Raw genomic sequence first — 57671 nt, forward strand, 5'->3', positions numbered from 1 at the left:
GGCGGTAAAGCCGCCGCCGAAACCAAAAAAATTTAAAACAAATATTTAAATTACAGGTAAGAAATTTCATAATTAAATTACTTGTAGAAATGTAACAATATTTTATTTTTTTCGTCTAATCAGACTGATTGTAATGATTTATTATTTCCTTATTTTAGTCAATTAATTTAATTCAAATGAAAAAGCTTTCATATACCCTTCTATTCGCATCCGGATTAGTTTTCGGGCAGTTTTTTGAGCAGGATAAAATTTTCACAAAACAAGATACTTTAAAGGGTTCTAATACAGAATTCAGGAACTTTTGGGATGTCAAAAAATATGACCTTTCCGTAGAACCGGATTTCGTTCAGAAATCTATTAAAGGTTATAATAAAATCAGTTTTGAAATTACAAAAGACATTACAAACCCTACTTTTCAGATAGATTTGCAGCAACCCATGAAAGCGGATAAAGTAGAAGCTAATTTTCCGATTCAGGAATATAAGCAGGATAGCGATTTTATTTGGGTTAAAACAAAAAAGAGCTTTAAAAAAGGAGAAAAATATACCATTGACGTAACCTATTCCGGAAATCCTGTTATTGCAAAAAATGCCCCTTGGGACGGCGGTTGGGTTTTTACAAAAGATGAAAACGGAAATCCGTGGATGAGTGTTGCAGACGAAGGAATTGGAGCTTCGATCTGGCTTCCGACAAAAGATATATGGAGCGATGAACCCGATAATGGAATCATCATGAAAATCATTACTCCAAAAGAGTTGGTAGGAGTTGGAAACGGAAGATTGATTGATAAAAAAGCGCAAGGAGATAAAATAGCATACACTTGGGAAGTCAAAAACCCAATCAACGCCTATTCTATTATTCCGAATATTGGAAAATATGTGAATTTTAAAGATACTTTTAACGGAGAAAAAGGAAAATTAGATTTTGATTATTGGGTATTGGATTATAATTTAGATAAAGCTAAAAAACAATTCCAGCAAGTAAAACCGATGATCTCTGCATTTGAATATTGGTTCGGCCCATATCCTTTCTACGAAGATTCTTACAAACTGGTAGACTCGCCATATTTAGGAATGGAACATCAAAGCAATGTTGCCTATGGAAACGGTTATCAGAATGGATATCTTGGAAGAGATCTTTCCGGAACAGGTGTCGGACTGAAGTGGGATTTTATTATTATCCATGAAAGCGGTCATGAATGGTTTGCCAACAACATTACCGCAAAAGATCAGGCAGATATGTGGATTCACGAGAGCTTTACCAATTATTCTGAGGTGTTATTTACCGAAAAATATATAGACAAAAAATCGGCTGATCTGTATGCTGTCGGAATTAGAGGTGGTATTAGAAACGATATTCCTATTATTGGTAAATATGGAGTGAGAAACGAAGGCAGCGGTGATATGTATCCTAAAGGCGCAAGTATGCTCCACACGATCCGTCAGGTGATTAATAATGATGAAAAATTCAGACAGATTTTAAGAGGTATTAATAAAGATTTTTATCATCAAACGGTAACAACACAGCAGATTGAAGATTATATTTCAAAAAAATCGGGGATCGATTTTTCGAGTGTTTTCAATCAATACTTAAGAACCATAAAAATTCCGACTTTGGAGTATTCTCAAAAAGGAGAAGAGTTGAAATTCCGTTATACAAATGTGATTAAAAATTTAAAACTTCCTGTGATAATCGACGGTGAACAAACGATCAACCCGACCGAGCAATGGCAAACCGTAAAGCTGAAAAAAGGTACCCCGGTAGAATTTAACAAGAATTATTATATTCATTACAAGAAAGTTTAGTAAAAAAAATAAAAGAGCAAAATCGCAAAATTTCGGTTTTGCTCTTTTACATTTTAATATTTCAATTTTAAGAAAAGTTTAATACACATCTTCGTAACAAATTCAATTTTTCATCAACTACTTAAACTATAATATAAACTCAATGAAAAAAATAGCACTAAGTTTAGGCGTTTTAGCTACTGCTTTAGTTAATGCACAGTCGATTAAGACGACTATTGATCTGGTAAACGTAAAAAATGACAAAGTTGCCGTGACGATGGATCTTCCTAAAATGAAGTCCGGCGATGTAAAATTTCACTTCCCAAAAACTGTTCCTGGAACATATTCTGTGGATGATTACGGAAGATTTGTAGAGGGAATTAAGTTTTTTGACAATAAGGGAAAAAAATTGGCTTTCACAAAAGTGAATGAAAATACATATTCACTAAAAAATGCTCAGAATTTAACTAAAATCACATATTTAGTGAATGATAGTTTTGATGATGAAATGGATTCCTCAAAACATAAGGCCGTATTTTCGCCATCAGGAACAGATATTGAAGAAGGAAAAATTTACCTGATCAATACTCATGGTTTTGTAGGATATATCGACAATATGCAGGATGTTCCTTATCAGTTGGTGATCCAAAAACCGACAGATTTCTACGGAACAACTGCTTTGGTAGACCAAGATAAATCTGAGTCCACAGATACTTTTACATTGTCAAATTATGCAAAAGTTACCGATTCTCCGTTAATGTATACAAAGCCGGATTATATTACTTTCAATGCCAGCGGAATGGATCTTGTGTTAGGGGTTTATTCTCCGACAGGAAAATATAAAGCGGCTGATTTCAAAGAAAATTTAGAGAAAATGGTTTTGGCTCAGAAGAAATTTTTGGGTGATATGAACACCAATAAAAAGTATGCGATCATGCTGTACCTTTCAGGAGGCGACGGACCGCAGATTAAAGGTTTCGGAGCATTGGAACATCACGAATCTACAAGTGTTGTTTTACCGGAAATGATGCCGAAAGAAGCGATTGACAAAACCATTACCGATGTAGTTTCTCACGAATTTTTCCATACGGTAAATCCTTTGAAAACGCATTCTGAAGAAATTCATTATTTCGATTATGCAGATCCGAAAATGTCTCAGCATCTTTGGATGTATGAAGGAGGAACGGAATATTTTGCCAATTTATTCCAGATTCAGGAAGGTTTGATTAATAAAGATGAATTTCTTCAAAGAATAAACGAAAAAATTACCAATTCCAAGAATTACAACGATACCATGCCGTTTACGGTGATGAGTAAAAATATTCTTAAAGACGAATACAAAGATCAATACAGAAACGTTTACGAAAAAGGAACCCTTCTGGCAATGTGCCTTGATATTGAATTAAGAAAATTATCTAATGGCGAAATGGGTTACCGTGACATGATCAGAAAATTATCTCAGAGATTTGGTGAGAATAAACCATTTAAAGATGACAAATTAATCGACGAATTGGTTGCTGTTACAGGCTATCCGCAAGTGAAAGATTTTTATAACAAATATATTGCAGGAAGCCAGCCGACTCCATATATGGAATACTTAAAGATGGTAGGCGTAGAAGCAAAAACACAGGAAACACCGCCGATTTTCTGGTTCATCAAAGATCCGAATCAGACAGGATATGATGATAAAACGCATGCACTTGCTTTTGATGAAAGCTCAGCTTTATCCCCATTTGCAAAAAGTATAGGATTCAAAATTACTGATCAGATACTTGCCTTAGACGGAAGAAATATTGATATACAAAAGATTCAGGATTTTATAGGCTATACAAAAACCATCAAAGAAGGTCAGGACGTAACGGTTACTATTCTTAGAAAAAATGGAGATAAAACAGATAAAATTCAATTGAAAGGAAAAGCTGTTCTTGATAAAATGAATGTAGAAACATTAAATTTCAAGGCTAATCCTACACAGGAAGAGCAGAAATTGCAGAATCAGTGGCTGACTGGGAAAAAATAATTATAAAAATCAATAAATTAATAACAAAAAAGCGGAGAAAATTCTCCGCTTTTTCTATTATCTGAACAATAAAAGATTTACGCTTCTTTTCTTATTGTTATCCTAAACGAAGTTCCTTTTCCAACCTCGGTCTGCGAAATTTTAATATCACCATTATGATATTCCTGAATCACTCTTTTTGCCAGTGATAATCCCAATCCCCAACCTCTTTTTTTCGTTGAATAGCCGGGTTTAAAAGCGTTTCTTGCCTGCTGTTTTGTCATTCCGCTTCCTGTATCTTTTACTTCAACCAGAATATTTTTATTTCTTTCATACACCGAAATAAGAAGTGAACCTTCACCTTTCATCGCATCAACGGCATTTTTTACGAGATTTTCGATCACCCAGCTCATCAGGATTTTATTATGAGGAACATCAATTTTATAAGTTGGCAAATGAAGACTGAAATTGACTTTTTTGGAAATTCTTCTTTTTAAATAATCATAATTTTCTTTGATCGTTTCATTAAAATCTTTATCATTAAGCTCCGGAACGGAACCTATTTTTGAAAACCGTTCAGAAATCGTTCGTAATCGTTCAACATCTTTTTCAATTTCGTGCACCCCTTCCGAATCGGGATCATCCAATTTCATAATCTCGATCCAGCCAATCATTGAAGACAATGGAGTTCCGATTTGATGCGCCGTTTCTTTCGCTAAACCTGCCCAAAGATAGCCTTCGTCCGTTTTTTTAATGGTTCTTAAAAACCAGAAAGAAAATAAAAAGTAACAAAGAATAAAAAATCCTAATATAAAAGGAGAATATCGAAGATTATTCAGCAATTCTGAGTTATCATAATATACAAACTGATTATTTCCATCGGGAACTTTAATTTCTATAACAGGATAGCTTTTTGCCATTTTCCTTGCCAATGCTACAATTTGTACCGGATCATTCTCTATATCCTGAGGAATATTTTTATGCACCATGATCTGATCATTTTTATCCAAAATAATCAAAGGAATCGTCGAATTTGAACTGTAAATCTGAAGAAGCAATCCCTGAATTTCCAAATTGGGACTCGTGACTTCCTGTTGGAATTTTAAAGCACTTACTAAAATATCAACTCTTTTAACTTCTTCTTTTCGGAGGAAAGTGATGAGAATGGTAGAAGCAATGACAACTGTTAATACCACAATCGTCATTAAAACAAAAATGATCCAATTATTAAGCCTGGCAAAAATGGATTTTCTCAAGATAATTTATTTTAAAACATTCAGGATTTTCTGCAACTCTGTACTTCCGCTACCCTGATAATTATTAATAATGATTGAAAATACATATTTTTTTCCATCTTTCGAAGTATGGAAACCTGCAAAAGATTTCGTATCTCTCATCGTTCCGCTTTTCATCTTCATGCCGTTGTCCTGCGTTGGAAATCCGTCATAATACAATTCAAACCACGGCTGTTTTTTCGCATATAATAAAGCCTGCACTTCTGCTTTTGCTGAAACATAATTTTGTGGTGAAAGCCCGCTTCCGTCAGCAAAATTAATCATATTTGCATTGATTCCTTTTGATTTCCAGAATTCTTTCAGAAACGCTACTCCACTTTTAAAACTCGAATTTCCTTTTTTCTCTTTCCCTAACGTTTTAATCAGCGTTTCACCATACATATTGATACTTTTTCTTAAAAACCAATAGACAATTTTATCTAAAGTTGGTGATTCGTAAGTAAGAATAATATTGCTTTTTGGAGCTTCTAATGCTTTTTTTCCTTCAATTTGAAGTTGAGAATTTGTTACAACCTTTCCTGAAAAATCAATTCCTGATTCTTTTAGCCACTGCTTTACTTCAACCCCTAATTGTAAAGGCGGATTTGGCGTTGAACCTGAAACCGTAACCAATTTCGACGGTAAGGTTCCGTTGATCAAAGCTACAGTAGAATGTGGTGCTGTGAAGATTAAACTTTGATCTGAACTTCCGCCCGCTTTCAAATCATTCAGCCAAGTAACACCTTCCAGGGGATAAGAAAAACTTTTGAATTCGGTTCCGTTAATATTGATATCAAACTGGTTTTCACGCCAATTAACACCCCAAACTCCTGCTCCATAATAATTTCCCAAGTCGTCCCACGGCCAGCCACCGGGAATTGTCTGGTGATCAAAATAAGAATCATCAATAATTAAATCACCCGATATTTTTTTTATTCCGGATTTTTTTATAGATTCTATTAATTTTTGTTTAAAATTTTCAGGTTTGTAAGCATCATATCTCCAACTTCCTAACGTTGGATCTCCGGTTGAACTGATAAAAAGATTTCCATTCAGATTTCCTCCTGAAATATTGCCTGAATAACTTGAAGTCGTTTTAAAAGTATAATTTTTACCTAAAGTTTCCAAAGCAGCAGCTGCGGTGAATATTTTTTGAGTAGAAGCCGTAGACAGCCCTTTATTTCCCTGATAATCGTAAATAAAATTTCCACTTTCATCAGAAACATAGAAAGACAAATTCGAAGCCATAGCTCCTGAAGAATTCATCAGATTTTTTGTGACTTCATCCAGTTTTTGAGTAATATTCTGAGCAAAAATAATTTGCGTTGAAAGGGTAAGAATCGTGAATGTTTTTCTCATTCTTTATTGTTTTTTCTTTGTAAATCGTATTTAAAATGCTTCGGCTCTGCTCAGTATGAAATCTATAAAATTAATTGTTAATAAGAGCAGTTAGTAAATAATTCAAAAACTTAAAGTTGAGTTCCTGCTTCTATTTCATAAGGTTCTTTTCCTTTTTCAAAAATCCTTGTCAGCTCGTTTCCTTCAACTGTAATTTTATTGCCGATTCTTCTTATCCAGTTTCCTTCACGAAGTCCGACAACCTTTACATCATTTTGAGTCAGAAATTCTTTGATCCTGGTTTCTCTGGTTTCTCCGTTATGCTTTAAATCCGGATTCGGATCTAAGTAATGTGGATTTAAATTAAACGGCACCAATCCCATACAATCAAAACTCGGTGGATAAACGATCGGCATATCGTTCGTAGTTTTCATATTTTGCCCGCCGATGTTGCTTCCTGCGCTGCATCCCAAATAAGGTTTTCCGTTTTCAATATTTTGTTTTAAAACAGACATTAACCCTTCTTCATGCAATGTTTTTACCAGCAAAAATGTATTTCCACCGCCAGTAAAGAAACCTTTTGCATTGTTGATAGCTTCAATTTTATGTTCAAATTCGTGAAGACCTTTTACCTTAATATTAATTGTTTCAAAGAAAGAACGGGCTTTTGCCGTGTATTCGTCATGAGAAATCCCACTTGGACGGGCAAACGGAACGAAAATAATTTCGTCAATTCCATTATATAATTGAATTAATTCTTCTCTTAAATATTCTAAATACTCTCCACCAAAAAGCGTGGAAGTTGAGGCTAATATGATGTTCATATAACTAATATTATTTCAAATCATGTTGAATCACAAAGATAGCTTAAACTGTCACGAATCAAAAATTTTAATAAAACAACATTTAATTTTCTTAAAATTTTCTAAAAAAACTTAATGCTTCTAAAATTTTAGATTTTCTGGAATTATTATTGAATTTTAAAATGTACAACTCAAAAAATAAAGATTATGAAAATGATTAAAATGAATATTAAGCACCTTGTTTTAGGTTTATTATTGGTAGGAAGTGCAAGTTTTGTAAATGCACAGACTACCCAAACAGATAGTACAGTTGCAACGAGCCAGGCGGGAACAAACCCAACAATTGACGCTCTAAAAAAACAAATTGAAGCAAATCCGAAAGATACAGACGCATTGGCAAAATTAGCAGGAGCTTATCAAGATGCTTCAGATTGGACAAATGCAGTTGATACATGGAAAAAAATATCTGCTTTGCTACCGGATTGGGCTCCATCATATTATAGTCAGGCATATGCTTATCAGTCGGCCAAAGATGACGCCAACGCAAAACTAGCTTATGAAAAATATATTGCCACTGTAAAGCCGGAAGAAGTAGAAGAGAATAAGAAAAATCTTGCGTATGCTTACTTCTACATTGCTTTTGCAGAGCAGACAACCGATCCTAATAAAGCAAAAGAGCACATTGCTAAGTCTATACAGTATGACCCTACCAATCAGGATGCTGTAAAACTTAACAAAGTTTTAAATTCATAGTTAAAATAAGATCCGAAGTTTTTCGGATCTTATTTTTTTAAGATTAGCTACAATTTTTGCTAAAATTCTTTCATATTGGTCAACTTAGAAACTTTATATCCTATAACTCACATCCAAATTAATTTCCTACTCAAAATGGAATGATTATCTTTGTGTAAAATAAATCTCAAAACAAATGAAATTTTTTATAGACACTGCTAATTTAGAGCAAATAAAAGAAGCGAAAGACCTTGGAATTCTTGATGGAGTAACAACAAACCCTTCATTGATGGCAAAAGAAGGAATTCAGGGAGCTGAAGCAATCAAAAATCACTACAAAGCAATTTGCGAGATTGTAGACGGAGATATTTCTGCAGAAGTTCTTTCTACGACGTATGAAGAAATGATTAAAGAAGGTGATGAGCTGGCAGCAATTCACCCGAATATTGTGGTAAAAATCCCAATGATTAAAGACGGTATCAAAGCGTTAAAATATTTTTCAGATAAAGGAATCAGAACAAACTGTACATTGATTTTTTCTGTTGGGCAGGCTCTTTTAGCAGCAAAAGCCGGGGCAACTTATGTTTCACCTTTCTTGGGAAGATTAGATGATATTTCAACGGACGGATTAAATTTAATCCAGGAAATCAGATTGGTTTTTGATAACTATATGTATGAAACTGAAATTTTAGCAGCTTCTATTCGTCACTCAATGCACATTATCGACTGTGCTAAAATCGGGGCTGATGTGATTACTTCACCACTTCCTCCGATCTTGAGTTTATTAAAGCACCCATTAACAGACAGTGGATTGGCTCAATTTATTGCAGATTCTCAGAAATTAGCTTAAAACTGACTATCATTTAGATAAAACTCGGCGCGGAAACTTTGTTTCCGCGCCGAGTTTTTTATTTCAATAGATCAAGTTCAAGAATATTATTCTGCTTTTTCAGCTTTTCCTTAAGCCTTTTTTCATCTTCGCGCATCTGCTTAGCAGGATCTATAACTTTTCCGGATTCATCCCGCATTTCAATAATAGTTCCGCTACTAAATAATTGTCGCTGCCCTCTCATAGGATCCTGAAGATAATCTTTAAACACTTTTTTATATTTCTCCTGATCTAAAGTAATAAGGGCAACATATCTTTTCTTCTCTTTTTGGCTTTTCCATTCGGCTGTTTCCGGAAGTTTTTTTACTCCTTTAATTTCAAATATATGAGAATGTGTATTATCTTCCAATTTTATAATTAAACCCGGCAATCCGTGGAATTTATAAGGACCATCCTGAATCGGAATATCTGTCGTAAACCAAGCCGTCCATTTTCTTCCCGCAAAATCACAAACTGCTTTTTGAGCATTAAAATTTCCTATTTTTTCTTTATCTGAAAGAATTTTCCATTGCTGATTTCGGGTATCTTTTACCAAGTATTCGTCCGAAAGAAGAGAATTAAAATAACTTAAAGCATAATCTGGATAACTTTTTTCAACAAAATACCTCATTTCTCCCTTATATCCCATTCCGGAAAGGCTAATATCTTTAATTCCCGATTTTACCTGCTTTTGTATGTATGCATTCATCAACGAATCTAATTCCTGATAATCCTTACTGTAAAATTTTGATCCTTTTGGAGCAATATCGAGGTTCATCAATTCAGTTTCAGCGTTATCTTTTGCTGTTGAATCTATGGCAAATTTATATTCATAGACAAATCTTTGATATTGTGCATGAGAAAGAAATCCTAATGACAGGATTATTAGAAATAATATCTTTTTCATGGTATTGTTTAGTTTTTATTTTCTATATTTTTAATCACTTTACACGGGTTTCCCACTGCAACGACATTATCAGGAATATCTTTAGCAACAACACTTCCCGCTCCAATTACCGAATTATTCCCAATTGAAATTCCTGGAAGAACGGTAACATTTCCTCCAAACCAGACATTATCACCAACTTTGATTGGATGGGCAGATTCCAATCCTTCATTTCTTTGTTTAGCATCAATCGGATGATTTGCCGTATAAAAGCTACAATTCGGACCAATAAAAACATTGTCTCCAAAAGTTACTTTTGCGCAGTCTAGAATGACAAGATTATGATTGGCATAAAAGTTCTCTCCAACTTCGATATTATAGCCGTAATCGCACCAGAAATTAGGTTCGATATACAAATTTTCTTGTGTCTTTCCTACAATCTTTTTAATTAAAAAATTTCTTCCTTCAATATCAGAATTTTTCAACTGATTGTAATCCTGACAAAGATCTTTGATTTTCATTCTGTCATTAATTAATTCCTGATCATAATTGGCATTATACAAAAGTCCGTTTGCGCATTTTTCCTTTTCTGTCATGAAATTCAAAATTTAAAATTCTTTGTTAAGATAAAAAAAAGAAACGGGATGAAATTAGTTTTCATCCCGTTTCTAAAGATATTCTAGTATTTTATTTTACTAAATCCGGTTCAATAGGATTATTATTTTTCGCTAAGGTTTCTTTCGTTCTTTTTTCCATTTCTCTGAAGACCTGATTAGGATCTGAAATTTCTTTCCCGTCCGAGCTCGTCACTTTAAACGAAACCTTAGAAGTTTCTGTATTTTTCATCATCATTTCTCTCATGTTCTTCGTAGGATCGTTTACATAAGATTTCCATGCTTTTCTGAACTGATCTTCCGAGACTTCAATTTCCTTTCCGCCCATTCCATAAATTCTCATATTCTGTGGCAGTTCCGGCTCCTTTGAGTCTGTTGTAACCGGAGCAACGGTTTTGTTGCCGACCAATGTCATGATGTGTGAACCCGTAGTGTCTTCAATTTTAACAATCAAACCCGGCAATCCATAAAACTTATAAGGTCCGTCCTGAAAAGGAATATCCGTAGAAAACCAGGCAATCCATTCTCTTCCGCCGAAACTGGTAGTTGCCTTTTGCGTATTATATTCACCGATTTTCTGTTTATCCTGTAAAATTTTCCATTCAGGTTTTTGATCTTCTTTTATTTTGTACTGATCTGTAGCAATGCTTCTGAGAAGATAAGTCGTAAAATCCGGATAGTTTTTGGTTACTTTAAATGAAACCTGCCCCTGATTATCTCTCCTGCTGACACTAATATTTCCTGAAAATGATTTTAACTGCTTTTCAATATCCGCTCTGGAAGTAGAATCTGAAACGAATTTGGTTCGACTGTAATAGTTTGAACCATTTTTATCAATATCAAGATACATCATTTCTGATTTTACATCTTCCTTATGATTGGAATCCGGAATAAATTTGTAATCATAAAAAAATCTGTTTACCTGTGCCTGAGCAGCAATTCCTAACAGAAAACATCCAATAGCTAAAATTTTCTTCATAATATGATCAATTTATTGGGTGATGATTATTTTTTCTTTGTTTGAATTCTTATTTCGCCAGAAGTTTTCCCATCATTTTGTTTATTTCTTTTAATATCTATTCTCTCAATATTCTTACTATCCAGAGCTTGCATATCATCTTTTGTTGAAGCTTTGTCATCGATGTAAATTTGAACATCATCCCCGTTATAACTGAAAGATTTTACCCCGCTCATTGTGAAATTATCATTATACTTTTTAATATTATCAGCATTAAAGAATATAGAATTACCGCCAGAAGTATTTGAATTTCCCGATTGAGTTTTATAGACATAAACCTTTGACTTTGAAGTTTCAAACATTGCTTGTTCAGCTACTTGTCTGGCTTTAGCTCCCATCAAAACAGCTTGTGATCCAATTTCACTTGCTCTTTCTCCTAATAACTTAGCCCTTTCCGCTTCAAGTTTCGCCTTTTTTCTTTCAATTTCTATAATCTTTCTGTTTCTTTTTACATCTTTTCGCATTTTTTCTGCTGATAACTTTCCATCAGTGCTCCACTTCATATCTGCACTACCAGTGTAACTGTACATATTTACTTCTGAGCCGAAAGGTGCATCAATTGCTTTGGGAGGTGACGGAGGGGTTGGAGGAATTGGTAAATCTTTATCATGAAACTGAATACTTGTTGTATAACTTGATTCCCAATCAACCGTTCTTTTAGGTTTTTGAATAATTTTAAAATTGGATTCACCTTTTACAAAATCTTCTGAACTTGCAATTTTTTCGATCTCTTCAGACAGAGCGCCAATTTCTTCTACATTTTTTTTGAATTCTTTGCTTTCAGGATGCAATTCTTTTAAAGCTTTGCTTTTCGCCTGAATTTTTTTGCTGAGATCTGCTACTTTTTTCTCTTCATCAGAACTTTTATATGTTTTGTAAACAACATTATTTTTATTCTGATTAGGAACTATTGTATCTTTTTTAATTTGGGAAACTGCTTTCTCAATTTCTATATTGGTTGCTTTAATTTCCTGATTCTTAGCATTTACCAAATAAGCAAACGCAACTGTAAATACCACCGGTAATGCTAAAATTCTTCGCGCATATCCGAATTTGGTGTTAGGTTTTTGTAACATTCTGAGTCTTTTTTTAAGGTTTGAACTTAAGAACGGACTGGTCGCAGGCAACTGTTTTCCGGAAAAGTGGCTTGCTAATAGCATCTGCGCAAATGCTTTGGTGTCCGATTGTTGTACGGCTTTTTTATCAGCCAGATATTCGTGAATTAAACTAATTTCTTTTTTGATAATATGAAAAAACGGATTGAACCAGAAAACAGACGTTATGATTTCAATAAAAATCTTATCAAAAGAATGTTTCTGTTCAATATGAACCATTTCGTGCTTCAAAATCTGCTTTCCTACTTCAGAATTCAGCGTTATGGAATTCTTCCAGAAAAGATTTCTGAAATAAGAGAAAGGAGCTTCAGTTAAATTGGTCTGATAGAAATTAATTCCGTCAAAAATTTCTTTCTTGAATTGGTTTTTAAGCTTTTGAATTTTAAAAATCCCGTAAATCAGTTTTCCTAAAAGATAGAGAGAAACCAATCCCAAAGCTGAAAAAATAATTCGAAGATAAATGTAGTCATTGTCTGAGTTTTTAATTGTCTTAAAATTCTGTACCTGATCGATCAGCTTATATACACTGCTGCTCACCTGAATAGTGAAATCTTCAATCTTTACTAAGGGAAGCAGCAACGATATCAGCATCGCCGACAAAAGATAAAATCTGTTGTAGTGATGAAACGTCTTGTCTTTTAAAGACAACTGATAATACAAGAACGTTACACCGGAACACAAAATAACTTTTACTAAATATATAAGTACAGTTTCCATGGGTATTAGTCTTTCTTTTTTAATTCATTTAAAAGCATTTCCAGATCTTCCACTGTCATTTCGTTTTTTTCGACCAAAAAAGAAACAACACTTTTGTAAGAACCTTTAAAATAGTTTTTCACCAGACTATTCATTGTTTTGCCTGAATATTGCTCTTTCGAGATCAACGGGAAATATTCGTGTTGTCTTCCGTGCACGGCAAAATCTACGAATTCTTTGTCTTTCAACACTTTCAAAATAGTAGAAACGGTATTGGTATGAGGTTTTGGCTCGGGAAAAAGATCTAAAACGTCTTTTAGAAATCCTTTTTCCAGTTTCCATAAATACTGCATTACCTGCTCCTCTGCTTTTGTTAAAGTCTGAATTTTCATATCCTTTTCAATTTATCATTAATTATGATATAAAATTTTCACGGAATCTCATATCACTAAGAAATTAGTTATACAAATGTAGAAATAAAATCCATCCAAACAACTATTTTTTTAGTGATAAGATTTAAACCAAATTAAAATACTGAAAATCAATTAAATAAATTTAACTTTTATAAAAAAATTGTTTTTTTAAATAAAGTCAGAAGAATATATTCTTATCTTTTTAGTGAAAAATATTGCTTTAAAAATTCATTATAGTGAAAAAAGATGTAGAAAAAGAAAAACAGCTTGCTGCTAAAGAAGCCGTAAAATATATAAAGAATAATACAATTATAGGTTTAGGAACAGGTTCAACTGTTTATTATGCGATTGTAGAAATTGCAGAACTTGTTAAGAACGGACTTAAAATAAAAGCTGTTCCTACCTCAAATGCAACACAGAAACTGGCAGATTCTTTAGGAATTCCAATTATTGATATCAATACAATTGACAAAATTGATACTACGATCGATGGTGCAGACGAGTTTAATAAAGATTTAATGTTAATTAAAGGTGGTGGCGGTGCTCTTCTCAGAGAAAAAATTGTAGCCTCGATGACAACTGAAGAGATTATTATTGCTGATTCATCAAAAAAAGTGGAAAAACTGGGAAAATTTAAGCTCCCGATTGAGGTAATTCCTTTTGCTTCAAAGTATGTTCAATCGAAAATTAAAGAATTAAACGGAAACGGAAAGATACGCTTTGCCCAAAACCTGCCGTTTGTAACTGATGAAGGGAATTATATTATTGATGTCGACTTTGGTTTTATAGAGAATCCTGTGGAGTTGTCTCATAAATTGAACGAAATCGAGGGCGTTGTAGGACACGGATTATTTATTAATCTTACCAAAACAGTCATTATGGGTAATGACAACGAAATCATTACATTTAAAAAGTAGTTATTAAACCATGCTTAATTAATACAAAACACGTATAAAAAGTACCACAGTTTTTAAGCAGAAAACATCATTTATGCAACAATGAATAATTTATATTAAAGAATTGTTAAAATTTATTAAATAAAATTAAAATGTATTTGCTTAAACCGAGAAATTATATTTATTTTAGTGCTTTAAAAATTTCTCATGAAAAGATATAATTTATTAATTGTACTATTACTACTTATTTTTAACCTTACTACAGCTCAAAAGAATGCTCCGGCTGCAGATTTCAGTGCGATAGGAGAAGCTAAAACTAAAATTGAAAATACAGTTCCTTTAGCGATTAAACATTTAAAAGAAATCAGTGAAAAGGAAAACGATCCCAATATTCTTTCTAACGGAAAAGTTGCTTTGTCTAAAGAATATGCAAAAGTAGAACTTGAATGGCGTCTTTACAGAGGGAATATGAACAGCTGCATCCTTAATAATTCTTCTAAAAAAGCTAGAAAATGTATGGATTATCATACTTCTATGTTTAGAGGTACACTGATTAATTATAATAATTATATTACAAATCTTACAAGAAAGAACGGATATCTTGGTGTAGAAGGTGATACGAAATTTGAGCTTAATCCTATAGAAATCACCACAAAACTAAGCCAGTCTTATTCCAACGGAAGCTCTGCTGCAAACAGAATGAAAGGAAGTCAGAAAAAAGAATTTTTAGGACAGACAATGGCAGATGATAATGCGCTTACGCCATATAATCAATTAGCTACTCAATAATTATTTTTCAATAATATATATTAATCCTGCTTTTCATAAAGTGGGATTTTTTATTTTAATCCTATATGTAATGGCATAATAAATGATTCTTTCCCTTGTATAATTAAAATCATCATGCTAAAAAAGGGAGACACAGTAAGATGGAGATTCAGCAACGGAGAAACCCACGGAATCATTATAAAAGTACATACAAAAGATTTTATCTTTATGGAGAAACAACGTCGTGCTTCAGAAGAAAACCCACAATACGAAGTAATGAGCGAAAAGACGGGAAACAAAGCAGTTCATAAAGCAACCGCATTGAAGAAGATATAAAAATGCCACAAATAATTGTGGCATTTTTAGTTTTAATCACTATGATATTATTTTATTTTGTCATAGATAAGTTTAGTTACAATAGCTCCGAATAGATAATAAGCAACTGTCATTACTTTTTTCTCCGTAGTTTTAGCAACGGGTGCGTCATCCAATCCCATTTTTTCTGGAAGTAACACCGCTCCCATTCCCATGGCAATTCCAGAGACAATATTAAAACTGGTTGTTGCCGTAGTAGCATAATAGATTCCGTTGCTTACGACATCGCCCGCTAATGTCGCTGCATACAGCTGATCATGATTTGTAATTTTCATATCAACCTTATCCAACGCTTTATTTAGAGCTTCCTCCCCAACTTTATTAATTTCCGGAACGTTATCAAAATTTTTTCTGATGGTTTCATGAAGCAGGTTAAGTGCAATAGCACCTCCTAAACCTGCGAGAATTTTTTTGTACATACTATATGATTTAATGGTGATAGTATTACTCTTGCATAAATTAAGCCATTACGGACATTTGATTTAATTCACCATTTGAGAGTGAACTTCTGTAAACAATAGCGGGAACCCCGTCTCAAAACGATGGCCTTCTGGTTATGAGCCCGATGAGCTACCTACTGATCCATCCCGCGGTGTATTTTGAATGCTTACCAAACCCTCATCCTCATGCGACAACAGCAAACAACTTGCGAGAATATCCCTTTAAGGTAACGTCAAACTTATGAGTCCGAAATAGTTTTTACTCTTATTCTTTATCTATCATTATCAGCTTACCAAATATTCTGTTATTACAGGTATGTCAGTTTCTTCATGCCAGATTAATTTCCAGTCTTCTTTTACATTCATATCAATTTTATTGTCTTTCATCTCGGCAATATATCTTACTTTAAAAGTGATGTCAAACTTATCTTTAGCAGTTTCTGTTATTTGAATATCTGAAATATGATGAGTTGTTTTGTTTATAAGATTATTTTTAGATTCTGTGAACCAATTGCTGAATTCCTCTTGCCCAATAAATAAATCATTTCCCGGAAATTTCATTTTCACATCTTCCGATAAGTATTGCAGGAAGAAGCTATTTTCATCTAAATTATCAAAATGCTCGAACCATTTTGTCATGAAAGCCTTTATCTTTTGGACATTTTCTTGTTGTAGATTTTCCATAATTTTTTCTTTGTCTTAATAAATATTATCGTCTTTATAATTTGAAATTTTCACTCAGATTTTTTACAACCAATTTTACAGTTAAAAACTAAATTTCATTTTTTATTTAATAAAATTTTCTGATTTTTTGAAAGTAAAGCTATTTTAATATTTCTGTAAATTTTATTAGCATATTTCATTCCAATAACGTTTTTCAAATTTTACAGCACAAAAAAAGGAGAACTACTTTCGTAATTCTCCTATTGGTAGCGGGAACCGGACTCGAACCGATGACCTTCGGGTTATGAGCCCGACGAGCTACCTACTGCTCCATCCCGCGGTGTATCTTTAGAGTGTTTACCGAAAACACTTATATCTTAGTAGCGGGAACCGGACTCGAACCGATGACCTTCGGGTTATGAGCCCGACGAGCTACCTACTGCTCCATCCCGCGNTTACCGAAAACACTTATAATCTTAGTAGCGGGAACCGGACTCGAACCGATGACCTTCGGGTTATGAGCCCGACGAGCTACCTACTGCTCCATCCCGCGGTGTATCTTTAGAGTGTTTACCGAAAACACTTATAATCTTAGTAGCGGGAACCGGACTCGAACCGATGACCTTCGGGTTATGAGCCCGACGAGCTACCTACTGCTCCATCCCGCGATATTGGATTGCAAATGTCTCAGTCAGGAATACATCCTNTTACCGAAAACACTTATAATCTTAGTAGCGGGAACCGGACTCGAACCGATGACCTTCGGGTTATGAGCCCGACGAGCTACCTACTGCTCCATCCCGCGATATTGGATTGCAAATGTACGACTTTTTTTTAATAATCCTAATTTTTCTTTTAAATAAAGGACTTTTATGAAAACTATTTTAATATTCGTATCTTTGAAGTATGGCAAAAATATTAAAAATATATCCTGACAACCCCCAGGAAAATCTTATTAATGAGGTAATTAAAACTTTGAATAATGGTGGATTAATTATTTATCCGTCCGATACGATTTATGCACTTGGATGTAATATTTTTGATGTAAAAGCTATGGAAAAACTAGCTCAAATCAAAAAAATGAAATTGGAGAAAGCCCAATTTTCAATTATTTGTAACGATCTCAGCCATCTTTCAGATTTTACAAGACCAATCGACACGTCGGTTTTTAGGTTTTTAAAAAGTCATCTTCCAGGACCTTTTACCTTTATTTTGGATGCTAATAAAAGTTTACCTTTAGCCTATAAAGGCCATAAAACAATTGGTATCCGTGTACCGGATCATCCGATTCCACAATTGATTGTTGAAAAATTAGGACATCCGATTGCATCAACTTCCATTAAAGATGATGATGAAGTGTTGGAATATTCCACAGATCCCGAACTTATTGCAGAAAAATATGACCATTTGGTGGATATTGTCATTGATTCAGGTTACGGAGATAATGTTGCTTCTACCATCGTAGATCTTACTTCTGGCGAACCGGAAATTATAAGACAAGGGAAAGGAATTATCTAATCAAATATCGATATTAAGAGGGTGAATTGATTTTATAAAAAATTCACTTATAAAAATATATTCAAATTTTTTATTTTTTCATGAAAATAGTAACATCTCCTGCGAAATTAATGAACGTAGAAAACTCAACCGATCTGTTGAAAACCACTACCCCAAAGTTCATTGAAAATGCAGCATTTATACAAACTTATCTAAAAGAAAAATCACCGAAATATCTTTCCGAGCTCATGGAAATTTCGCCGAAACTGGCAGATGAAAACTGGGAAAGAAATCAAAAATGGAAAGCAAAACCGACTGCAAAAGAATCTGCTCCTGCTATGTTTGCATTTACTGGCGAAGTTTATAGAGGTTTAGATGCTAAAACGTTAGACAAAAAAGCAGTAGATTATTTACAAAAAAACTACAGAATATTATCCGGATTATACGGATTACTGAAACCATCTGATAAAGTGATGCTTTACCGACTGGAAATGGGAAGACCTTTCGTATTTGATGAATACAAAAACCTTTACGAATTCTGGAGAGAAAAAATTACAGAACAATTAAATTCTGAAATGAAAAAGAATGAAATTCTTTTAAATCTTGGAAGCAACGAATATTTTAAAGTAATCGACCGCAAAAAATTGAATCATACAGTAATTGATTTTGATTTTTATGAATTGAAGGAAGGAAAACTTAAAACCATCGTGGTTTATACAAAACATGCAAGAGGTTTGGTGGTAAGATTTTGTGCTGAAACCAATGCACAAACTTTGGATGATGTAAAAGCTTTCAACTACGAAGGCTATAGAATTGATAAAGAAAAATCTACTGATCTAAAACTGGTTTTCACGAGATAAATGACGATTTCAGCATTCAAAAAACATTTTAAAACAGATCTTTCTGAAATATATACAGATTCGGAAAGTGATTTTTTATCTTCAATTTTTATTGAAAAAATTATCGGATTCAACAATTTTGATCAGAGAAGATTTTCTGAACAGGAAATATTAATTCAGGATGAAAAACAGCTGTTGAACATTATTTCAGAATTAAGAACTAATAAACCTTATCAACATATTTTAGGAGAAACTGAATTTTACGGAATGAAATTTTTCATCAATGAAAACGTTCTGATTCCACGTCCTGAAACGGAAGAATTGCTTGAATTGGCAATTGAAAAAATTAAAAATTCATCATTAATTATTGATAAATTAAAAATTCTCGATATAGGAACCGGAAGCGGAATTATCCCTTTGGTTTTAAAGAAATATTTTCCACAGGCTGAAGTGACTTCGATTGATTTTTCTGAAAAAGCGTTGGAAGTTGCCAGAAAAAATGCAGATTTTCATCAGCTTGAAATTAACTTTATTCATGCGGATTATCTGAGTTTTGATTTGAATGAAAATTTTGATATCATTATTTCAAATCCACCTTATATCGCACTTGATGAAGAAACCGAAATCGAATATTCTGTAAAAGGATTTGAACCGACAATGGCACTGTTCTCTCCCACTTCCGATGCATTGATTTTTTATCGAAAAATTGCCGAAGATTCTAAAAAATATATGAAGGAAAACGGATTATTATTTTTGGAAATCAATCAGAAATTAGGTCCGGAAACATTGGAATTGTATCTTAATGATTTTTCAGAGGCATTTTTACTAGAAGATTTATCTGGAAATGACAGGTTTGTTTGTGGAAAAAAATGATCAAAATAAGATATTTTAAATATCATAAAGTATAAAATCCGGTTCACTTTTTGAGCCGGGTTTTTTTTGTATTTTTTAAATACGAATTTCTGAATTCGCCCATTTTTCTGTTCAAGTATTCTTTTTTTAGGAAACAAAATTTATACATTTTCATCTTGGTTATACGATTAACATATTTTTAATATTATTTAGAAAACCCTTTAAAATCAATGAATAAAAGATCTTTTTAAGAAAAATTTCACAACAGAATGATTTGTTTTAAATATTTATATATATTTGAGTGTAATCGATTACACATTAAATAATTCATTTTAAAACAACTTAAAAATTAATAATCTATGAAAAAGATCTTGATTTATTTTATGATGCTTTTCAGTCCATTTCTGCTGAAAGCACAGGTTACAATTACTCAGGCAACCGGCTGGTTGGAATCCGCTTTTATAAAATGGAATCCTGTAAACGGTGCCGACAGTTACAAAGTTTATTACACAGGAGGAGGCTTTACCGATAAATTAATTGACACCCAATTAATTAGAAGTTACGGATCATATTTCAGAGCAGATCTGTTAGGATTAAGCGCCGGAAATTATACGATTAAAGTCGTTCCGGTAACAGGAAATGTAGAGGGTACTGCTGCTGTTTCGGGCTCAGTAACCGTTCTTCCACACGATAGAAACGGGTTTGCACACAATAATGCAAGAGTTCCCGGAGCATATAATCTTAACGGAACTTTAAAGACAAACGCTGTCGTTCTGTATGTTACACAAGACACAAAAAATACTGTTTCTCTGAACGTTACAGGAGCAAATACAAATCCTTGTGTCGGACTGCAAACGATTTTAGACGGCTTTAAAAAAGGATCTGATACAAGACCTTTAGTTGTAAGATTAATTGGAAATGTGACAGATCCAAGTTATCTTCTGAATGGTGATGTAGTGATTGAAAATAAAAATACGGATGCAAGTTCCATTACTTTTGAAGGGGTGGGCTCTGATGCAGTGGTAAATGGCTGGGGAATCCGTATAAAAAATGCTACCAATATCGAAGTAAGAAATCTTGGATTTATGCTTACTGATGCTTCGGAAGGTGACAATTTAAGCTTACAACAGAATAACAGTTATATCTGGGCTCACAATAATGATTTATTCTACGGTGCTCCAGGATCAGATGCCGATCAGGAAAAAGGCGATGGAGCGTTGGATGCTAAAAAATCTACAAATGTTACTTTTTCTTACAACCACTTTTGGGATAACGGAAAAAGCTGTCTGTTGGGTTTAAGTGAAGGAACAACTGCGGGTCTGTATATTACCTATCATCACAATTGGTTTGATCATTCAGACTCCAGGCACCCGAGAGTTCGTTATTATTCGGCTCACGTTTATAACAACTATTATGACGGAAACTCTAAATATGGCGTAGGCTCTACATTAGGTTCTTCAGTTTTTGTGGAAGGAAATTATTTTAGAAATGCTAAATATCCAATCCTTACCTCAAAACAGGGAACAGATGTTGCCAATGGTGCTCCAGGTACTTTTTCAGGTGAAAATGGCGGTGTGGTGAAAGCATTCAATAATTATATGATTGGTCAGACGGCATTTATCCCTTACAATTCTTCGACAGCAGCGAGTCATTTTGATGCGTATGTTGCGACTACAAGAAGTGAAGTATTGGGGAGTACAATTAAAGCTCTTCAAGGAAATGGTACCTATAATAACTTTGACACAAATACTTCATTGTATGTAAATTCTTTGGTTCCGGATTCTCCGACTGCAGCAAAAGATAAAGTGATGCAATATTCCGGAAGAGTTTCGGGTGGAGATATAAGCTGGACCTTCAGTAATCCGAATGATGACACTTCTTCTTCTGTGAATACAGGATTGATGGCCATTTTACAAAATTATGCTTCTTCATTAGTTTACGTACAGGGAATTACTTCAGCACCTGCAAGTTCTCAGACACTTACTATTCCGTCAAATAATGATCAGACTGTAACTGTCGGAACTGCCATTACACCAATGGTTTTCACTTGGGCCGGAACAGCAACTGATGCAACCGTAACAGGTTTACCGGCTTCGGGAATCAGCTTTGTTAAAAATACTTCAGCAAAAACAATTACAATTTCCGGAATACCAACAGCAGATCTTGATTTTACTATAACAACATCAGGTTCAGCGGGAACAGCGGTTTCAGGAACGGGAAGTATTACTGTAACTCCTGGAACAGGAACAAATCCTACAGGAAATGAAATTCACAATTTCTCTGTTTCTAACCTTACAAGTTCATTCTACACGTTCACGTCTGCCAACATCAATTCTACGGACGGAACTGCAACTTATGATGGATTAACTTTAACGAAACGTCTGAAATTAGAATCAGCAACAGGAATTACGTATAATACAACGGCAACATCATCATTAACATTGGTTTTCGACCCTACATTCAGCGGAACAGTTAAAGTAGATAATGTTTCTTATACCGCCTCTTCAGGAATTGTAACGATTCCAACGGTAGCTGCAGGTTCACACTCTATCACGAAAGGAAGTGTTGCTAATCTTTTCTATATTAAAACACAATATATTGCTTCCACCGTTCTAAAAACACAGGAAAGTACTATTTCAGAAAAAGTAAAAATTTATCCTAATCCGGTTGAAACAACTTTTAGCATCAATATTTCTGATCCAATTGAGCAAATTGTCATCACCAACAACATTGGAGAAGTGGTAAAAAATATCAGAGGAAATAATAAAACCATTGATATAAGTAGTCTCCAGAGTGGAATTTATTTTGTTCAGATTAAAACCAATAAAGGAAGTTCTACTCAAAAAATTATTAAGAAATAAAATTGATTATTTTTATACTAATTGCCGTCTCAGTTTCTGGGGCGGTTTTTTATTAAACAAAAAAGTCAGCAAAATTTGCCGACTTTCGTTTATATATTAATGATTTTTAACCAATTCTCTTTCTTATAAAGATTTCATAACTTAGATACATTAATGGAAGTGACATGACTCCCAGAAAAAATATATTTTTCATTGCAAGCTGCGGAAATATTAACACAGAATAGACAAGTCCAAATACAGCTCCTCCTAAATGCGCGGCATGACCAATATTGTCATTACTTCTAGGATATAACATACTATACACGGAATATCCAAAGTAAAGAAATCCAAAAATATAACCAGGAATACTCAACTCAGGAGGTAAGAAAATAATTCCGATTTTTGTAAGCACAGGATCTAAAGAAACACTGGCAAAAATAATTCCGGCAACACCTCCACTTGCTCCTATAGCTGAATACCAACTTTGATTTTTATATATTAAAAGTGATAATAGATTTCCCAATATAATTGATCCGATATAAATCGTTAAAAATCCGCCTACTCCAAAATCTGACAATACTGCCGGACCAAATGAAAACAAAACAAACATATTCAACACCAAATGCATAATATCTGCATGAAGGAAACCTGCAGAAAGCAGACGAATATATTCTTTTCGATATACTATTGCCCCTACATTAAATTTATATTTTTCAAAATTCGGACTTCCATTTGGTGCAACAAAGCTTATAATCGCCGTTATTGCTATAACTAATATTAAAATGTTCATTTCTTATTTAATTTTTTGAATAGGAATTCCTCCGGAATCACCATTTCCCGTAGGAATCATTCCACTTTTAATGTAAAATTTACCTTCTCTGTTATACAAAAAGTAATCCAAATCAATTCCGGTATCTTCGCCTTCAGTTACAATTTCAGGTAAAAATTTGATTGCATTATTTTCTTTATCCGTCTTCCCAAAACTTCCGTACACATGATGCATTCCTAACTTTAATGTATCATTTGGCTTTTCATACCAAAGATAAAAATGTCCGTCCTCAGAAGAGGCTAATACCAATTTTGCTTTCAGCTTTGTTCCGTCATTTTCTCCTGCATAATCGATATAATCAAGGAAATATTCTCCCTTCCACTTTGCAAAATCCTTATCCTCGACTTCTTCATAATCCAAATCAGATTTTACATTTTCCGTTTCTGAATCAGTGAATTCTTCTGGCTGAGAAATTTTAGCAGAATCAATAACTGTATTGACGGTTGATTCCGTTTTTTCTATTTTAGCTTCTTCTTTTTTACAGGAAAAACTTATGACAGAAAATACAATAATGGGAAACAGTATTTTTTTCAATTTGTGTTTTTATTTTAATTATTCTTCAATCTTCTCATCACTTGAGAACAAATTTCCGATCACCGCATCTTCATCCATTGGTTCAGGCTCTTCATACGCTTCAATTTCCTCTTCTTCAGGTTCGGGAATAGTAATGTTAATTGATTTTACCTTAAATTTCGTGAATTGATTTCCAATTGCTTTTATTCCTTTTACAGTAATAAATTCATCAATATTGATGGTTTCAGGATCACGGTCTTTCCCTTTATCCTTCGCAAAAGTAATATCGGCGGTCGCTCCGTTGGCAACAATTACATTTTCGATAAAAGATTTCGGATGTTCTGAAGGCATAAAGGTCTGAACGTTGGTATTATTTTCAAATAAGAACCTTTTAATAAAATAAATATCTTTTTCGCCATCGTAATAAATACACGTTACCGGCTGCTGTGGTTTCCATTTTTCAAGAACAAGATATTCGTCATCGAAACGGTTTCCAAGATCAAAACTTACTAATTTTGCTTCTCCGTTTGTATTGATGGTAAGGATTTTATCGTCACCTTTAAAGTTCCCTAATAAAGTGCCTCTTCCGTCCGCATTCAGCCTTCTCACGGTATCATCAAACCAGATTTTTCTCGGTGCCAATGTAGAAACACCTTCTTCCTTTAAGTCAACTTTTTTGATGGCATATTTTGTCACCAGATTCCCTTTAGAATCACGACCTTTAATCGCTAATTCCGAAAAATCGATGTCCATCTTATTTTTTCTGATTCTTGGGTTTGGCTTTAACAAAACACTCACGGTTTCCGCTTCACCATTCGGATTTGCCGAAAAATAAAGTGTTTCAGAGAATTTTTTATCTGAAGCCAAAGGATAATCTGTATTTCTTGTCACACCCGTCACTGAAAAGCGTTTCATATAATAAGGCCCGTCTCTTCCTTCACGATAAATCATGTTGTAGACTGTTCTTTTATCGTTTTTCTTCCAGATGGCAACATGAAGAATATCTTTACCAATGAAAGTTTTAGCCTCCACTTTCACAACTTTCATACTTCCGTCTTTTCTGAAAGTAATAATATCGTCGATGTCTGAACAATCGAATAAATACTGATCTTTTTTCAAAGAAGTTCCGATGAAACCTTCCTCAAAATTGGCGTAAAATTTCTCATTCGCAACAGCAACTTTTGTCGCATCAATCGTATCAAAAATTCTAAGTTCAGTTTTTCTCTGTCTGTCTTTTCCGTATTTTTTTTGAATATTTAAATAATAATCAATCGCATACTGAATCAGATTCGCCAAATGATGTTTTACCTGCTCGATTTTACCTTCAAGTGCCGCAATATTTTCTTTAAATTTATCTAAATCGAATCTAGAAATTCTCTTAATTCTGATTTCCGTTAGTTTTAAAATATCCTCTTCCGTAACCGCTCTTAAAAGATGTTTAGTATGAGGTTTTAATCCTGCATCAATTGTTTTGATAACATCTTCCCAGGTTTCTACTTCTTCAATATCGTGATAAATCCTGTTTTCAATAAAAATTCTTTCCAATGAAGAAAAATGCCAGCTTTCCTGTAATTCGTGAAGTTCGATTTCAAGCTCTTTTTTAAGCAGAGAAACCGTATGATCTGTATTTCTTCTTAAAATCTCGGAAACATTCAGGAACATCGGTTTGTCACCGACAATTACGCAAGCATTTGGAGAAATGGTAACCTGACAGTCGGTAAATGCATACAAAGCATCAATCGTTTTATCCGGCGATGAATCATTTGGAAGATGAATCAGAATTTCAACTTTATCTGAAGTATTGTCTTCAATTTTTTTGATCTTGATTTTCCCTTTCTCATTCGCTTTCAACACAGAATCAATTAAATCGCCTGTATTTTTTGAAAAAGGAAGTTCCGTAATCATCAGAGTATGTTTATCTACCTGATTGATTCTTGCTCTGGCTCTTACTTTTCCTCCTCTGTGACCGTCGTTATATTCGGAAACATCTAAAAATCCGGCAGTTAAAAAATCCGGAAATAGTTCAAACTTTTTACCTTTAAGATGAGCAACAGAAGCATTAATTAATTCATTGAAATTGTGTGGAAGAATCTTTGTGGAAAGTCCGACTCCAATTCCTTCAACTCCTTGTGCCAGAAGTAGAGGAAATTTAACGGGAAGGTCGATCGGTTCGTTATTTCTACCGTCATAAGATTTCGCCCATTCTGTCGTTTTTGGGTTAAAAACCACTTCTAATGCAAAAGGCGTTAATCTGGCTTCAATATATCTCGCAGCTGCAGCAGAATCTCCTGTGTAGATATTTCCCCAGTTTCCCTGAGTATCAATCAACAGCTCTCTCTGCCCGATTCCTACCATTGCATCTGTAATAGAAGCATCACCGTGAGGGTGATATTTCATAGTATTTCCGACAATATTGGCAACTTTGTTATAACGGCCATCTTCCAGCTCCCGCATGGAATGCATGATTCTTCTCTGAACAGGCTTAAAGCCATCAAAAACCGACGGAATTGCCCTGTCTAAAATTACATAAGAAGCATAATCAAGAAACCAGTCTTTGTACAGCCCGGAAACTTTTTTTAAGCTCCCACCTTCATGCGAGTGTTCTTCTATCATTTATTTTTCGCTCTTTTTCTCCTTGTTTGTTTTTACTACTTTATTTAAAGAAACTTTTAAATCATTAATTTCTTTTGATGTCAAATATGAAACTTCATATTTTAAGATGGTAGAACCACTGTTTTTACTTGAAATTGTGATATATAATCTTTTAATAAAGAGAATTCTGACAACTTCATATTTTATTAATTTATACTTTGGAAATTCATCACTTAACGGTTTATTCAGAAAAGGAATAATATTTCTGTTTCTAAAATGAATTGCTTCACCGTCGCTGTCATATTCAAAAATTTGTCTTCCACTAAAGTAAAACAATATCAATAATAGTATGGGAACGATAATCAATAAATAACTTTCTGATCCCAAAACATTAAATCTGTATTCTTCTAATAAAAAAGCCCCTATACCACCTACCAAAGTCATTAGCAGAAGTGTATTTATGAAGTTATAAACCGGAGCTTTGGTTCGGTTACTAAGTCTCATATAAGTTAAGTTTTGTGTTTTTTTAAGTTATAATTTTTAATTAATTTTCATCTATGACTTCACTCAATATTTCTTTTTTATTAATATCAGGATCTTCAACGACCAGATTCTCAAGAATAAAAACTTGTCTGTCCGGCGTATTTTTCCCCATATAGAATTCCAATAACTGCTCAATTGTCTGATCTTTTCCTAATACCACAGGCTCCAAACGGATATCTTTACCAATAAAATGCTTGAATTCGTCAGGTGAAATCTCACCCAAACCTTTAAATCGTGTAATTTCAGGATTTTTACCCAATTCATTTAATGCCTTTATTCTTTCAGCTTCTGAATAGCAGTATCTCGTTTCTTTTTTATTTCTAACCCTAAATAATGGTGTTTGCAGAATATAAAGGTGATTATTTTTAATTATATCAGGGAAAAACTGCAGGAAGAATGTGATCATCAACAAACGAATGTGCATTCCGTCGACATCAGCATCGGTTGCGATAATTACCTGATTATATCGTAGATCTTCTAAACTTTCTTCGATATTCAAAGCTGCCTGAAGGAGGTTGAATTCTTCATTCTCGTATACTACTTTTTTTGTTAAACCATAACAGTTCAATGGTTTACCTTTCAAAGAAAATACAGCCTGAGTTTCAACATCTCTGGATTTTGTGATAGATCCGGATGCAGAATCTCCCTCAGTAATAAAAATCTGAGTTTCCCCTTTTCTTTCGTTTTTCTGATCGTTGTAATGCTGTCTGCAATCACGCAGTTTTTTATTATGAAGAGAAACTTTTTTTGCTCTTTCTCTTGCTAATTTCTGAATTCCTGAAAGTTCTTTTCTTTCTCTTTCAGAAATCAATATTTTTCTTTGAATAGCTTCCGCAATCTCAGGATTCTGATGTAAGAAATTATCTAATTTATTCTTTAAGAAATCGATAATAAACGTCCTTACCGTCGGTCCGTTTGGTCCCATATCGTTGGAGCCCAATTTCGTTTTTGTCTGAGATTCAAAAACAGGTTCTTCCACATTAATGGAAATTGCTGCAACAATCGATTTCCTTACATCCGAAGCATCAAAAGTCTTGTTAAAAAACTCACGGATAGTTTTTACATAGGCCTCACGAAATGCATTTAAATGCGTTCCTCCCTGTGTTGTATTCTGCCCGTTTACAAATGAAAAATATGTTTCTGTCTGAGATTTATCGGTATGGGTAATCGCAACTTCTATATCATTATCTTTCAGATGGATAATCGGATACAGGGTTTCGTTTTCCAGCTCTTCATCCAACAAATCTTTAAGACCGTTTTCGGAAAAGAAAGTTTCTCCGTTAAAAAGAATTTTTAAGCCTGGATTTAGATAAGAATAATTTCGAAGCATTCTTTCGATATATTCTTTTCTATATTTAAAATTAAGGAAGATATCAGCGTCCGGTATGAAAGAAATTTCAGTACCATTTCTGTCTGAAGTTTCTTTCTCCTCATAATCTTCAGTAATTAAACCTCTCGAAAATTCAGCAATTTTCATTCTTCCATCACGGAAAGAACGTACACGGAAATAATCCGATAAAGCATTGACAGCTTTTGTACCAACCCCGTTCAAACCTACCGATTTTTTAAAGGCTTTGCTGTCATATTTACCTCCTGTATTCATTTTTGAAACAGCATCCACTACTTTTCCAAGCGGGATTCCACGACCAAAGTCACGAATCGTAACTTTACCATCGTCGACTTTTATTTCAATTCTTTTGCCAGACTTCATTCTGAACTCATCAATTGAGTTGTCCAGAATTTCTTTAAGCAAAATATAAATACCATCATCAGCAGATGAACCGTCTCCCAGCTTCCCGATATACATTCCGGGGCGCAGACGAATATGTTCCTGCCAATCGAGGGTTCTGATATTCTCTTCAGAATAGATTGGGTTTATTTCTTGTGACATACGTAATTTCAGCAAACATACAAAAGTACGAATTTGAATAAAATTATCCGAATCTTTCGGCTCCTTTTTTATCAAATATAAATATTTTTTAAGACTTGGATAGTTGTTTACGAAACGCTATATTTACATTATTCAATATTACGTGAAAAATATTTTTGTATAATTTTCGATATGGATTAAAAAATTCATTTGATACTCAATTCTTAAACAAAAAAATTATTTAAACATGACTTAGAAAAACTTATTATAAATTAAAAATAACCAAAACTCACACCATGAAAAATAAAATACACGCCTGCATCATCGACGATCAAGATGATGGAGAATCTATTTCCCGGCTTCTGAAAAATGAGTTTCCTGAATTTGAAATTGATTTTCAGACCGATAGCATTCAGTATGCTTCAGATTATCTCAGCAAATATTCGGTCGATCTTCTACTTATTAATATTCAATTGGTAAATGAAGCTGCTGTTGAAGTCTTATCAAAATTCAGGAAAAGTTCTTCTCCCATCATTTTCATCGCAGACTCTGAAACATCTGCCATTCAAGCCATTAAAAAAGGTATAACAGATTATTTATTAAAACCTGTCAGGAATCTTGATTTTGTTCTCACCGTGAATAAAGCGATTGAAAATTTCAACAAAAATAAAATCGCCATTCTCAACAACAGCATTCACAATAAGATTAATCTTCCTACGCTGCAGGGTTTTAAAAGAGTTAATATTGATGAAATCATTCGTTGTGAAGCAGATTCCAATTACACATTCATTTATTTATCCGATAAAAGTAAGGTAATCGTTTCCAAAACGTTATATGATTTTGAGAAAAACCTTTCGGGCTATAATTTTTTCAGAATTCATCATAAACATTTAATTAACCTCGAGCATCTGAAAGAGTACATCAAAGGAAAAGGCGGGCAGGTTGTTATGGCAGATAATTCTGTTTTGGATGTTTCAATACGCAGAAAGAATGATTTTTTACAGAAAATCGCTTAATAATTCACATTTATTTGATAAAAATTAACATCTACTCATTTTTTTATTACAGTTAATCACTCTTAATAGGCTAATATTTAATGCTTTGATACTTTTGATAGACAATCAAACTATTAATTTATCATTATGAAAAAAAGTCTATTTAATGCGAAAAATCTAATCGCAGCAACAATGATTTTCTCAAGCGGAATTATCCATGCACAACAATGGCTAACTACCGGAAATGGAGGAATTTCTTCTTCAAACTACGCCGGAACGGTAAATGCCGTCCCTTTTTATCTAAGAACAAATGGATCTGCGGCTGTTCCAGGGCAGGCAATTCTGAATGAAGCCGGAAGTTTTCTGGTAGATAGTGATAACAATACTAATATTGCAAAACCGAAAGGAAGTATTGTGGTAGGAGCCGGAAACGTACTTGGAGCCGATGCAGGAAGTTCATTGGTGAGTGGATGGAGTAATAATCTTGCTAATTCCGGAGGTGCAAATATTGTTGCCGGACAAACTAACACAGTGACCAATCTTGCCGGAAAATCTGTTGCTTTGGGATGGAATAATGTTATTAAAAATTCTAATCAGTTTGCAATTGGGGTTGGTGTTGAGCTGGGAGACTTTTATTCCGGGGGATTTGGAATTGATCTTGTTGCCACCGGAAACCGATCATTTGTCTTTGGTTCGGGAGCTCATGCTTCAGCAAAATTGGTGAATAATATTCCTAAATCCATCATGTTTGGAATGTCAAATGTTTCCACGGTTTTAATTACAGACCAGCAGGTCGGTATCAGAACAACTGCTCCTACTGCGAATCTTCACAGTGTCGGGACGGTTCGTTTTCAGGGACTTCCAAATGGCTCAGGAAGAGCTTTGGTGGTAGATGCCAATGGAAATGTGATGGTAGCAACAAGTACGATTACAAGACAGGCAGGTCAAAATGATGAAGATCTTCAAAGCCAGATTGATGGACTTAAAAATGAAATCAAAGAGCTTAAAGATTTATTAAAGCAAAATAAAATGAGCGTTGATTTGAGCTCAAATTCAAACGAACCAAAATTATATCAAAACGCTCCCAATCCTGGAAGAGGAGAAACTACAATTAAATACTTTCTTCCAAACACAATCAAAGATGCTTATATCGGAATTTATAATATCTCAGGTCAATTGGTGAAAACAATTGCATTGAAGGATAAAGGAAACGGAAGCGTGAATATTTCAGGAATTCAGGGAGGATCTTACGTTTACAGTCTGAATGTCGACGGAAGAAATATCGACACCAAAAAGATGCTGATTCAGGATTAAAATAAATTAAACTCACTTATCTTACTATAAATCTTAATTTTAAAGCTGCTTTCGGGCGGCTTTTCTGTTTAACAAACTTTTCATCAATTTCAGAAAGCAATTTTTTATAATATTTCTGATTTTCGGAAAATTTAAATTAAATTCGAGTAAGCAAAAAATGTTTTAATGATACAACTTCCTTTGTCGAAGCTTTCCAACGTGGGAACTACCATCTTCAGTCAGATGACGCAATTGGCCAATGAAAACGAAGCCATCAATCTTTCACAGGGATTTCCTGACTTTATGCCGGACTCCGAACTATTGGATTTAGTTGACAGTTTTATTAAAAAAGGATTTAATCAATACGCTCCGATGGGCGGAATGATCGGTTTAAAGGAAGAAATTGCCAGAAAAATTGAAAATTCTCATCAGGCAGTTTATCATCCTGATTCAGAAATTAGCATAACAGCGGGCGGAACCCAGGCGATTTTTACAACGATTGCCACTTTTGTAAAAAAAGATGACGAAGTTATTATTTTTGAGCCTGCTTATGATTGCTATGAGCCTACTGTAGAGCTTTTCGGAGGAATTGTAAAACGTTTTGAAATGAAAGCTCCAGATTACGAAATTGACTGGAATACCGTTAAAAATTTAGTTTCAGACAAAACTAAAATGATCATTCTTAATAATCCTAACAATCCTTCAGGAAAGATTTTAAAGGAAAATGATCTTCAGGAATTAATAAAAATTGTAGAAGGAACATCGATTCTTATTTTAAGTGATGAGGTATATGAAAATATTATATTTGACGGAAAGCAACATCTGAGCATCTGCAAATATCCCGAACTGAAAAACAGAAGTTTATTAGTTGCTTCTTTTGGAAAACTTTTCCACGTCACCGGCTGGAAAATCGGATATTGTGCCGCACCGAAATATTTAACCGACGAGTTCAGAAAAATTCATCAGTTCAATGTCTTTTCAGTGAATACTCCGATTCAACTTGCTCTGGCAGAATATATGAAGAACGATGATCATTATAATCATTTAAGCCAATTTTTTCAGGAAAAAAGAGATTTTCTAAGACAAGGTTTAGCCAATACTTCATTTGAGTTACTCGATTGCGAAGGAACGTATTTTCAAGCTTTAAAATATGATACAATTTCTGATAAGAATGATTTTGATTTCGCCACTGAATTAACGATCAATCATAAAGTAGCAAGTGTACCGTTTTCATCTTTTTACAGAAATAAACTGAATGAAAAAGTTATCCGGCTTTGTTTTGCCAAAAAACAGGAAACGCTGGAAAAAGCCATTGAAAATTTATCTAAATTATAAAAGAAAAGCAGTAGAAATCCTACTGCTTTTTTATTGAATTTTCTTTAAAGGAACATTCCGCCTGAAGCTTCAATTCTCTGTCCGTTGATCCAACGTGCATCTTCTGTACAAAGAAATGCTACTACTCCACCGATATCATCCGGAAGTCCGGCTCTGCCTAAAGCCGTATTGCCAGCTATCATTGCATTAATATGTTCATTATCTCGAGTCATTCCGCCTCCGAAATCTGTTTCAATAGCACCGGGAGCAACGACATTTGCTTTAATTTTTCTTGATCCCAATTCTTTTGCCATATATTTAGTTAACATTTCTACACCTGCCTTTATCGAACCGTATACTGATGATCCCGGTAAAGCAAATCTTGCTAATCCCGAAGAAACATTGATAATTCCTCCTTCATCATTAATAAAGGGCAACATTTTCTGTGTCAGGAAAAATACCCCTTTGAAATGAATATTAACAACATCGTCCAGCTGCTCTTCTGTAACTTCCGGAATCGGAGAATATAAAGCCGTTCCAGCATTATTAACCAGATAATCGATGTTTCTGTTTCCCGTATTTTCTTCTAAATGATCGCCGACCGTTTTTACAAAAGCATCAAAACTTTTAGTATCTCTTGTATCCAATTGATAGGCAATGGCTTTTCTTCCTAAAGCTTGTATTTCGCTGACCACATTTTCAGCTTGTTCTTTGTTGCTGTGATAGGTTATAATGACATCAAGACCTCTTTGTGCAATTTTTAATGCAGAATTTTTCCCCAATCCACGACTTCCGCCTGTAACTAATGCGATTTTTGTTCTCATTTTTAATATTTTAAATTTTAATAATACAAAATTGAGCTATTTTCCTTTTGGAACATTTGCCTGAATCAAACTGAAATTTGCAAAATTCAAATCATAGACGAAATTCCAAAGGGGTAAAATTTGTTTTTCGTTTAAAGAAATTTGAAAAATGCGCAATTTCCTCAAAGCCTAAAGCATAAGATATTTCGGAAACATTCCATTTTGTCTGTTTTAAAAGGATTTTTGCTTCCTGAACAAGACGGTCAGCAATAAATTCAGTTGTTGTCTTTCCCGTACTGTCTTTCAGGTTCTTGTTCAGATAATTCACATGAATTGATAATCTGTCTGCAAAATCTTTTGCCGTTTTCAAGTGAATTCTCTGGTTCGGAGATTCTACGGGAAACTGTCTTTCCAACAATTCTATAAACAGAGAAACCACACGCAGTGAGGCATTATGGGACATTGATATTTTTGCAGCCGGCTGTAATTTTTGTCCGTAATGGATAAGCTCAAAAACATAATTTCTGATCAGATCATATTTAAAAACGTAATCGGAATCAATTTCTTTTTTAATTTTAGAAAAAAGAATTTCAATTTCATCTGCCAGCTCATCATCAATTTCAAAAACCGGAAAGGCTCCCGGCTGAAACAATGGTAAGTCTTCCAGTAAAATGTGCGGCTGATTTTTATTAAAAAAGTCGTCTGTAAAAACACAGAAACTCCCCGACTGATTTTCATCTTCCGGGACATAATGGTAAGGAACTTTAGGTGTCGCAAAAAGTAAAGCATTTTTTTGGATGGAGATTATTTTATCTGCATATTCAGCTCTGTTCTTCCCTCGGATTAAACTTACTTTGAAGTATTTTCTCCTGTTATAAGGCATTTCACAGGTATCTTTAAACTTTGCAATGGTTTGCGCAATATCAAAAACATTAAAATGACCAATATCTTTGTGAAGACCTTTTGGAAAAATACTTTCTAAATCTTTTCCCAGCATACTGGTCATTTCACGATAAAAATCTTCTAAAGTGGCGTGAGCAATTTTTTCCATGATTCTGGATTTGTATAAATCAAATATACAAAATAACTTATTTATTTCTAAGACCTTAGAACTTTAATTTTTTAAAACATTTTTCTTATAACTGTGATATATATCAAAAATATTTTCTACATTAGTTCCACTAAATTAAAAATCATCATTATGAAAAATCAAGTTTTAAACAATGGAAAAAAATTAAACAAAAAACAATTGCGTTCTATTACTGGAGGATTGATTGATTGTTTAGGTGGTAGCTGTCCTACAATTGATGCTTGTCCGCCACTTAATGAGTATGGATGCATAACAATATCTAATGCATGTGCACAAACTAAATGTAGACCCACGTAATGATATAAAAAGCGCTCCAAAATAATTTTTGGAGCGCTTTTTTATTATAACTTAATATTTTCTTCTATATTATACGTTGAATCTAAAGTGCATGATGTCACCATCCTTTACAATATATTCTTTGCCTTCTACAGAAAGTTTTCCAGCTTCTTTTATTTTTACTTCAGAACCGTACGTCATATAATCATCGTATTTAATAACTTCTGCACGGATGAAACCTTTTTCAAAATCAGTGTGAATAACTCCTGCAGCTTGAGGAGCCGTCCAACCCTGTCCGATCGTCCAAGCTCTTACTTCTTTAACACCAGCTGTAAAATACGTCTGAAGTTTTAATAAATCGTATGCTTTTCTAATTAGACGGTTAACACCCGGTTCTGTAAGACCAAGTTCATCAAGGAAAATTTCTCTTTCTTCAAAAGTCTCCAATTCGTTGATGTCAGCTTCAATCTGAGCCGCTAAAACTACCACTTCAGCTCCTTCATTTTTAGCCATTTCTTCAATTTTAGCAATCCAGTCGTTTCCGTTTTTAATTGAATTTTCGTCAACATTACAAACGTAAAGAACAGGTTTATTTGTCAACAACTGAACTTCTCCAATCACTGATTTAGCAAAATCATCCATTACAAATTCTCTTGCATTTTTTCCGTCTTCTAAAAATTTCTGAAGATTTTGAAGTGTTTCGTAGGTTAAAAGATCTTCTTTTTTACCCGATTTAATGAATTTCTTCGCTTTTTCAACTGCTTTTCCTACCGTTTCTAAATCTTTCAACTGAAGTTCAATATCGATAATTTCTTTATCTCTCATTGGATCAACAGAACCTTCAACGTGAATAATATTTCCATTATCAAAACATCTCAAAACGTGAATAATTGCCTCGCACTCTCGAATATTAGCTAAGAATTGATTTCCTAAGCCTTCACCCTTGCTTGCTCCTTTTACAAGACCTGCGATATCTACGATCTCAACAACAGCCGGTAAAACTCTCTCTGGTTTTACTATTTTTTCCAATTCAAACAATCTTTGATCCGGTACAGAAACTGTTCCCAAATTTGGTTCGATAGTACAGAAAGGATAGTTGGCAGACTGTGCTTTTGCATTGCTCAGACAGTTAAAAAGAGTTGATTTACCTACATTTGGTAAGCCTACGATTCCACATTTCATAACGAAATTTTTATTTTATTTATAATGTTATGCAACCTTTCGGTTTCATATTGTAAAATTCTAAGTTTAGATTCAGTTATATTGCAAGGTTTACTGCAACTTTCTAACGTTGAGTCCCTGAATTATGAGTGTGCAAAGATAGTGAATTTAAAAGGAGTTTCATAATAAAAAAATCTGCCAATTCTTTGGCAGATTTTCAGAAATATTTTTGTATTATAAATATTATGGATTTGCACCAGTCGCATTTTGAGCAAGTTCAGCATCATCCGGAAGCGTTTCCAATGTTTTATCTAATGTAAATAGAGATTCGTCACTTGCTCTGTCTCCACCTGCAATTTTCAATTTATCGATTAAATTCATTGCAAAAGTTTCTTCTTCTATCTGTTCTTTCACAAACCATTGTAGAAAATTCCATGAAGCCCAATCTTTCTCTTCAAAAGCAATATTTACTAAATTATAAATCGCTGTTGTATTGTCAACTTCATGTTGGAAAACCAAGTCAAAGCAATGGGTAAGACTTGTAGGTTCTTCTCCAGGTGATGGCAATGCAGTAATTTTTGGTTTCCCACCTCTATTGAGTATATATTGCATAAATTTCACCGAATGATCTCTTTCTTCCTGAGCGTGACGGAAAAGAAAGTTTGAAATTCCACCATAACCTTTATCAGCCGCCCAAATTCCGTAAGAGAAATAAACTCTTGATTGTAAATCTTCTGTATTCATCTGGTCACTCAATGCCTTTTCTAGTCTTGGTGAAAGTCTGTTGGTATTCATAATTGTATATTTATAGTGATTATGAATCTCATGATGCAAAAATGATTCCGAGAAGGTTTTAATCTAAATAAATTCAGTGTAATATATTTATAATTAATTGAATTACTTTATCTTAAGTCAATAATTTATAGTTATTCTAAAATAAAAACCAGCTCATCTTGAACTGGTTTTATATATTTTATTATTGAAATTTAATGATTAATTATCCTTTATCAAATGTTAAACTACTTGATCTTTTTTGCCATATAATCGCTTTCATTTCCTAATCTGTCAATTGCTTTAATGGCTATTGCATTTAATGTTTTTCCGTCCTTATTTTTAGGAATATCTTTTAAAAGTTGTTCTAAAGTTAAAATTTCTGTTTCCCAGATTCCGTTATATTGTGTAAAAAGTACCCACTGAAAAACATCTTTGATATTTTTGCTGCTCCAGCTTGTCTGAATAAAACTTCCGTTATCATTCATAAACAAAGTCGGAGTTTGTAATGGTAATGTTTTTATCCACGGGCTTTTTGGAACTAAAGCTTTTTCTTTATAGGGTCCGTTTTTCAACGTAGGAAGCATATTGGCGTTTTTTGTCAGACCAGCAATACTCCAATGAATTTCTCCCGCATCTTTCCCCAACACCTGTCTTGAAATTTCAATCTGATTTTTAATTTCGGTCGGTCGGTCTGAAGATTTTATTTCAACAGTATTCAATCCCGGCCAAAGGTGACGATTGAAAGTGTTTTCTGATTTCCACCAGTTTAACAATGCTTCAAAAGGCTGTCCTTTCGATTCTATCGGCCAGTATAATTGGGGTGAAAAATAATCTACCCAGCCTTTATTTAACCATAATTTGGCATCTGCATACAATTCGTCATATTGCGAAGAACCGATAATACCTTCAGGATAACCCGGTTTCCAGATTCCGAACGGACTGATTCCGAATCTTACATTATTTTTTTCTGCATGAATTTCCTTATAAATTCTTTCAACAAATTTATTCACATTATCTCTTCTCCAATCTGCTCTCGACAATGTTCCTCCGCTGCTTACATAAGCACTCCAAGTTGTATTATCAGGAAAATCTGCTCCTTTATTATAGGTGGCATAAGGATAAAAATAATCATCAAAATGCACCGCATCAATATCATATCTTTTCACAATATCTTTCACCACATTGGAAACGTGACCTTGCGTTTTGGGATCTGCCGGATCAAACCAGTACATTCCGTTTTTTAATTTAACAACAATATCTGAAAGTTTATTTGCCATCGATAAACTGTTGGGCGAACCTCCGTTGGTATGATGTGCACGGTAAGGATTCAGCCAAACGTGAAGTTCCAAACCTCTTTTATGAGCTTCATCGATCCAGAATTGTAAAGGATCATAATTCGGATAAGGAGCAATTCCTGTTTGCCCCGTTAAAAAGTATGACCAAGGTTCGATATTACTTGTATATAAAGCGTCGGCAGATGGTCTCACCTGAAAAATAACAGCATTGAAATTATTATTTTTCAGCATATCCAACATACTGATGGCTTCGGCTTTTTGCTGATCCACCGTTAAATTATTTCTCGAAGGCCAATTAATATTTGCCACACTGGCAATCCATGCTCCACGGAATTCTCTGTTGATTTCAGGAAGATTGACTTTAAAAATTTCTTCTGCAGGTGGTAACACAGGTTTTGCTGCAACAGCAGGACTGTTTGAAATCGGTTGTAAAGATTTTGATGTATTTTGATTTTTTATCGGTTTTGGAGTGTTAACAACAGTTTTTGTACTGCTGCAGGACGCAAAAATTCCTAATAAAAATATTAAATTAAGCTTACTTATTTTCATAGTCTGCAAAACTACATTAAATTATTTTTTTGACTTTAAAAATTACAATAATAATATAAAATATTGATATATATATAAACAAAAAAAGCCCCGAAAAATCGAGGCTTTAGATATATTTAAGAATTTCAGATTAAGCTTTTGCTCCTCTTTCAACTCTTTTTCTTTCTTCTTCAGAAAGTAATTTCTTTCTCATTCTGATAAAGTTAGGAGTAACCTCGATTGCTTCATCAGCCTGGATGTATTCCATACATTCTTCAAGAGAGAATAAGATTTTTGGTGCAACACCAGTATCTTTGTCTTTACCTGAAGCTCTCATGTTATTCAACTGTTTTGCTTCTACGATGTTTACTACTAAATCTCCCGGCTTATTTTGTTCACCGATAACCATACCAGCATAGATTTCCTCACCCGGATCAACATAGAACTTACCTCTATCCTGAAGTTTAGCAATAGAATATTCTGTAGCAGGACCTTGAGTTTTAGAAATCAATACACCATTACTTCTTCCAGGAATAGCACCTTTGAAAGGCTTGTATTCTGTGAAACGGTGTGCCATAATAGCTTCACCAGCAGTAGCAGTTAACATTTGAGAACGCAATCCGATCAAACCTCTTGAAGGAATTTCGAATTCCATGTGTTGCATTTCACCTTTAGTTTCCATAATGTGAAGGTCACCTTTTCTCTGAGTTGCCAAATCGATTACTCTTGAAGCATATTCTTCAGGAACATCAACAACCAAAGATTCGTAAGGCTCCAACTTCTCACCATTTTCACCTTCTCTCAGGATAACCTGTGGCTGACCGATTGTCATTTCATATCCTTCTCTTCTCATTGTTTCAATTAAAACTGACAAGTGAAGAATACCTCTACCGAAAACCAGGAAAGTGTTTGCATCATCAGTTTGTTGAACTCTCAATGCTAAGTTTTTCTCTAATTCTTTGTAAAGTCTTTCTTTCAGGTGGTTTGAAGTAACATATTTACCATCTTTACCAAAGAAAGGTGAATTGTTGATAGAGAACGTCATGTTCAACGTAGGCTCATCAATCGCCGTTCTTGGCAATGGTTCAGGATTTTCAAGATCTACGAAAGAATCTCCAATCTGGAAAGCGTCGAAACCTACAACAGCACAGATATCACCTGCCTGAACTTCAGTTACTTTTTTCTTTCCTAAACCTTCGAAAACATAAAGTTCTTTTACTTTTCCTTTTACAATTTTTCCGTCAGCCTGTGAAAGACCGATCCATTGAGATTCTTTAAGCTCACCTCTTGTTACTTTACCGATTGCAATTCTTCCTAAGAAAGAAGAGAAATCTAATGAAGTAATCTGCATCTGAAGATTTCCTTCAGATATTTTAGGTTCCGGAACATATTGTAAAATACCATCCAACAATGGGAAAATATTATCTGTTTGTTCTAATGAAGTGTTGAACCAACCTTGCTTAGAAGATCCGTAGAACGTTGGGAAATCCAACTGCTCTTCAGTCGCTTCCAGGTTGAAGAACAAATCAAATACCTGATCATGAACTTCGTCCGGACGACAGTTTGGCTTATCTACCTTATTGATTACAACCAATGGTCTTAATCCTAATTCCAATGCTTTCTGAAGTACGAATCTTGTTTGAGGCATCGGTCCTTCGAACGCATCTACCAACAAAATAACTCCGTCAGCCATTTTCAATACTCTTTCTACTTCTCCACCAAAATCGGCGTGACCAGGAGTATCGATTACGTTAATTTTCGTGTCTTTATAAGTAACAGAAATATTCTTGGATAAGATCGTGATCCCTCTTTCTCTTTCAAGATCATTGTTATCCATAATTAATTCCCCACTCTCCTGATTTTCTCTGAAAATATTGGTAGCGTGGATGATCTTGTCAACCAAAGTCGTCTTACCGTGGTCAACGTGTGCGATAATCGCAATATTTCTAATGTTTTGCATAAAAGATTTTTACGGGTGCAAAAATAGTGAAATTTAATGATATAATTAAAAAGTTTCTTTATTATTTAACAATTTCATAATGAGTGTATTAAAACCAAACACTTGTTAAGACTTTAAAATCAAACGAATTATTCTGATTATTACCTTAAAAAAATTGAATAACAGATTCAGTTTTAATTAATCATCTTTAAAATATTTTTCAAGAAATACATTAAAATAACCTGAATCGAAACAACCAATCCAAATTTCAACAAAAAAGATTTCTTTGAGATTTTATGCCTGAAAATGATCATTCCTACAAAAGCTCCGATGGTTCCTGCAAAGAACGTACATATCAAAAGCATATTTTCGGAAATTCTTCGTCTGTGTTTTTTTGCCAAGAACTTATCATATCCAAATATCCCGAACGATAATATATTCAAAATTACAATTACTACAATCACTTCTGTCATTTTTCAAAAGTAATCTATTCAAAGTAAATGATCAAGTTCAGTATCTTTTCTTAATAAACTTCTTGACAATGATATTTCCATTATTGACGATTTCAATATGATCGGTTCTTTTATAAACCAAGCAAAATCAATATGGTTTTTTGCTATTATTAAGAAGTTTGTCCTACGTTATTGGGAGTTTTAAAAACAGATATTCTACATTTGTAATAAAAAAACAATTCAATGACAATACATGATTTGGTAGGTAATTATTCTGTACAGGGAAGTAATCAGGAAGAGTCTGAGGAAATTTCTTATTACGGTTTTTTAACCTTATCATTAGATGAAAACAACCGCATACTTGCTCAATGGATGATTGGTGATCATGTCCAAAATGGTACAGGTTTTTATAAAGACGGGATTTTAGTCATCAATTTCAATTATGAAGGTGATGATCAACATCTCTTCAAAGGTGTTGCTGTTTACCGATGTATTAACAATAATGTGTTAGATGGCTTTTGGTCGGAGAAACATGGTAATCCGCTGTATTTGGGGAGTGAGTATTGTGTTCGGATTGAGACTTCTGAGTTTTTGAATTGATTTTTTATTCGTTTAATAGAGTTCATTCGTTTTAATAAAATACGAACCTAAAGTTATACATTGAATTATTTAAAAGTCTCTTTTAATTTAGTTCGTTTTGCCTTGGTGCAAAAAGAACTAAAAGATCAAGACCTAGATTGATTAAGGTTTCACCGTCATCTTTATGAGTAATTTTTGAAGAAAAATCCTATTGAGAAAACTATTGAATACATTTAATTTTCAATGTATTCAATAGCATTATTCGGACTTTCATCATTTTCGGATAATAGATGCACAAGTCACCTTTATAATCCTAAGATGAATATTCACAATATATTTCAGGATGACAGGATGTAAAGCTTAGATGCTATTTTATGAAATCATCACATAAGACAATTTCAGATTATAACCTTTTATTTCCATCAGTCTTTACTCCGTTTGAAACTAGATTTATGTGTTTTACATATTTACCTATACTGTAGTAAATACCGCATCCTCCAAGAGTTAAAAATAGTATGGTAAAAATCAAGGATAAGAAAATAAACGAAAATGAATATTTTTTTCATTAATAGACTTCTAAATTTCCTGTTTTGTTTGATTTGTATAATTGTAATCCGTAAGTGCTTTTTTCTTTGTCATCTTCCGATACGAGCGCTGGTTTACCTTTAAAATCTTCTAATTCAACAATTTTACCATTAGGATTGATATGTAGTTTAAAATTTTTTAATGGCAACATATGATTTTTACCGCCTAAAATAAATTCTCTAATTTCATTAAGATATTCTTCTTGTCTTTTTTTATCATAATACATGGATATCATTTCTCTTTTTAATGATTGATTGTATATATCCATATATTGATCTATTTTACCATCGTTTATAATTGAATGAATACTTTTGTACTTTTCAATTACTTCTTTTAAAAGCTGATCAAGATTCTCTTTTGTTAAATCTTTGGCATCGGATAATTGATCTAATTCAAATGGAACATCAGCATTAAATTTCCATGAATAAATCAATGAATCAGCAGGTTTGTCTGTAACAGGGAATGAGCATCTTTTTACATTGTGCGTTGGAGATGCTTCTCCATTATCTGTATATATTATATCTATAAAATAATCCTTTACGTCTTTTACTGGAATCTTGTAATCTTTATTTAAAGGTTTAACAATAAGCATTATAGTTTGTTCACCTGATTTAGATATGTACGGATTTAAATATTCTATTCCACTTACAACAGCATCTTCTTTACTTTTAGTAAGAGTTATTCCATTAAAAATTATTTCGAAATCACCACGGAAGTTGAAATCTGCAAAATATGTTTTTTTCATAAGGGTTTTTTTATATTTATAATTCACAATAGATTGATTACCTGGCATCTCACGTCCGCAGGCAAAAAGGGTTATAATCAGTAAAAAAAATGTATTTTTCATATTAAAATTCTATTTCTTTTTTTAAATCTAATTTGGGTAGTAATTCCTTTATAAGATTTGGTTTTGTAGTCCTATTATTTTTATTATTCAATCCTGCTTTAAACCAAACTTCCAATTTCACACCAGAGAAATAGAAGTCTACATCAAGATTCCCTTCATCATTTAATTTGAAAGGACACGTTAATTTTACATATGAACTGGCTTTAGCACCTATTCCAGCTTCCGCAACATCTTCCTTTTCATCAAGTATTCTACCTTGTGCATCTTTAACATTTGCCTTTATCTTTACAGACGCACTAATTTCAATTTCTCCTAAAATTTTGCCTTCTAGCCCTCCTTCAAAAGTTAATTCCCTATCTTCAAAGTTATAAATTAAACTTGCTTCGGAAGCAAATTCTTTTTCACCCGTTTTATCATCTGTGCCTGTTTGATTGCCAACCAATTTAATTTCAGCGTAAAATCTTACTTCTATTTTATATTCTAATTCAACACGTCCACCACTAAAAACATTGGTTGCCCATGAGACTAAATCTAAAGCGTCAATAATAGCTCCCCAGGGTTTAAGCTTACTTCCTAAAGCTAGAATATCCAACTTCACTTCTGCTGCAATGATAGGATTTGCTTTTATTCTTCCATCCAATTCATAGGTTATAATCCCATTTTTTGAAGTAGAGTATCCTATTCCTAAACCTACTCCTAGACTCGGTGGTTTTAGTTCGAAGCTCATTGGAAGTTTATTAAGACGAGCTAATAATCCTATATTTCCACTTCCTCTTAATCTTCTTTGTTCATTTCTTGCTTCCGATACAGCAAATGTTCTATCTAATTTATTTACCATCCATAAAAAAGGGAAAAGCATTTTTCTGAATTTCTCGGCAAAATCTTTTCCTATTTTTATAATATCATCTTCTCCACTAACTTCACATTCGATAGAAATACCAAAACTTGTTTTTCTTCCAGCATAGGGCTGTAAAATATTTGTGATGTTGCTGTCTCTTATTTCAGTTCTTCTTGTACTATTTGAGGTTGTTATATCAGCTCCTTCATTAAATCCACTATAGTAGGTTTCTAATGCAGTACTTGCTTTATAATAAATTGGTGTATCTATATTGTAATTAAAATTAAATACCCATTTCATATCTGGAAAAACTCTAATTTTTGCAATTTGATTTGGATAACGACAAGTAGTTACAGGAACAAAATATGTTTGCTCCATCGGCTCACCTTTTATCCATTTCAATAAATACCTTACAACCCACAAGTTTTTAATATTATCATTTAAAATTCCATCTGAAAGGTAATTTTGCTCTTTTAATAAATAATTGGCAATCTCATTTTCATAAGATTTGTTGTAATTATATTTTAAATTTAATGTGATACTATCAGCATCCTCATCTATTTTATAATCTTCATCAGTAAATCTTTGTATTTGAGCAACGGTTAAAGATTCGTATTTTTTTCGTTCAGTCTTTGAAACAGGTATTCCTTTTGCGTCTTGGTCAGGCATTGCCTGTACATTATCCATGGCAGGTGCAGATAGTGCATTTGAAGGGTGGTAATACATCATATTTCCAACTGCATTCATTTTCTTTAATAAATTTTTCATGTATACCTGCGGGTCTTCTGAAGGTATCCACTGACCTAAAATCCAGCCCATTTTAAATACATCTTCCAAACCGTTGTGCTTTTTTCCATCATTCAAAATCATTTCGCACATATGACCATTTTTATTAGTCCTTATATGTTCAACTCCTCCTTTTTTATTAATAAATTTTGCAGTTACTTTTACAGTTTTTGTTTCTTTATCTCCGCATACAATATCTACAAATCTTTTCGACTTATCATTTATAGGTTTTTGGGATTTATTTTCATTGAATATTTCTATATCATTTTTGCCATCATTTACGGTAATTACAGAAAATGCACACGGATTATTTTCTTTTTGCGAGTAAGCTATATCTCCAATATACTGTATCATATTGGTCTTTTCTATTTCAAATCTACTCATCATATCGGCAACGGTATTGTATGGAACAAGTAGCATTCGAGAAGTGTTGTAAACCCATTTCCCTTTTTCCATTCTCATCCAATCTACTTTAGCAGTCTGAGAATCATATTCAATAATTTCTGAAGGATTATCAGAAGATGTAAAAACAGCCTGTGTGCTTCCTATTTTCCCTTTTAGTTTTAAAAAATACTCTTCATTTTTCCTTTCAGAATTGTGGTTTTCTTGCCATGCAGTGTCAATTAAAAACTGTATTTTACTTTTTGTATTGTAAGAATAACTTCCTATACTTTTAATTTCGATAATTTTAGATTTGGAAAGAACCTCTCCTTTATTTATAAGCTCAACTTCAAAATCAAATTTTTGACCATTTACTCTCCAATCTGGTAAAAGATGTGTATAAATTTCCACATCTACCGTTTGTCCGTAGGCTGCTTTTTTTTCGGAATTTTCTAATGGAATGTAACCATCTTTCGGAAATTTAAAATGACAATATAATATTTTCGGAGTTCCCAAAACAACAGTTCTTATATTTGCCACTCCCTCATATTCTGGGTAAACGCTGTAAGGCATCAGTAAATAAACGGCTCCTAACTCGCTGTCTTCATTACCTTTTGTAATCATCTCGGAAGTTATAACTGTATTATTACCTTGTAAAATAGTAAAATCAGTGTAATCCTGTTTTATTCTTTCAAAAAATTCCTGATGGGTAAAAGTTGGATAAATTGCTTTGAAATTATGCCAAACGTGTTCTCTAATTAAGAACCACTTAACTTCTTTAATCGTAGTCTGTGGATTTGCAGTGTTACGTCCTATACAACTTTCGTCTATATATGCGGTAAAAGAGGTAGAATAATTTTCAAGTTCTACAATTACACCATTTTGGTAATTCTTGATACTTGCCTTTGTATCTTTTACTAATCCTTTCTGTATTCCTGACGTTCCCATTAAAAAATACTTTTATTTCCGTTACCTTTCTCAAAATTCTTCATATTCACAACAGGTAAAATGTGCGAAAGCAGTTCTTCATCCGCATTTTTAAAATTCTGTTTTGTCGGTTCTGCTGTTTGTCCTGATTTTATAATCGTAATACAGTCTTTACCACCAACAGGGCAGGTAGCTTTGCTGTCTTCCGTAAGAACATAGCCTTTAGGCGGGTCGTACGATACTTTTTTATAATATCCGCTCCATGCTGTAACCGTTGCAGTACAAGGATTGTTATTCATTTTTTTGCATGAGCCGAACGTATTTTTCTCGAAAGTTGCACCAATATCCTTGTGGGTAGCTGCTAGTTTGCTTTTGCCTTCGTGGTCGTTCAGATAATATTTACTTTGAGTGAGAACTTTCAGCTTGTCGGGTGTCGTTCCGAAATTGCACTTACAGGTTGCTCCCTGTACTAACATTTCTTTTAATGCCATCGTAATTTTGTGTTTTGTTAAATTTTAATTCATATCATCCTAGAAAATCCCAAAAACTCTTTTTTGTTTTCTTCTCCGTGTATATTTTGTATTGTTCATCTTCAAATTTTTTCCACTCCTGATACGTGTAATTTTTGCCTTCATAGGTTTTGTAGATTTCTTTTTCGTCTTCTTCATAAACTAAATAAGGACTTCTTTTTTCAGGAGGAGCTGTTTTATTATCTTCCGTGTCTTCCTGATATTGAGTAAATTCAATTCGTTTTATCAGCGTGTCTTTTTCCTCTAAATCTTTTGAATACACTTCGAAATAGGCTCTCGTATGCATTGGGAAAAGGTGATAAACATCTAAATCGAAGTAAACGTTCAGTCTCATATACATGAGATTTCCTGAATTGATATTATTTTTATTAATCTGAGAAATAAAATAATTATGTGCCATCATTTCATCAGATTTGAAATGAATTTCTACAGAATGATGGTCTGTAATTTCTGTAGTGATTTTTTGTGTACCCGTAAATTTCACAGGAAATTCATAGGGAACGACCGCCAGATAAAAATTGGTTTTAACTACATGGTCTGAACTATAATCAATATATTTGGGATGAAACAGTAAATTCCAGAACCAGTCATACTGCATACTTTTTTCAAAAACACTTCTCTTTTCAAGGTTTTTCTCAAAAGCTTTATAAAATGACTGTACAATTTTTGTAGGATACTTTTCAGTGAGATTGGATTTGTTGTGATGCCAACGATTATTCACAATTTGACTGAAATTGGTAATTTCTAAAAATGTCAGTTGTTCATTGGATTTTACCTGAACAGGATAAACAATATGGGATAAATCACGGGAAATTAATTCATACATCAAATCTGGTTCATGTCCATTGAACCAAAGTGAAGATTTATCAATATCAAGTAAATATGAGTCTTGTTTAGGCGTGATGAAAATCTTGTTCTTATAATCAACCCGCTTTGAAAGAGAGGAACTTTCTCCATCGAAATATTTTATTGAAACCGCATAACTTCGGGATTTCAGACTTCCAAAATTAAGCTTCAGAACATTATCTTTAAGTGATATTGTTTTTTTATTCATCGTAGTTTTGTGTGTTTTTTTAAATAGTTTTTGGGAACTCTAAACTATTGAATACAATTTTACGAAATATTTCTAAGATTCATAATATTTTGTGAGGTAATTTTTAATCAATTCAAACTTATTCAGCTTAAAAATATTTTCTTTTACAACATCTCGTTTTAATCTCCCTTTAATCTCTCACAAACTTCTGTTAATCTCTTTTAACAGTTCAATTTGATATAAGAACATTTGTAATTTTATCTTATCAATTATCAATGTATGATTAATAGAATTTTATTTTCCTTGTTTCTGATAATTTCAGCGCAATCGTTTTCACAGAATAAAGCGGAGCAGGCAATCCAGAATTTGGATGAGAATTTTCCGCAGGAAAAAATATATATGCTTTTTAACAAAGAAAGTTACGCTGCGGGCGACAATATTTGGTTCAAATCATTGGTTTTTGATGGTTATGCAGGCTCAAATATCTCCACTACCCTTTTTGTTGAACTGTATGACAATAATAAAAAACTGATCGACAAAAAATTAATACCTCTCTATAACAGTGAGGGAGACGGCAGTTTTAAACTTCCCGACGATCTCAAGGAAAACATATATTATATCCGTGCTTATACGACGTGGATGACAAATCTCAGCGAAGATTTTCAGTTCTACAAATCTTTTGCTATTTACAATCCGAATTCACCTGAGAAGTTGGTGCAAAAAAACGCATCAGAGTGGACAGCTTCCGTATCTCCGGAAAGCGGTACTTTTGTAGACGGAATTAATACCAAAATTGCCGTCCGTTTCCATTCAAGAGGCGAAAATCCGTCTTCATGGAGCGGTTATGTGAGTGATAAAGAAAATCCTCAGGTTCATTTGGCAGATTTCAAAAGTTTTGATCAGAATGTTGGAATATTTACTATAACTCCTCAAAAAGGAAAAAAATATCAGCTTACCATTATTGACGATAAAGGAAATAAAAAAATCACCGATTTACCTCAAGTTGCTGAAAGTGGTATTAATTTACAGGTTAAAAGTAATGAGAATAATATTGAATACAGCATAAAATCCAGTCATCTCAATGATAATTCGGGATCTTATAAAATTATTGCGACCATTGGAAATAAGCTGGTTTATAAAGCCAGAATTAAGAAAATTTCAGACGGAGAAAGTTCATCGATACCAACTAATCAATTAATCAATGGAATATTACAATTGACCTTATTTGACGAAAAAGAAAATGTGGTGGCACAAAGACTTTGTTTCGTTCAGCCTCAAAAACTGGATATCCAGAAGCCAACTTTAAAAAATATATCATTAAATCCTCAAGCAAAATCTTTGAATATTCTTGAATTGGGTCAGAACACTCAAATTAACAATTATACCGTTGCCGTTTATGATAATTCAGCATTCAATAACAAAGAAAATCTTTTGAGTGCATTTTGGTTAACGGGTGATTTTACCGACAAAATAGATTCACCTGCTCAATACTTCAGCACAAACAGGAATGTTGAGGCTTTAGATGCATTATTAATTTCAGAACAATGGAAACGTTTCAGTTGGAACGAAATAATAGCCGGTAAATTTCCGATCATCAAAAACAAACCGGAGCCGTATATTTCTTATAATATTCGAATGATGAATAACGGAGTTCCCATGAAAGACACATCTGTCAATCTAATGATGAACGGCGAAAGATCCGGTTCTAAACTTTTTTCGGCACCAACGGACAGTAATGGTGATGTAACGCTGAGAAATATGGCATTTTATGAACCTCAGAAAATCTATTATCAGTTAAAAGGTGAAAATTCCGAAGCGGTTGTGATTCCTAAAATTTATTTTGTTCCATTGAAAAGAGATCTTCCGCCAAATAATTTCAGCCTGGTAAAACGTACATCTGGCGAAACTCTTTCAACAGAAGCATCAGAAGCGATAGAAGACAGTAAATTTCAGAGAACGTTTAACGAAAAAATTACAGATATTGAAGAAGTAAAACTTAAAGGAAGAAAAGAAAGTCCTACGGAAAAACTTAATAATGAACTGAGCAGTGCGATGTTCCAGAGTCCGTCGGAAACGATTTTCGATTTTGTAAATGACAAAAGCCTTTCCGGAGGTTCACCAGATGTTCTTCTCTGGCTGGAAGGAAGGGTTGCCGGATTACAGATCAAAAGAGACGGACCAGATGTTGATGCAACAATTCGAAATAAAAAAGTTGATATTTATCTGGATGAAAGCAAAACAGAAATTGATTTTATCCGCGGACTTAATATTGCCAATATTGCGATGATAAAAGTAGTGAAAGACGGTTTCTTCGGGAGCTCCGGAAACTCAAGCTCAGCGATTCTGATCTATAGTAAAACCGGAAATACAGCTTCTGATTCTGATCCTAAATCGATGACTGGACTGAAACAATTTACACTGACAGGTTATGATAAGCAGGAAAGTTTTAAAAATATCGATTACAGCAATGGTGCCATGAAAAATACGATCAATGATCAGCGAACGAATCTTTACTGGAATCCTAAATTGCAACCAAAAGCGAATCAGCCCACAAAAGTAGAATTTTACAACAATGATACGGCAAAAGATTATCATATCATCGTTATCGGTTTGGATGAAGATACCAGAACGCCGCTTTTCTACGATGAAAAATTACCTTAAAATGTAGAAAATAGTCAGTATTTTAGCAGTTCCAAAAAAAATTAATGAACACGATTCACTTTATACAGAAACACGTAAATATTCCTGAAAAAAGCATCAATAATACTCTTCAACTTTTATCTGAAGACTGCACGATTCCTTTTATTTCCCGTTACAGAAAAGACAAAACAGGAAATTTGGATGAAGTAGAGGTTGAGCAGATTTCAAAACTGAATAAACAGTTTGAAGAGATCATAAAACGTAAGGAAACTATTTTAAAATCTGTAGAAGAACAAAATGCATTAACGCCGGAATTTAAACAGAGAATAGACGAAAGCTTCGATATTCAGGAGCTTGAAGATTTGTATTTACCTTTCAAAAAACGTAAAAAAACCAAAGCTGACGCTGCAAAAGAAAAAGGACTTGAATCTTTTGCAAAAATGATCATGAGTCAGAAAGTTCAGGATTTACAGTTTTTAGCTTCAAAATATTTGAACGATCAGGTAAATTCCGAAGAGGATGCTCTACAGGGGGCAAGAGACATCATGGCAGAATGGATTAATGAAAATATGTATGTCCGCAAAAATCTCCGCCGTCTATTTCAAAGGAAAGCAGTGGTGACTTCAAAAGTGGTAAAAGCCAAAAAAGATGATGAAGATGCCCAAAAATTCTCCCAGTATTTCGAATGGGAAGAGAATCTGAACAGAATACCTTCTCACAGGCTTTTGGCAATGCTAAGAGCTGAATCTGAAGGTTTTGTAAAAACTACTATTTCCATTGATAAAGAAGAAGCCGTCGATTTTATAGAAAATGCTGTGATTAAAACTAATAATGAAACAGCTGAACAGATTTCATTAGCCATAAAAGACAGTTACAAAAGATTGCTTGAACCGTCCATTTCCAATGAAACTTTACAGGAAGCCAAAGAAAAAGCCGACAAAAAAGCGATTGAAATTTTCTCTGAAAACTTAGGTCAGCTTCTGTTAGCACCACCTTTAGGAGAAAAAAGAATTTTAGCAATCGATCCCGGTTACAAAAGTGGTTGCAAGGTTGTCTGTCTTGATGAAAAAGGCGATTTAATCCATAACGAAACGATTTATCCGCACGCACCACAAAATGAAAGTGGAATGGCAATGAAAAAAATCCGTTCAATGGTGAATGCTTATAATATTGAAGCAATATCTATCGGAAACGGAACTGCAAGTCGTGAAACCGAGTTTTTCATTAAAAAAATTGCATTCGACAAACCGTTACAGGTTTTTGTTGTTTCGGAAGCCGGAGCATCGGTGTATTCGGCAAGTAAAATTGCGAGAGACGAGTTCCCAAGTTACGACGTTACCGTTCGTGGAGCTGTTTCTATCGGAAGAAGATTGGCAGATCCGTTGGCTGAACTGGTTAAAATTGATGCTAAATCGATTGGTGTCGGGCAATATCAACATGATGTTGATCAAACTCAACTGAAAAACGAACTGGATTCTACTGTAATACGATGCGTAAATTCTGTCGGGATTAATTTAAATACCGCAAGTAAATCTTTGTTAAGCTACGTTTCCGGAATCGGAGAAAAAATGGCAGAAAACATTGTGAATTACCGTGCGGAGAATGGTGCTTTTGAGGACAGAAAACAATTGAAAAAAGTGCCGAGACTGGGCGAAAAAGCGTTTCAGCAGGCAGCCGCGTTTATCAGAATTACAAATGGTAAAAATCCATTAGATAATTCTGCAGTGCATCCTGAAGCGTATGGAATTGTTGAGAAAATGGCGAAAGATTTGGGGATTAAAACCAATGAGTTGATCGCCAACAAAGAAAAAATTAGTCAGATCAATCCTGAAAAATATATTACAGAAGACATCGGAATTTTAAGTATTAAAGACATTGTAAAAGAACTGGAAAAACCAGGATTGGATCCAAGAAAAGCCGCCAAAGTTTTCGAATTTGATCCAAATGTAAAAAAAATAACCGATTTAAAAATTGGAATGATCTTGCCCGGAATTGTTAATAATATTACGGCTTTCGGATGTTTCGTAGATTTAGGAATCAAAGAAAGCGGATTGGTTCATATTTCACAATTGAAAGACGGTTTCGTTTCAGATGTGAATGAAGTGGTGAAACTTCACCAACACGTTCAGGTACGAATAACGGAAGTGGATGAGGCGAGAAAAAGAGTGCAGTTGAGTATGATCTTGTAAATATTTTGATTTGAAAATATCAGAAATTAAGGAAAGAAAAATAATTCACAGACCGACTCTGGATTTTGATGAGTATGGGAAAAGAATCTATCATGCTTACGAATACAACTTAGCCTATAATCCTGGTTTTAAAGGAAATGAAACTCAAAGATTGTTTGCAAAGTGGATCGATATGGCTTTATTTACTTTAATATTTTTTTATATTTGTAATCAAATTCTTCTTATCAGTATTTTATTTTCTATTCCTTGTATTATTGTTTTTGGAGCAATCACCGAATGCTATTGGGGGACAACTTTAGGAAAGAAAATATTTAGAATGAAAGTTATTGATGATGAAGGCAATAATCTAAAATGCCGGCATTCTTTAAAAAGAAACTTTTTATGCCTGGCAAATCTTTATCCCGTCTTTACTGAACAGACTTACAGAACTTCAGGGATTGGAAAACGAACTGTAATGCAAATGAATTTCAGTATGCATCTCAATAATAAAATCTGTAAAACCTACATCGTAAAAGAAAGTAAAATTTCGGAATCAGAAGCTTATTGGATGTGGAATCACCTAAAAACAAAGAGCGACTTATCGAATAAGCCGCTCTTTGTTTATTTATAATCTTTAGAATCTCTTCTCGGTTGTTTAATATCCGGCCATTTGGTAGGCTGACCTTTATCATCAAACGGCATTGCTCTTTTTTCCCTGTTGGTAAATTCCGGATCTTCTGAAGCCATGTAAGCCAACGTTGCGGTAAGAATTACATTGCTTTTAACCTCATCAAAAACAATCTTATCATAAGTATCTTTTGTAGTGTGCCAGGTATATCCAAAATATCCCCAGTTTAGCGAACCTAAAGAAAATCCTGGAACTCCCGCAGCCACAAATGATGCATGATCGGAACCGCCGCCTCCTGGCATTCCCGGAAAATCTGTTTTAATCTGATCTTTAATATTTTTAGGAACAGCATTCAGCCATTTCCCGATGTAATCATAAGAATTGACAAAACCCTGTCCGCTGATATTCACTACTCTACCCGTTCCATTATCTTGATTAAATGCGGCTTGTGTACCTTTAATAATTTCAGGATTGTCAGCAACAAACCCTCTTGAACCATTCAAGCCCTGCTCTTCGCTTCCCCAAAGTCCAACAACAATTGTTCTTTTATTATTAGGATAATATTTTTTCAGAATTCTCATGGTCTCCAACATCGTTAAAACGCCCGTTCCGTTGTCTGTTGCGCCCTGAGCACCATCCCAGGAATCCAAATGGGCAGAAAGAATTACATATTCATTGGGTTTTTCTTTCCCTTTAATCATCCCGATGGTGTTAAAAGTTTTGGCTTCAGGAAGAATTTTAGACTGTACCTCAACTTTAATTCTCGGTTTCTGACCATTTTCAGCCATTCTGTACAACATTCCGTAATCTTCAACATCAATATCGATCATTGGAATTTTTGTTGTTTTTGCTCCGAAAATCCTGTTAGCTCCCATGATTCCCGTCCAGTTGGAAATAGAAATCCCTGCAGCTCCGGCTTTTTCCAGTGCTTCAGGAAGTGTATTATCGTAGCCAATGCTTTTTACATAATCAGCAAAATCTTTCGTTGCCTTTACTTTATCAGCTTTTAATTTTTCATATAATTCAGGTGTTGCAAATTCTTTAATCTGCTCATCAGAACGACCGATCTTTTGATATTGAGCGATTAAAACAATCTTCCCTTTTACAGAAGGCAGCCATTTGTCAAATTCAGCTTTTGTTGTTACTTTCGGAAGAATAATAACTTCAGCTTCGATTGCTTTTTTGGTTGATGGACTCCAGGCTAATTGTGTCGCAGATAAGGTTTTTACTCTTGGATAAATCATATCAACATGCGTAATTCCTCTCTGCCAGCCTTTCCATGTTCCGAATTGTTGCAGATTTGCTTCAATATCCCATGAACGAAGTTTTTGGACCGTCCATTCATTAGCTGCTAACATTTCAGGAGTTCCGACTAAACGAGGTCCGATTCCGTCAAGAAGTTCATATGCCATATTTTCTAATTGAGAATTGGTATTTACTTCATTAACAAAACTTTGAACAATTGGATCTAATTTTTCCTGAGAATTGGTTTGTACCTGTGCGAAAGAGAATTGTGCAGCTACCACTACGGCAGGAACTACAAAAAATCTGTTTATCTTCATATTATTTATCGATTGGCTTAAAGATAAAGAGATTTTGGGAAAAAGGAAAGTGAATTATCAATTCATTTCGTTTGTGAATTTTCTACTCTAATGATTAAATTCACTATTTGATTGCTATGTAAAATTGACATTTAAAAAAAACCGACTTCGAAAAGCCGGTCTCAGTAATAACTATTTTTTTGATTCTTCAACAGAAACTTTTCTGAAGTCTTTGAATAATTTGCTCAATTCCAAAGCTGATTTACGAGCTCTAGTTCCAGCAGCTTTATTTCCTTTTTCTACTTGTTGGTTTGCTTCAGTTGTAAAAGCTTCAAATTCCGCGTTGATTTTTTCAATTAATTCTTTCATTATTTTAAAAATTTAGGCTGCAAATATAGGTTTTATGGTGATTCCAGCCTAATTGTGAAGATAAAAAAACAAAGAATTAATGAAAAATTATACCATTGTTTTAAAATACTACAAATTGTACGGATAAATGAAGGAAACTTTGGCTCCAATCATAGCAAACATGGTTTTATCAGATAATTTCATTGTGTTTGAAATTTTATTGAAAAAAGGTCAGAATTTCTTCTGACCTGTACTCATATTAAAAGTAATCCCGAAAAGATTACACAATTAAGCTCATCATATTCGGTGAATCATTCAGATAAAATTCAAAATATCCCAAGTTTTTCATTCTTGCAAGTAAGCCTTCAAAATCGTCAGGATTTAAAAGTTCAATTCCTACCGTTGCGGAAGCGGTTTCCCGTGAATTCTTCTTGGTATATTCAAAAAAAGTAATGTCATCGTTTTCACCTAAAACATCTAAAACAAATTCTTTAAGCGCCCCGGGACGTTGCGGAAATTTCACCACAAAATAATGTTTCAAACCTTTGTAAAGCATCGCCCGTTCCTTAATTTCTTCAGTTCTGGTGATATCATTATTACTTCCACTGATGATGCAAACCACGTTTTTTCCCGTAAGATCTTCATTAAAAATATCCAGAGCAGCGATAGACAATGCGCCCGCCGGCTCCAAAACCATTGCATCTTTATTGTAGACTTCAAGCAAAGTTTCGCAGACTTTGCCTTCGTCCACAACCATACAGTCGTAGATTTTATCTTTACATATTTCAAAATTCAAATCTCCAACTTTCTGCACTGCAGCTCCGTCTACAAAAGAATCTATCTTGGTAAGTCTAGTATTAATTCCCATTTCAACAGATCTTTTCATTGATGCCGCCCCTTTCGGTTCTACCGCAATGATTTTTGTTTCCGGGGATAAAACAGAAAACACCGTTACAATACCTGCCAACAATCCGCCACCGCCGACCGGAACAAAGATATAATCAATCTTTTCATAGGTCTGCTCTAAAATTTCCATTGCCAAGGTTGCCTGTCCTTCAATAATCTGAACATCATCAAAAGGATGAATAAAAGCCGATCCCGAATGGTCACAAAAATTGATTGCTTCATTTTTACATTCATCAAAAGTATCTCCGAAAAGTCTTATTTCAATATGCTTTTCACCAAACATTGCAACCTGTTCCAGTTTTTGTTTTGGAGTGGTTACAGGCATGAAAATAGTTCCTTTTATCTGAAGTTTATTACAGGCAAAAGCCACTCCCTGCGCATGATTTCCTGCACTGGCACAGACAATTCCGTTTTCAGTGTTACCTTCCTGATAAAGATTGAAAATCTTATTATAAGCACCTCTTATCTTGTAGGATCGCACAGGTTGCATATCTTCCCTTTTCAAAAAAACATTGGCTGAAATTTTCTTCGAAAGCCTATGACTTTTCTGTAATGGCGTAATTTCAACTACATTTTCAAGCGTTTTTTGAGCTTTTTTAATTGAATCTAATGATGAATAGCTGACAGTATCAGTTTTCATATTCAAATGCTTTATCCGGGCGAAGTGCTCTTACTGCTTTTCCGGCTTGCCACAATTCGCTGTTTTTTAATTCTTCCAGTTCTGCATTCAACTTTTCTCTATAATCCGGCTTGCTGTTGTTGGAGATTGATTTTTGAGATTCATTTCCCTGTTCTACACTTTCGTACAGTTCTTCAAAAACGGGTTTTGTGGCTTCATAGAATTTTTTCCACCAGTCCAAAGCTCCTCTTTGTGCAGTTGTTGAGCAGTTGGCATACATCCAATCCATTCCGTTTTCGGCAACTAATGGCATTAATGATTGCGTTAATTCTTCCACCGTTTCATTAAAAGCTTCAGACGGAGAGTGACCTTTTGATCTCAACACTTCAAACTGAGCTGCAAAAAGCCCCTGAATCGCTCCCATTAAAGTTCCTCTTTCTCCCACCAAGTCACTATATACTTCTTTCTTGAAATTAGTTTCAAAAAGGTAACCGCTTCCCACCGCAATTCCCAAAGCAACAACCTTATCTTTCGCATTTCCGGTAGCATCCTGATGAATGGCAAAGCTGCTGTTCAACCCTTTTCCTTCTACAAAAAGTCTTCTTAAAGATGTTCCCGAACCTTTTGGAGCAACTAAAATAACGTCGACATCTTTTGGAGGAACAATGCTCGTCTGATGATTATACGTTACACCAAAACCATGTGAAAAATAAAGTGTTTTCCCCGGAGTCAAATGTTTTTCTAATGTTGGCCAAAATTCAATTTGAGCCGCATCACTCAAAAGATAGCAAAGAATCGTTCCTTTTTCAGCCGCCTCTTCAAGTTCAAACAAAGTTTCTCCCGGAACAAAACCGTCATCCACCGCTTTATCCCAGCTTTTTGAATTTTTTCTTTGTCCAACGATTACGTTAATTCCGTTATCTTTAAGATTCAATGCCTGCCCAGGTCCCTGAATTCCGTAACCCAACACGGCAACTGTTTCATTTTGTAATACTTCCTGAGCTTTTTCTATAGGAAATTCTTCTCTTGTCACCACGTTTTCTTCAACGCCTGCAAAATTAATTAGTGCCATAATTTTATATTATTTTTATTGTTAAATTTTATTGATATTCGTTCATTTCGAATGAACTGAGTTTTTGATGAAAGCCGTAATTTTCTTTAATAACTGCTATTCTTCCGCTTCGGATAAATTCCATTAAGCCGTGAGGTTCGATGATTTTCAGGAAATTGTCGATTTCCTCGTAGTGACCCACAATATTGAAAACTGTGTAATCTTTTCTCACACAAACGATTGTCGCTCCGTACTGCCGAAGAATTCTTTCCACATAAAACTTTTCG

Annotated in this window: 50 protein-coding genes and 5 tRNA genes (1 of these 55 only partly in view); 19 read left to right on the forward strand and 36 right to left on the reverse strand. The window is 33.9% G+C overall.

What is annotated here, in order from left to right:
* The first annotated feature begins 176 nt into the window (after positions 1 to 176).
* Positions 177 to 1805: a M1 family metallopeptidase gene (locus ASG22_RS03960; RefSeq protein ID WP_055980931.1), complete on the forward strand. Its 1629-nt coding sequence runs from the start codon at positions 177 to 179 to the stop codon at positions 1803 to 1805.
* A gap of 142 nt (positions 1806 to 1947) precedes the next feature.
* The gene (locus ASG22_RS03965) at positions 1948 to 3804 is read left to right on the forward strand and encodes a PDZ domain-containing protein (protein WP_055980934.1); all 1857 of its coding nucleotides are present in this window, start codon (positions 1948 to 1950) and stop codon (positions 3802 to 3804) included.
* 77 nt (positions 3805 to 3881) lie between these two features.
* Here ASG22_RS03965 and ASG22_RS03970 read toward each other — a convergent pair whose 3' ends face one another.
* The 3 genes from ASG22_RS03970 to pepE all read right to left on the reverse strand — a co-directional run bounded on the left by ASG22_RS03970 (position 3882) and on the right by pepE (position 7219).
* Complete coding sequence (locus ASG22_RS03970; protein WP_238586853.1) at positions 3882 to 5042, reverse strand: sensor histidine kinase; 1161 nt, start codon at positions 5040 to 5042, stop codon at positions 3882 to 3884.
* 3 nt (positions 5043 to 5045) lie between these two features.
* Positions 5046 to 6416, reverse strand: a complete 1371-nt coding sequence (dacB, locus tag ASG22_RS03975; RefSeq protein ID WP_055980938.1) for a D-alanyl-D-alanine carboxypeptidase/D-alanyl-D-alanine-endopeptidase — start codon at positions 6414 to 6416, stop codon at positions 5046 to 5048.
* 110 nt (positions 6417 to 6526) lie between these two features.
* Positions 6527 to 7219 (reverse strand): dipeptidase PepE, encoded by a 693-nt coding sequence (gene pepE, locus ASG22_RS03980; protein ID WP_055980941.1) that lies wholly within the window; start codon positions 7217 to 7219, stop codon positions 6527 to 6529.
* Positions 7220 to 7420: 201 nt separating this feature from the next.
* On the opposite strand from pepE, the gene ASG22_RS03985 reads away from it, so the two are divergent.
* Together ASG22_RS03985 and fsa are read left to right on the forward strand one after the other, a co-directional pair.
* Positions 7421 to 7951 (forward strand): tetratricopeptide repeat protein, encoded by a 531-nt coding sequence (locus tag ASG22_RS03985; RefSeq protein WP_238586852.1) that lies wholly within the window; start codon positions 7421 to 7423, stop codon positions 7949 to 7951.
* A gap of 175 nt (positions 7952 to 8126) precedes the next feature.
* Positions 8127 to 8780, forward strand: a complete 654-nt coding sequence (gene fsa / locus ASG22_RS03990) for a fructose-6-phosphate aldolase (RefSeq protein ID WP_055980947.1) — start codon at positions 8127 to 8129, stop codon at positions 8778 to 8780.
* A 58-nt stretch (positions 8781 to 8838) separates the two neighbouring features.
* Here fsa and ASG22_RS03995 read toward each other — a convergent pair whose 3' ends face one another.
* The 5 genes from ASG22_RS03995 to ASG22_RS04015 form a co-directional block, all read right to left on the reverse strand.
* Positions 8839 to 9705, reverse strand: a complete 867-nt coding sequence (locus tag ASG22_RS03995) for a GLPGLI family protein (RefSeq protein ID WP_055980950.1) — start codon at positions 9703 to 9705, stop codon at positions 8839 to 8841.
* A gap of 8 nt (positions 9706 to 9713) precedes the next feature.
* Positions 9714 to 10280, reverse strand: a complete 567-nt coding sequence (locus ASG22_RS04000) for a sugar O-acetyltransferase (protein WP_055980955.1) — start codon at positions 10278 to 10280, stop codon at positions 9714 to 9716.
* A 91-nt stretch (positions 10281 to 10371) separates the two neighbouring features.
* Positions 10372 to 11277 carry a GLPGLI family protein gene (locus ASG22_RS04005; RefSeq protein ID WP_055980958.1) on the reverse strand — a complete coding sequence of 302 codons (906 nt, stop codon included), beginning with the start codon at positions 11275 to 11277 and terminating at the stop codon, positions 10372 to 10374.
* Positions 11278 to 11303: 26 nt separating this feature from the next.
* Positions 11304 to 13148 (reverse strand): M56 family metallopeptidase, encoded by a 1845-nt coding sequence (locus ASG22_RS04010; protein ID WP_055980961.1) that lies wholly within the window; start codon positions 13146 to 13148, stop codon positions 11304 to 11306.
* Between the two features lie 5 nt (positions 13149 to 13153).
* A complete protein-coding gene (locus ASG22_RS04015; RefSeq protein ID WP_055980966.1) occupies positions 13154 to 13519 on the reverse strand; it encodes a BlaI/MecI/CopY family transcriptional regulator in 366 nt (121 codons plus the stop codon).
* Between the two features lie 257 nt (positions 13520 to 13776).
* On the opposite strand from ASG22_RS04015, the gene rpiA reads away from it, so the two are divergent.
* The 3 genes from rpiA (at position 13777) to ASG22_RS04030 (ending at position 15540) form a co-directional block, all read left to right on the forward strand.
* The gene (gene rpiA / locus ASG22_RS04020; protein ID WP_055980969.1) at positions 13777 to 14457 is read left to right on the forward strand and encodes a ribose-5-phosphate isomerase RpiA; all 681 of its coding nucleotides are present in this window, start codon (positions 13777 to 13779) and stop codon (positions 14455 to 14457) included.
* Between the two features lie 186 nt (positions 14458 to 14643).
* Positions 14644 to 15225, forward strand: coding sequence for a hypothetical protein (locus ASG22_RS04025; RefSeq protein ID WP_055980972.1), 582 nt, complete (start codon positions 14644 to 14646; stop codon positions 15223 to 15225).
* A 114-nt stretch (positions 15226 to 15339) separates the two neighbouring features.
* Entirely contained in the window at positions 15340 to 15540 is a 201-nt protein-coding gene (locus ASG22_RS04030; RefSeq protein WP_055980975.1) for a DUF2945 domain-containing protein, read from the forward strand.
* A 47-nt stretch (positions 15541 to 15587) separates the two neighbouring features.
* Here the strand turns inward: ASG22_RS04030 and ASG22_RS04035 are convergent, their stop codons facing one another.
* From ASG22_RS04035 to ASG22_RS04070, 7 genes are all read right to left on the reverse strand, one after another.
* Positions 15588 to 15998 (reverse strand): hypothetical protein, encoded by a 411-nt coding sequence (locus tag ASG22_RS04035; RefSeq protein WP_055980979.1) that lies wholly within the window; start codon positions 15996 to 15998, stop codon positions 15588 to 15590.
* Positions 15999 to 16304: 306 nt separating this feature from the next.
* Entirely contained in the window at positions 16305 to 16703 is a 399-nt protein-coding gene (locus ASG22_RS04045; protein WP_055980982.1) for a hypothetical protein, read from the reverse strand.
* A gap of 243 nt (positions 16704 to 16946) precedes the next feature.
* Positions 16947 to 17022: transfer RNA gene (locus ASG22_RS04050), tRNA-Met, on the reverse strand.
* 41 nt (positions 17023 to 17063) lie between these two features.
* A tRNA-Met gene (locus ASG22_RS04055) sits at positions 17064 to 17136 on the reverse strand.
* Positions 17137 to 17162: 26 nt separating this feature from the next.
* A tRNA-Met gene (locus ASG22_RS04060) sits at positions 17163 to 17235 on the reverse strand.
* 42 nt (positions 17236 to 17277) lie between these two features.
* Positions 17278 to 17350, reverse strand: a tRNA-Met gene (locus ASG22_RS04065).
* A 64-nt stretch (positions 17351 to 17414) separates the two neighbouring features.
* Positions 17415 to 17487, reverse strand: a tRNA-Met gene (locus tag ASG22_RS04070).
* Between the two features lie 101 nt (positions 17488 to 17588).
* Here ASG22_RS04070 and ASG22_RS04075 point away from each other — a divergent pair.
* The 4 genes from ASG22_RS04075 (at position 17589) to ASG22_RS04090 (ending at position 22731) form a co-directional block, all read left to right on the forward strand.
* The gene (locus ASG22_RS04075; RefSeq protein ID WP_055980984.1) at positions 17589 to 18200 is read left to right on the forward strand and encodes an L-threonylcarbamoyladenylate synthase; all 612 of its coding nucleotides are present in this window, start codon (positions 17589 to 17591) and stop codon (positions 18198 to 18200) included.
* Positions 18201 to 18280: 80 nt separating this feature from the next.
* The gene (yaaA, locus tag ASG22_RS04080; protein WP_055980987.1) at positions 18281 to 19039 is read left to right on the forward strand and encodes a peroxide stress protein YaaA; all 759 of its coding nucleotides are present in this window, start codon (positions 18281 to 18283) and stop codon (positions 19037 to 19039) included.
* Positions 19040 to 19891 (forward strand): peptide chain release factor N(5)-glutamine methyltransferase, encoded by an 852-nt coding sequence (gene prmC, locus ASG22_RS04085; RefSeq protein WP_055980989.1) that lies wholly within the window; start codon positions 19040 to 19042, stop codon positions 19889 to 19891.
* A gap of 338 nt (positions 19892 to 20229) precedes the next feature.
* Positions 20230 to 22731, forward strand: coding sequence for a T9SS type A sorting domain-containing protein (locus tag ASG22_RS04090; protein WP_055980991.1), 2502 nt, complete (start codon positions 20230 to 20232; stop codon positions 22729 to 22731).
* 106 nt (positions 22732 to 22837) lie between these two features.
* Here the strand turns inward: ASG22_RS04090 and ASG22_RS04095 are convergent, their stop codons facing one another.
* The 5 genes from ASG22_RS04095 to ASG22_RS04115 are packed head-to-tail and all read right to left on the reverse strand — an operon-like array spanning position 22838 to position 29078.
* Positions 22838 to 23500 carry a rhomboid family intramembrane serine protease gene (locus ASG22_RS04095; protein ID WP_055980993.1) on the reverse strand — a complete coding sequence of 221 codons (663 nt, stop codon included), beginning with the start codon at positions 23498 to 23500 and terminating at the stop codon, positions 22838 to 22840.
* A 3-nt stretch (positions 23501 to 23503) separates the two neighbouring features.
* Positions 23504 to 24073 (reverse strand): hypothetical protein, encoded by a 570-nt coding sequence (locus ASG22_RS04100; RefSeq protein ID WP_055980995.1) that lies wholly within the window; start codon positions 24071 to 24073, stop codon positions 23504 to 23506.
* Positions 24074 to 24091: 18 nt separating this feature from the next.
* Positions 24092 to 26665 carry a DNA gyrase/topoisomerase IV subunit A gene (locus ASG22_RS04105; protein ID WP_409991359.1) on the reverse strand — a complete coding sequence of 858 codons (2574 nt, stop codon included), beginning with the start codon at positions 26663 to 26665 and terminating at the stop codon, positions 24092 to 24094.
* Positions 26666 to 27148, reverse strand: a complete 483-nt coding sequence (locus ASG22_RS04110) for a hypothetical protein (protein WP_055980998.1) — start codon at positions 27146 to 27148, stop codon at positions 26666 to 26668.
* Between the two features lie 40 nt (positions 27149 to 27188).
* Positions 27189 to 29078 carry a DNA topoisomerase IV subunit B gene (locus tag ASG22_RS04115; protein ID WP_055981001.1) on the reverse strand — a complete coding sequence of 630 codons (1890 nt, stop codon included), beginning with the start codon at positions 29076 to 29078 and terminating at the stop codon, positions 27189 to 27191.
* 275 nt (positions 29079 to 29353) lie between these two features.
* Between ASG22_RS04115 and ASG22_RS04120 the strand changes: the two genes are divergently transcribed.
* The 3 genes from ASG22_RS04120 to ASG22_RS04130 all read left to right on the forward strand — a co-directional run bounded on the left by ASG22_RS04120 (position 29354) and on the right by ASG22_RS04130 (position 32680).
* The gene (locus tag ASG22_RS04120) at positions 29354 to 30073 is read left to right on the forward strand and encodes a LytR/AlgR family response regulator transcription factor (protein ID WP_055981004.1); all 720 of its coding nucleotides are present in this window, start codon (positions 29354 to 29356) and stop codon (positions 30071 to 30073) included.
* A gap of 126 nt (positions 30074 to 30199) precedes the next feature.
* On the forward strand, positions 30200 to 31366 hold the full coding sequence (locus ASG22_RS04125; RefSeq protein WP_055981007.1) for a T9SS type A sorting domain-containing protein: 1167 nt from the start codon (positions 30200 to 30202) through the stop codon (positions 31364 to 31366).
* 165 nt (positions 31367 to 31531) lie between these two features.
* Positions 31532 to 32680, forward strand: coding sequence for a methionine aminotransferase (locus tag ASG22_RS04130; RefSeq protein WP_055981009.1), 1149 nt, complete (start codon positions 31532 to 31534; stop codon positions 32678 to 32680).
* Positions 32681 to 32724: 44 nt separating this feature from the next.
* On the opposite strand, the gene ASG22_RS04135 is transcribed toward ASG22_RS04130, so the two are convergent.
* Both ASG22_RS04135 and ASG22_RS04140 read right to left on the reverse strand, forming a co-directional pair.
* Positions 32725 to 33483 carry an SDR family NAD(P)-dependent oxidoreductase gene (locus ASG22_RS04135; RefSeq protein ID WP_055981012.1) on the reverse strand — a complete coding sequence of 253 codons (759 nt, stop codon included), beginning with the start codon at positions 33481 to 33483 and terminating at the stop codon, positions 32725 to 32727.
* 91 nt (positions 33484 to 33574) lie between these two features.
* A complete protein-coding gene (locus tag ASG22_RS04140) occupies positions 33575 to 34513 on the reverse strand; it encodes a helix-turn-helix domain-containing protein (protein WP_055981015.1) in 939 nt (312 codons plus the stop codon).
* A gap of 150 nt (positions 34514 to 34663) precedes the next feature.
* Between ASG22_RS04140 and ASG22_RS20675 the strand changes: the two genes are divergently transcribed.
* A complete protein-coding gene (locus ASG22_RS20675; RefSeq protein ID WP_082504937.1) occupies positions 34664 to 34849 on the forward strand; it encodes a hypothetical protein in 186 nt (61 codons plus the stop codon).
* Positions 34850 to 34918: 69 nt separating this feature from the next.
* Here the strand turns inward: ASG22_RS20675 and ychF are convergent, their stop codons facing one another.
* From ychF to ASG22_RS04165, 5 genes are all read right to left on the reverse strand, one after another.
* Entirely contained in the window at positions 34919 to 36010 is a 1092-nt protein-coding gene (ychF, locus tag ASG22_RS04145; RefSeq protein ID WP_055981018.1) for a redox-regulated ATPase YchF, read from the reverse strand.
* 222 nt (positions 36011 to 36232) lie between these two features.
* Positions 36233 to 36784 (reverse strand): ferritin, encoded by a 552-nt coding sequence (locus ASG22_RS04150; protein WP_055981020.1) that lies wholly within the window; start codon positions 36782 to 36784, stop codon positions 36233 to 36235.
* 224 nt (positions 36785 to 37008) lie between these two features.
* A complete protein-coding gene (locus ASG22_RS04155) occupies positions 37009 to 38607 on the reverse strand; it encodes a glycoside hydrolase family 10 protein (RefSeq protein WP_055981022.1) in 1599 nt (532 codons plus the stop codon).
* A 130-nt stretch (positions 38608 to 38737) separates the two neighbouring features.
* Entirely contained in the window at positions 38738 to 40546 is a 1809-nt protein-coding gene (gene typA, locus ASG22_RS04160; protein WP_055981025.1) for a translational GTPase TypA, read from the reverse strand.
* Positions 40547 to 40719: 173 nt separating this feature from the next.
* Positions 40720 to 40989 (reverse strand): DUF1294 domain-containing protein, encoded by a 270-nt coding sequence (locus tag ASG22_RS04165; protein ID WP_055981096.1) that lies wholly within the window; start codon positions 40987 to 40989, stop codon positions 40720 to 40722.
* 231 nt (positions 40990 to 41220) lie between these two features.
* Between ASG22_RS04165 and ASG22_RS04170 the strand changes: the two genes are divergently transcribed.
* A complete protein-coding gene (locus ASG22_RS04170) occupies positions 41221 to 41577 on the forward strand; it encodes a hypothetical protein (protein ID WP_055981031.1) in 357 nt (118 codons plus the stop codon).
* A 544-nt stretch (positions 41578 to 42121) separates the two neighbouring features.
* On the opposite strand, the gene ASG22_RS04175 is transcribed toward ASG22_RS04170, so the two are convergent.
* From ASG22_RS04175 to ASG22_RS04190, 4 genes are read right to left on the reverse strand one after another with little or no spacing between them, the layout of a single operon-like run.
* Positions 42122 to 42988 (reverse strand): hypothetical protein, encoded by an 867-nt coding sequence (locus tag ASG22_RS04175; protein ID WP_055981034.1) that lies wholly within the window; start codon positions 42986 to 42988, stop codon positions 42122 to 42124.
* Position 42989: 1 nt separating this feature from the next.
* On the reverse strand, positions 42990 to 45941 hold the full coding sequence (locus tag ASG22_RS04180) for a hypothetical protein (RefSeq protein ID WP_055981037.1): 2952 nt from the start codon (positions 45939 to 45941) through the stop codon (positions 42990 to 42992).
* Complete coding sequence (locus ASG22_RS04185; RefSeq protein ID WP_055981040.1) at positions 45941 to 46411, reverse strand: DUF4280 domain-containing protein; 471 nt, start codon at positions 46409 to 46411, stop codon at positions 45941 to 45943. The genes ASG22_RS04180 and ASG22_RS04185 overlap by 1 nt, the downstream gene beginning before the upstream one ends.
* 34 nt (positions 46412 to 46445) lie before the next feature.
* The gene (locus tag ASG22_RS04190) at positions 46446 to 47504 is read right to left on the reverse strand and encodes a hypothetical protein (RefSeq protein ID WP_055981043.1); all 1059 of its coding nucleotides are present in this window, start codon (positions 47502 to 47504) and stop codon (positions 46446 to 46448) included.
* 258 nt (positions 47505 to 47762) lie between these two features.
* Between ASG22_RS04190 and ASG22_RS04195 the strand changes: the two genes are divergently transcribed.
* From ASG22_RS04195 to ASG22_RS04205, 3 genes are read left to right on the forward strand one after another with little or no spacing between them, the layout of a single operon-like run.
* Complete coding sequence (locus ASG22_RS04195) at positions 47763 to 50144, forward strand: hypothetical protein (protein ID WP_055981046.1); 2382 nt, start codon at positions 47763 to 47765, stop codon at positions 50142 to 50144.
* Between the two features lie 44 nt (positions 50145 to 50188).
* A complete protein-coding gene (locus ASG22_RS04200) occupies positions 50189 to 52312 on the forward strand; it encodes a Tex family protein (protein WP_055981048.1) in 2124 nt (707 codons plus the stop codon).
* 10 nt (positions 52313 to 52322) lie between these two features.
* On the forward strand, positions 52323 to 52922 hold the full coding sequence (locus tag ASG22_RS04205; RefSeq protein ID WP_055981051.1) for an RDD family protein: 600 nt from the start codon (positions 52323 to 52325) through the stop codon (positions 52920 to 52922).
* Here ASG22_RS04205 and ASG22_RS04210 read toward each other — a convergent pair.
* The 5 genes from ASG22_RS04210 to ilvN form a co-directional block, all read right to left on the reverse strand.
* Positions 52913 to 54481, reverse strand: coding sequence for a M20/M25/M40 family metallo-hydrolase (locus ASG22_RS04210; RefSeq protein ID WP_055981056.1), 1569 nt, complete (start codon positions 54479 to 54481; stop codon positions 52913 to 52915). The genes ASG22_RS04205 and ASG22_RS04210 overlap by 10 nt on opposite strands.
* Before the next feature lie 171 nt (positions 54482 to 54652).
* Complete coding sequence (locus ASG22_RS04215; RefSeq protein WP_055981058.1) at positions 54653 to 54829, reverse strand: histone H1; 177 nt, start codon at positions 54827 to 54829, stop codon at positions 54653 to 54655.
* A gap of 259 nt (positions 54830 to 55088) precedes the next feature.
* Positions 55089 to 56354 (reverse strand): threonine ammonia-lyase IlvA, encoded by a 1266-nt coding sequence (ilvA, locus tag ASG22_RS04220; protein WP_055981061.1) that lies wholly within the window; start codon positions 56352 to 56354, stop codon positions 55089 to 55091.
* Positions 56344 to 57405: a ketol-acid reductoisomerase gene (gene ilvC, locus ASG22_RS04225; RefSeq protein ID WP_055981065.1), complete on the reverse strand. Its 1062-nt coding sequence runs from the start codon at positions 57403 to 57405 to the stop codon at positions 56344 to 56346. Before ilvC ends, ilvA begins: the two co-directional genes overlap by 11 nt.
* 28 nt (positions 57406 to 57433) lie before the next feature.
* Positions 57434 to 57671, reverse strand: the 3' portion of a protein-coding gene (gene ilvN, locus ASG22_RS04230; RefSeq protein ID WP_055981068.1) for an acetolactate synthase small subunit. The gene runs 299 nt beyond the window's last position; the window shows 238 of its 537 coding nt (coding positions 300-537); its start codon lies beyond the right edge, outside the window; it ends in the stop codon at positions 57434 to 57436.

The organism is Chryseobacterium sp. Leaf405 (genome assembly GCF_001425355.1).
GTDB lineage: Bacteria > Bacteroidota > Bacteroidia > Flavobacteriales > Weeksellaceae > Chryseobacterium.

Bases quoted from the DNA above. Each gene is read 5' to 3' on its own strand.
- yaaA (WP_055980987.1), top strand. From the start codon at position 18,281: ATGAAAATAGTAACATCTCCTGCGAAATTAATGAACGTAGAAAACTCA.
- ASG22_RS04075 (WP_055980984.1), top strand. From the start codon at position 17,589: ATGGCAAAAATATTAAAAATATATCCTGACAACCCCCAGGAAAATCTT.
- ASG22_RS04045 (WP_055980982.1), bottom strand. From the start codon at position 16,703: ATGGAAAATCTACAACAAGAAAATGTCCAAAAGATAAAGGCTTTCATG.
- ASG22_RS04005 (WP_055980958.1), bottom strand. From the start codon at position 11,277: ATGAAGAAAATTTTAGCTATTGGATGTTTTCTGTTAGGAATTGCTGCT.
- ASG22_RS04010 (WP_055980961.1), bottom strand. From the start codon at position 13,148: ATGGAAACTGTACTTATATATTTAGTAAAAGTTATTTTGTGTTCCGGT.
- ASG22_RS04155 (WP_055981022.1), bottom strand. From the start codon at position 38,607: ATGAAAATAAGTAAGCTTAATTTAATATTTTTATTAGGAATTTTTGCG.
- ASG22_RS04150 (WP_055981020.1), bottom strand. From the start codon at position 36,784: ATGAATACCAACAGACTTTCACCAAGACTAGAAAAGGCATTGAGTGAC.
- fsa (WP_055980947.1), top strand. From the start codon at position 8,127: ATGAAATTTTTTATAGACACTGCTAATTTAGAGCAAATAAAAGAAGCG.
- ASG22_RS04035 (WP_055980979.1), bottom strand. From the start codon at position 15,998: ATGTACAAAAAAATTCTCGCAGGTTTAGGAGGTGCTATTGCACTTAAC.
- ASG22_RS04130 (WP_055981009.1), top strand. From the start codon at position 31,532: ATGATACAACTTCCTTTGTCGAAGCTTTCCAACGTGGGAACTACCATC.
- ASG22_RS04185 (WP_055981040.1), bottom strand. From the start codon at position 46,411: ATGGCATTAAAAGAAATGTTAGTACAGGGAGCAACCTGTAAGTGCAAT.
- typA (WP_055981025.1), bottom strand. From the start codon at position 40,546: ATGCAAAACATTAGAAATATTGCGATTATCGCACACGTTGACCACGGT.
- ASG22_RS04105 (WP_409991359.1), bottom strand. From the start codon at position 26,665: ATGATAGAAGAACACTCGCATGAAGGTGGGAGCTTAAAAAAAGTTTCC.
- ASG22_RS20675 (WP_082504937.1), top strand. From the start codon at position 34,664: ATGAAAAATCAAGTTTTAAACAATGGAAAAAAATTAAACAAAAAACAA.
- ASG22_RS04135 (WP_055981012.1), bottom strand. From the start codon at position 33,483: ATGAGAACAAAAATCGCATTAGTTACAGGCGGAAGTCGTGGATTGGGG.
- ASG22_RS04015 (WP_055980966.1), bottom strand. From the start codon at position 13,519: ATGAAAATTCAGACTTTAACAAAAGCAGAGGAGCAGGTAATGCAGTAT.
- ASG22_RS04120 (WP_055981004.1), top strand. From the start codon at position 29,354: ATGAAAAATAAAATACACGCCTGCATCATCGACGATCAAGATGATGGA.
- ASG22_RS04140 (WP_055981015.1), bottom strand. From the start codon at position 34,513: ATGGAAAAAATTGCTCACGCCACTTTAGAAGATTTTTATCGTGAAATG.
- ASG22_RS04215 (WP_055981058.1), bottom strand. From the start codon at position 54,829: ATGAAAGAATTAATTGAAAAAATCAACGCGGAATTTGAAGCTTTTACA.
- ilvA (WP_055981061.1), bottom strand. From the start codon at position 56,354: ATGAAAACTGATACTGTCAGCTATTCATCATTAGATTCAATTAAAAAA.
- ASG22_RS04030 (WP_055980975.1), top strand. From the start codon at position 15,340: ATGCTAAAAAAGGGAGACACAGTAAGATGGAGATTCAGCAACGGAGAA.
- ASG22_RS04190 (WP_055981043.1), bottom strand. From the start codon at position 47,504: ATGAATAAAAAAACAATATCACTTAAAGATAATGTTCTGAAGCTTAAT.
- ASG22_RS04180 (WP_055981037.1), bottom strand. From the start codon at position 45,941: ATGGGAACGTCAGGAATACAGAAAGGATTAGTAAAAGATACAAAGGCA.
- ASG22_RS04025 (WP_055980972.1), top strand. From the start codon at position 14,644: ATGAAAAGATATAATTTATTAATTGTACTATTACTACTTATTTTTAAC.
- ASG22_RS04170 (WP_055981031.1), top strand. From the start codon at position 41,221: ATGACAATACATGATTTGGTAGGTAATTATTCTGTACAGGGAAGTAAT.
- ASG22_RS04115 (WP_055981001.1), bottom strand. From the start codon at position 29,078: ATGTCACAAGAAATAAACCCAATCTATTCTGAAGAGAATATCAGAACC.
- ASG22_RS04125 (WP_055981007.1), top strand. From the start codon at position 30,200: ATGAAAAAAAGTCTATTTAATGCGAAAAATCTAATCGCAGCAACAATG.
- dacB (WP_055980938.1), bottom strand. From the start codon at position 6,416: ATGAGAAAAACATTCACGATTCTTACCCTTTCAACGCAAATTATTTTT.
- ASG22_RS04090 (WP_055980991.1), top strand. From the start codon at position 20,230: ATGAAAAAGATCTTGATTTATTTTATGATGCTTTTCAGTCCATTTCTG.
- ASG22_RS04000 (WP_055980955.1), bottom strand. From the start codon at position 10,280: ATGACAGAAAAGGAAAAATGCGCAAACGGACTTTTGTATAATGCCAAT.
- ASG22_RS04200 (WP_055981048.1), top strand. From the start codon at position 50,189: ATGAACACGATTCACTTTATACAGAAACACGTAAATATTCCTGAAAAA.
- ASG22_RS04210 (WP_055981056.1), bottom strand. From the start codon at position 54,481: ATGAAGATAAACAGATTTTTTGTAGTTCCTGCCGTAGTGGTAGCTGCA.
- ASG22_RS04175 (WP_055981034.1), bottom strand. From the start codon at position 42,988: ATGAAAAATACATTTTTTTTACTGATTATAACCCTTTTTGCCTGCGGA.
- ilvC (WP_055981065.1), bottom strand. From the start codon at position 57,405: ATGGCACTAATTAATTTTGCAGGCGTTGAAGAAAACGTGGTGACAAGA.
- ASG22_RS03960 (WP_055980931.1), top strand. From the start codon at position 177: ATGAAAAAGCTTTCATATACCCTTCTATTCGCATCCGGATTAGTTTTC.
- ASG22_RS04095 (WP_055980993.1), bottom strand. From the start codon at position 23,500: ATGAACATTTTAATATTAGTTATAGCAATAACGGCGATTATAAGCTTT.
- ASG22_RS04195 (WP_055981046.1), top strand. From the start codon at position 47,763: ATGATTAATAGAATTTTATTTTCCTTGTTTCTGATAATTTCAGCGCAA.
- ASG22_RS04110 (WP_055980998.1), bottom strand. From the start codon at position 27,148: ATGAGACTTAGTAACCGAACCAAAGCTCCGGTTTATAACTTCATAAAT.
- prmC (WP_055980989.1), top strand. From the start codon at position 19,040: ATGACGATTTCAGCATTCAAAAAACATTTTAAAACAGATCTTTCTGAA.
- ychF (WP_055981018.1), bottom strand. From the start codon at position 36,010: ATGAAATGTGGAATCGTAGGCTTACCAAATGTAGGTAAATCAACTCTT.
- ASG22_RS03985 (WP_238586852.1), top strand. From the start codon at position 7,421: ATGAATATTAAGCACCTTGTTTTAGGTTTATTATTGGTAGGAAGTGCA.
- ASG22_RS03965 (WP_055980934.1), top strand. From the start codon at position 1,948: ATGAAAAAAATAGCACTAAGTTTAGGCGTTTTAGCTACTGCTTTAGTT.
- pepE (WP_055980941.1), bottom strand. From the start codon at position 7,219: ATGAACATCATATTAGCCTCAACTTCCACGCTTTTTGGTGGAGAGTAT.
- ASG22_RS03995 (WP_055980950.1), bottom strand. From the start codon at position 9,705: ATGAAAAAGATATTATTTCTAATAATCCTGTCATTAGGATTTCTTTCT.